Raw genomic sequence first — 55,923 nt, 5'->3', positions numbered from 1 at the left:
ATCAAGCACGGAGCGCGCATCGGCGATCTGGGCGGCGAGGCCATCCGCAACGCCATCACCGCCGGGATCACCGAATACGAAGTGGCGCTGATCGGAACGGAGGCCATGGTCCACGAGATCGCCCGCACGTTCCCGGACTCGGAGATCCGGGACACCTGGGTATGGTTTCAGTCCGGCATCAACACGGACGGCGCGCACAACTGGGCCACTACCCGCAAGATCCAGGAGCACGACATCCTGTCGCTGAACTGCTTCCCCATGACCTCCGGCTACTACACGGCCCTGGAACGCACCCTGTTCTACGGCGAACCGGATGCGCGCTCATTGGAACTCTGGAACATCAACGTAGAGGTCCACAAGCGCGGCCTCGAACTCATCAAGCCCGGCGCAGTCTGCAAGGACATCGCCGCCGAACTGAACGAGATCTACGTCGGCCACGGCCTCCTGGCCAACCGCACCTTCGGCTACGGGCACTCCTTCGGCGTCCTCAGCCACTACTACGGCCGGGAAGCCGGGCTGGAGCTCCGCGAGGACATCGACACCGTACTTGAGCCCGGCATGGTGGTTTCGATGGAACCGATGATCACGGTCCTGGACGGCCAGCCCGGTGCCGGCGGCTACCGCGAGCACGACATCCTGGTGGTCGGCGAAGACGGCGCGGAGAACATCACCAAGTTCCCGTTCGGTCCGGAATACAACATCATCGGGGCATAACAGCACCACGGCCTGTCTCTGTCTAAGCGGCGCCACCTCATCCGTGGCGCCGCTTGACGGCTTACATACGGAATGATGGTGGACACCATGACCTCTGCAGAAGCTCCCGAAACCAGCAGCAACGGCGACGCCAAGGGCACGTCCGTCATCGTCAACGCCATCGCAGTCCTGCGAAGCTTCACCGCGGACGAGCCGCTGCTCGGCGTCACGGAGATTGCCAACCGCGTTGGCCTGCACAAGAGCACCGTCTCCCGCATCCTGGCCACGTTCGAACAGGAACACCTGGTGGAGCGCGACCCGGAGACCCGCAGGTTCCGCCTGGGCCTGGGCCTCATCGCTGTCGCCGGGCCTCTGCTGGCCGAACTCGAAGAGCGGCGCGTGGCGTATCCCGTCCTGCGCGAACTCACGGAGCAAACCGGGGAAACCAGCGCCCTCATGGTGTGGAACGGGTCCGAATCGATGTGCGTGGAACAGATCGCCAGCCATCACCAGATCAAGCACACCACCCCGCTGGGCGCCCGATACAACGACGCCCTCAGCGCCTCCGTCCAGGTCTTCCTCGCCGCCGAACCGGCCGAACGCGTACGCGTGCTGCTCAAGAGCGGCGAAATTTCCTATCCAGGCCTGGACGACACCAGCCTCGAGGCCTACCTGATCCGGCTTGATGACGTCGCCAGGCGCGGCTGGGCCATCAACTACGGCGAGTCCTCACTGGACGAGGTGGGCCTGGCCGCGCCAGTCTTCGATCACCGAGGCGACATCGTAGCGGCCGTCCTCATCCCGGCGCCGCGCTTCCGGGTCTCCCCGGACACGCTGCAAAGCCTCGGGGAATCCTGCAAGGCAGCCGCGAACCGCGTCACGGCCCGCCTCGGCGGCGCATCCCCAGCCCCGGCCTGACCCCAGGACGCTCTCTCACTTCCCGCCGCCCAAACCCGGACGCTCTCTCACTTCCTGCCGCCCAAACCCGGACGCTCTCTCACTTCCTGCCGCCCAAACCCGGACGCTCTCTCACTTCTGCCGCCCAAACCCGGACGCTCTCTCACTTCCTGCGGGTTCTTCGGCGACACTCCTTCATTTGAGATGATCTGGCTCGCGTGGCTGGACCGTTCCCACCACGATCGTGGCAGCGGACGATAGCCGGATTGCGCCGTGCGTTCATGAGTCCGTGCCGCATCCAGAACCTGTGTCCGGATGAGATCGCGCGGGCCACTGTCCGTCTGGGCCAGGCTGGACACAACTGCGGAAGCGACGTCCGTCATGAATTCCCAGTAGCGCTCAGGGGATTCGTGGACCATGTCCACGGACAGCGTCTCCTCACTAATGTCGGTGAGGCCGGCGTCGCAAAGGCCTTCAGCATAAATCCCGGGGCGGCACAGGACGGCATCGAAACGGCGGTCCTCAAAAGGCAGGGCCGCGGCTTCGCTGACCTAAGTGCGAACATTCTCCAGGCCGGCGGCCGCGGCCTTTTCGCGGGCCACCGTCAGCATATTTTCGGACAGGTCCGTAATCGTGACGCTTCCCTCGGACACCTTTGCAGCCGCGATGAGGCCGGGTTCGCCGGTCCCTGCAGCCACATCCAGCGCCTGCGAATCCGGTTTCAGGCCCGCCTGGCCGATCATGGCCTCGCCGAAGGGTGCCAGCCACCGTACGACGTCGTCGTCCCACCTCTTCCAGCCGGTGGAACAGCTGCCCAGGTTTCACGCTGCTGGTCCCTGATCTGCTCTGAATCAGTTGCCATAGCCGTTTGCTTTGCTCGTGAGTGGGCAGCAGTCCGCTCCGCCCCACCCTCCGGGACAACGAATTGCGCGGCCCTCCCGCAGGAAGTGAGAGAGCGTCCGGACTTGGGCCGCAGGAAGTGAGAGAGCGTCCGGTGGGGGTGATGAAGAACAGGAACTTGGTCCGGACCATGACCCACAGCAGCGACACGATCGCCGCATAGGCCGCCGTGTTCAGCCAGATGTTCCCGAGGCGGAGGTCGAACTCGTCGGCGAGGAAAGGGGTTGGCGCAGGGCATCAGCGCAAAGGCCTCGATAGTCGCAGTGCAAAGCCACCCCGCAGGAGTCTAGCGCAGCCGATCCGCCGTGTGAGGGGTGCGGTAGTCTCTTGACACCAACCGTTGATTTCCGGTTGACTATTACGCATGCTGAAATAACAGTTCCATGATGCGGAATGTAGAACGACTGTTGCGGCCAGGCATGAGCCACGGCGGGCACTACAGCGGGGCACTCCCTTTTCCGCATAGCCGACGCCATGGATGCCAGCATTTGCACGAGGGATGAACAAGCATGCAGCTTGCCGTATTCAACGGGGCGGACCGCGCGGAAGTCACCGCGGCACTTCGCCCCTGCATTGATGTCCAGCGCTGGGTGGACCAGATCGCGGACGCCCGGCCGTTCGCCAGCAGCCAGGCCCTGCTGGACTTCGCCCGCGACGCCGCCGCCCCGTTCACATCGGACGAGGTGGAGTCCGCCATGGCCCACCATCCAAGAATCGGCGAACGACCCACGGCCTCCACCACCGAGGCCTCCATGTCCCGTTCGGAGCAGGCCGGGGTGGATCCGGCGGACGAGGACGTGAGCGCCGCGCTGGCCGAGGGCAACCGCGCCTACGAGGAAAAATTCGGCCGGGTGTTCCTGATTCGGGCCTCCGGGCGCACGGCCCCGGAAATCCTGGCGGCGCTACACGAACGCCTTACCCACACCCCTGACCAGGAAGACGCCATAGTGGCCCAGCAGTTGCGCGAAATCGCCCTGCTCCGGCTCGAAGGAGTGATCAGCGAATGACCGTTTCACAGGTGACCACCCACATCCTGGACACCGGGGCCGGGCGCCCGGCCGCCGGCGTCGCCGTCGAGCTTTACGCGCGCGACGGCGGCGGCTGGAACCTCGTTGCTTCCGGCACCACCGATGCCGACGGCCGGGCGAAGGACCTGGGCCCGGAACTCCTCCCCGCCGGGACATACCGGCTGAACTTCGCCACGGGGGCCTACTATGAGGGCCTGGGCACGGCCACCTTCTTCCCGGAGGTGGACCTGGTGTTCGCAGTGTCCGACGCCGGTGAGCACTACCACGTGCCCCTGCTCCTGAGCCCGTTCGCCTACTCGACGTACCGCGGCAGCTAACTCCCAACAGGCCCGATCCCACGACGCCCAGAGAGTTTTGTCCACATAACGCGACCAAACGCGCCCCAAAGGCGCATTATGTGGACAAAAACGCGGGGCAGTAGGCTAGAAGGCATGGCTTCTGAAGACACCCCCGCCGAGCGGCGCGAAATCACCGTCCGCCGGGCGCCCAAATACGTGCCGTTCCTCATACTGGGCGGCCTTGTGGGCATCATCGTGGCGGCAGTCATTGCGTTTGCACTGCCCGGGGACCCGAATTACGAGCCCAGCTCCGTCTTCGGCTTCTTTATGGTTCTTTTCGGCGCCGGCGGCGTGATTTTGGGCGCCGTTGTTGCGCTCCTGCTGGACAGGCTCAGCGTCAGGCGCGCCGAGCACGCCGTCGTCGAAGCCGTCCCGGAGACCGAGTCCGGCAGCGATCCGGCCGAAGGCACCGGCAACGGCACCGCTGCCGGCAATCAGTCATAAACGGGCGACCGGAAAAGTCCTACCCCATCACGTGAGATAATCGACCAGTGGCACGCGGCGATGGAAAACTTTCTCATGATCTTCTCCCTGGCGAAAAAGGCCCTCAGGACGCTTGCGGCGTCTTCGGGGTCTGGGCACCAGGTGAAGAAGTAGCAAAACTCACCTATTACGGGCTGTATGCATTGCAGCACCGCGGTCAGGAGTCGGCTGGCATAGCAACCAGCGACGGCAAGCGGATCAACGTCTACAAAGACATGGGCCTCGTATCCCAGGTCTTCGACGAGACCACGCTGAACACCCTGACCGGGCACCTGGCCGTCGGCCACTGCCGCTATTCCACTACGGGCGCCAGCCACTGGGCCAATGCCCAGCCCACCCTTGGCGCCACCGCCACGGGCACCGTGGCCTTGGCCCACAACGGCAACCTCACCAACACCGCCGAGCTGAACGCCATGATCAATGAGCGCAACGGCGGCCAGCTCAGCGGCGAAATGAAGCAGGGCAACACCTCGGACACCGCCCTGGTCACGGCACTGCTGGAGGGCGAAGAGGGCAAGTCCCTCGAACAGACCGCCATAGAGCTGCTGCCCAAGATCAAGGGCGGCTTCTGCTTCGTCTTTATGGACGAAGGTACCCTCTACGCGGCACGCGACACCTACGGCATCCGCCCGCTGGTCCTCGGCCGGCTGGAGCGCGGCTGGGTGGTCGCCTCCGAGCAGTCGGCCCTGGCCACGGTGGGCGCAAGCTTCATCCGTGAGATCGAGCCCGGCGAATTCATCGCCATTGATGAAGACGGCGTGCGGTCCCAGCGCTTTGCGGAGCCGACGCCGGCGGGTTGCGTTTTCGAATACGTCTACCTCGCCCGTCCGGACGCCGCAATCGCCGGACGCTCCGTGTACGAATCCCGCGTGGAGATGGGCCGCCAACTGGCCCGCGAAAACACCCAGGAAGCGGATATCGTCATCCCGGTGCCCGAGTCCGGCACTCCCGCCGCCGTGGGCTACGCCGAGGAATCCGGCATCCCCTTCGCGCACGGCTTCGTCAAGAACTCCTACGTGGGCCGCACGTTCATCCAGCCCTCTCAGACGCTGCGCCAGCTGGGCATCCGACTCAAGCTCAACGCCCTCGAGTCCGTGATCCGCGGCAAGCGCGTTGTGGTGGTGGATGACTCGATCGTCCGCGGCAACACCCAGCGCGCCATCGTCCGGATGCTCCGCGAAGCCGGCGCCGCATCCGTGCATGTGAAGATCTCCTCCCCGCCCGTGCAATGGCCCTGCTTCTACGGCATCGATTTCGCCTCCCGCGCGGAGCTGATCGCCAACGGCGCCACCATCGAGGAAATCTCACAGGCCATCGGCGCCGACTCGCTCGCCTACATTTCCGAAGACGGCATGATCGACGCCACGCGGCAGCCGCGCGAACGTCTCTGCACCGCCTGCTTCACCGGCAAGTACCCCATCGAGCTGCCCGGCGCGGACAAGCTCGGCAAGAACCTGCTGGAGCGCACGGACCTCGGCGGCCTGACGCCGTCGCCCGTCGCCCTCCCCGTCGCAACGGCGGCACTGGCGGCGTCCCCCCTCCAAGACAGCGAGGACCCGGCCGAAAAGGCCGGCGCCACGGGCTGCGACCCGGGGCCCGACGCCGAGTTTGAGAACCTGCTGACCGACGCTGACCGTCTGACCTCTGACAAGAAAGAGTCCGTATGACTTCCGCATCACCCGCCGCCGGTAACTCCTCAGCCCGCGGCATCACGTACGCCTCTGCCGGCGTGGACGTCGAAGCAGGCGACCGCGCCGTTGAACTGATGAAGGACGCCGTCAAGGCCACCCACAATTCCTCGGTAATCGGTGGAGTGGGCGGCTTCGCAGGCCTCTACGACGTGTCCAGGCTCCTCACGTACAAGCGCCCGCTGCTGGCCACGTCCACCGACGGCGTGGGCACCAAGGTTGCCATCGCCCAGGCCATGGACATCCACGACACCATCGGGTTCGACCTCGTGGGCATGGTGGTGGACGACATCGTGGTGGTTGGCGCCGAACCGCTCTACATGACCGACTACATCGCCTGCGGCAAGGTTGTCCCGGAGCGCATCGCGGACATCGTCCGCGGCATCGCAGCGGCCTGCTCCGTGGCCGGCACCGCCCTGGTTGGCGGCGAAACCGCCGAGCACCCGGGCCTACTGGGCGAGCACGAGTACGACGTCGCCGGCGCCGCCACCGGTGTAGTCGAAGCTGACGCACTGCTGGGCCCGGACCGTGTGCGTGCCGGCGACGTAGTGATCGGCATGGCATCCTCCGGCCTGCACTCCAACGGCTACTCCCTGGTCCGACGCGTCATCAACCACGCCGGCTGGGCACTGGACCGCCAGGTTTCGGAACTTGGCCGCACCCTGGGCGAGGAACTCCTGGAGCCCACCCGCGTCTACGCCGCGGACTGCCTTGACCTGGCCCGCACTTTCCCGGTTAGCGGCTCGGCGGCCGGCCAGGCCGTCCACGGCTTCAGCCACGTCACCGGCGGAGGCCTCGCGGCCAACCTGGCCCGCGTCCTCCCCCAGGGCCTCATTGCCACCGTTGACCGCGCCACGTGGGAACTGCCCGCCATCTTCAAGCTGGTCTCGGAACTGGGCAACGTCCCGCTGGCCGACCTCGAGCGCACGCTGAACCTCGGCGTGGGCATGGTGGCCATCGTCTCGGCCGAAGCTGCCGACGCCGCCGTGAACCGCCTCAACGACCGCGGCCTGCCGTCCTGGATCATGGGCATCGTCGAGCAGAACTCGGACTCCATCGTCAAGACCGGCCCGGATTACGTCCAGGGCGCCAAGGGTGTCGACGGCGGCGCAGTCCGCCTGGTGAACGCCTACGCCTAAGGGTCCTTAAACCTCATCGAGTGCTCCGCAACCGCCGTTAAGCAGGTTCATAATGGCAGTTGCGGAGCACTCGATCTGTTTAGACCTCCAGCACGCTGAACACCCCGCCCTGCGGATCCTTCAGCGTGGCCACGCTTCCGGCTTCCTCGTCATCGCTGCCGCCACCCTCCGGTTCGATCAGGACGACGGCGCCCGCAGCCACCGCTGTCGACACGGCGTCCGCGACACTGGAGACGCCAAAGTACACCTGCCAGCCCGTCTGCAGTGCGTGCTCGTCCGGCTCCGCTTCGTCCCCGGTGGCATACTCCGGCTCCGCACCCCAAAACTCCGCTTCGTCCTCGTCTTCGTCCTCCTCCGGCAGCGGTGCGATTCCAGCCACCTCCGCGCCGTCCACCATCAGCGTGGTGTACGTACCGCCGTCGTCCTGCGGGTATTCGGTGACCTCATGCCCGAACAGCTGCTGGAAGAAGGCGACGGCCGCCTGCGGCTCGGGAGTCAGGAGCTCCGCCCAGGCAAGGGCGCCGGGCTCGTTGTACCGGGCGGCGCCGGTGTGGGTTCCCGGCTGCCACACTCCGGTGGTGCCGCCTCCGGGCGGCGCCACGAAGACCATCACGCCAGTGTCCTCAACCTCTTCCGGGCCGAACTCCACGGTGCCGCCCGCGTGCGGGGTCTCCTCCACAATGGCGCCGGCATCAGCGGCGGCAAAGTAGATGTTCCACTGCCCCGGAGTGGCGGAGGCTTCCTGCTGGGGGTCCTGCGGCGCAATGACAGTGACCAGGTCGTCGCCGAGATACGCCTTCGCGTAGCTCCGACCGTCCGGCGTGGGCAGGTCCTCATAACGCCAACCGAAAACCGCGGCGTAGAAAGCCTTGGCGGCCTCCACATCCCTGGTCTGCAGGTCTGTCCAGCAGATCTCGCCCGCGTTGAAAGTGGTGCGTCCGGTCATCGTGTGCCTGCGCTTTCGGCAGCCATGATGCTAAACGCCGCGCCGTTGGGGTCCGTCAGGACGGCCAGCCTGCCCACCCCCGGGACGTCGAACCCGGGCACATGGATCTGGCCGCCGAGGTCGGCTACACGGGCCGCGGCCAGGTCCACGTCCTCGACTTTGAAGTAGGTCATCCAGAAAGACGGCACCCCTCCCATTGGCTGCTTCAAGGCTCCGGCCACGGGCTTTCCGTCCACAATGAAATTGGTGTATTCGCTGAGCTCGCCAGCGGGTGCGGTCTCCGTGGTGCAGCCGGTCACGGCCTCGTAGAACCGGATAGCCCGCGGAACGTCGTTCGTTTGCAGCTCGCTCCAGACCGGGGCGCCGGGTTCGTCCACCAACCCGGACCCGATGTGGGACCCGGCCTGCCAGAAGCCCACCTGGGCGCCGGTGGGATCCGCAGCGAAGAACATCCGTCCGCTGCCGTTCTCCACGTCATCCACGGGATACAGCACGGTTCCGCCTGCCTCAGCGACCTTGGCGGCTGCTTCGTCGGCATTGTCCACGGCAAGGTAGCTGGCCCAGTACGACGGCACCCCGGTTGCCGCGGTGTCCGGCATCTGCTGCATCATGCCGGCAACGTAGCGGCCCTGCAGCCTGGCCATGTAGTACGTCATGTCGGGTCCCGTGGGCATGGCGTCCAGCTCCCAGCCGAACAGCTGCGAATAGAACTCCCTGGCCGCCTCGATGTCGCTAGCAGAGAGGTCCACCCAACACGGTGCGCCCTGCTTGTAGCTCTCAACTTCCGGCATGAAAAACCAATCCCCTCCGACCGCGAATGGACCCGTCAATGGAACAGCCCACGATCAACCTAGTACGGGGCTCCGACACTGACAACAGCGCTGACAACATCGCCGCCGGTGCCGTCGCCGGCATGTTGTAGCGCCGGGCATCGCTGGAGGACAATGGCGGCAAAGACGGTCCGTCGCCGCCGACGGCGCGCCGAATCACCGCCGACCGACTGCCGAACGACCGCCGACCGACTGCCGGAATGGAGTGTTCCATGGCCAGCACCGTGGACATCAACGGGCACCCGACCTGGGTGGATGACCGCGGCGGCGACGGCGAGCCCCTGCTGCTGCTGCACGGAGGCCTGGGTAACAGCGATGACCTGCTCAACAGCATCGGCCCTGGGCTGTCGGAAATTTTCCGGGTCGTAGCCTTCGACCGCCGGGGCCACGGCTATACCGCGGATACCGATGCCGACTTCCATTACGCGGACATGGCGGACGAGACGATAGGCGTACTCGAGACAGTGGTGGGCGGCCCGGCCCACCTTGTCGGCTGGAGCGACGGCGGCATCATTGCGCTGCTGGTCGCGCTCCGCCGCCCGGACCTGGTGCGCAAACTCGTGGTCGTAGGCGCCAATTACCACTTCGAGGGAACCGTCCCTGCGGAGACGGACCCTGATTCGCCTGTGCCGGAAGAACTAGGCGAGGCCTATGTCGCGCGATCGCCGGACGGGGCTGCCCACCTGGAAGTCGTCATGAACAAGAGCTTCAGGATGTTCCGGTCGGAGCCCACCCTTACAACGGCTGACATCGCCCACATCAGCCAACCGGTGCTCGTGGTGACGGGCGACGACGACCTGGTTGCGCTGCCCCACACTGTCTCCCTGTACGAAGCCCTCCCGGAGGGTCAGCTGGCCGTGGTTCCCGGCGCCTCCCATGGGCTTCCGCTGGAACAGCCGGCGGCCCTCAACCGCCTTATCCTTGCCTTTTTGGTTGCCTCCGGCCCGCCCCGGACGCTTATGCCGATTCGGCGCGCGCGTGCATAGCGAGGACGACCGGCGCGGACACAGCAGACGGATGACAGCAAGCGCTTAACAGCAGAAAGGCCCGTCAGGGCACACCGGAAACCGGCATGCCCTGACGGGCCTGATAACTGAAGTCAGCACACGGGGTGCCGGAAAGAAGAGCCGACTTGTCGTACGGGCCACTGTGGTGAAAAGTACGACGGCGGCACGCCACTGATTGCCTTACGGCAGGTTCAGCGGGCGACAACTAGCCGATTCGACGGGTGTCTACCTCGTCGTCGTCGTCTTCCAAATCATCCGCGTACTTGTCCACATAAGCCGAATAATCCGGTTCAACCGGCTCACTCGAGAAACGGCTCGGTGCACGACCCTCTGAGCTCTTGAGCTCACGCTGAAGCGCAGAGTAGTCAGTGTTCGGGGAATAGTACTTAATATCCCGAGCCTGCTTGGTAGCTTTTGCCTTTTGACGGCCGCGCCCCATGGCGTGACCCCCTTTTGTACTCGGACCGGAGGTGGTCACCATTGGCGTTAGTGAGGCCCCGGAATGTTTGGTCAATTTGTCGTACACCTAGATTACATGCTTTCAGCGGTAACTGCTCCCCGGCTGGGCACCTCCGGAGCAGTGTTGCCACGTTTGTGCTGGTCCCGGCCATATTGGCCTGCCGATTTTCTTCGGTAGAGTCGTTTGAGCGACTCCACGCCAGCGGCCGCATCCACGGTGGTCCGCCGAGCAAAAAGACGCCGGAAGGGCGAATCCTCACGTGAATGACGAGAACGAAACAGGCAACAGCAAAGGGAACCCGAAACCGACCCCGGGACCCGGAATGCCGCCAGTCGTGCCGCCTCCCCCTGCCCGGCCGCCGACCAGCAGCCTGCCCGTCCAGCCGCCGGCCGCTCCGGCCGGCCCCCCGCCCAAGGACGCCCCGGCGGGTGCTGCTCCGGCGGCTGACGCCCCGGCAAATGACAGTACGCCCGAAGACACCCCGGCCGATGACACCCCGGCGGCTGAGTCGAAGCAGACCCTGCTGAAGGCCGGATTCGTGGTGGCGGGGCTGGTTGTCCTGGGCCTGCTCGCCTGGTGGGTGGCCGCCCTGATCGCCAGTGGCACCCAGCAGGCCGCGAACCAGACCCCGGCACCGGCCACGACAGACTCAGCGTCCCCGTCCGCTCAGGCAACCAGGGGTGAGCTTCCCCTCGATGGCGTGGGCGCCCTGGACTATCAGCTGGGCGACTGCTTCGAGAATTTCGACCCCGAAGCTACTGAATCCCGGGTGGTGCCCTGCACCACCGGCCACTCGGCACAGCTGGTTGCAGTGCACCGGTACCCGGAATCGGACTCGTACCCGGGCATTGCCGCGCTGCGGGAAAAGGGCCGCGAAATCTGCCAGGGCGCCGGACTGACCGACGCCGTGGCCAACTACGTCCTGATGCAACGCAATGCCTACCCCAGCGACACCAGCTGGGAGCAGGGCGACCGGCGGGTGGACTGCTATGTCACAGCGGACAAGGGAAACATCATCATGGAGTCCCTCATCCCCTGAGGCTTATCTCCCCGGATCCCACGCCCTGAGGCCCCGTCCCCTAAGCTAAGCCGAGCCCTGGCTCTTCCGCCGCACTGACAGTCCGCTGCCGGCGGGGGCGCCGGGGTCGGGATCCGCCAGGGCCTCAAGCCCCTCAATGGTGAGCTCGTCGACGTCGGCCGCGGTGTCCACCAGCACAGTGTCCCCGTCGTTGATGTCGCCGGCGAGGATGGCCCTGGCCAGGCGGTCGCCGATTTCGCGCTGGACCAGCCTGCGCAGCGGTCGCGCGCCGTAGGCCGAATCAAAGCCGGACATGGCAAGCCAGGCGCGGGCACCGTCAGTAACCTCCAGGGAGAGCCTGCGCTCGTGCAGCCTCCTCCCGAGCTCGGCTACCTGCAGCTCCACGATCCTCGCCAACTCATCCAAAGTCAGGGCGTCGAACAGCACCACTTCGTCCAAGCGGTTCAGGAACTCCGGCTTGAAGGAGGCGTTCACCGTGGCCATCACGGCGTTCCGCTTGGCCTGCGCGTCCAGCGACTGGTCCACCAGGAACTGGCTGCCCAGGTTGGAGGTGAGCACCAGGATGGCATTGCGGAAATCCACGGTGCGGCCCTGGCCGTCGGTGAGGCGGCCATCGTCGAGCACCTGCAGGAGGATGTCAAAGACTTCAGGGTGGGCCTTCTCCACCTCGTCCAGCAGGACCACCGAGTAGGGCCGACGGCGGACGGCTTCGGTCAGCTGGCCGCCCTCCTCGTAGCCCACATAGCCCGGAGGTGCTCCGACCAGCCGCGCCACCGAGTGCTTCTCGCCGTACTCGGACATATCGATCCGCACCATGGCGCGTTCGTCGTCGAACAGGAAATCAGCCAGTGCCTTGGCCAGCTCCGTCTTACCTACGCCGGTTGGTCCGAGGAACAGGAACGAACCCGTGGGCCGGTTGGGGTCACTGATGCCGGCGCGGGCACGGCGGACCGCGTCGGAAACGGCGGCCACAGCCTTCGACTGGCCGATCAGCCGCCTGCCGAGCTCCTCTTCCATGTGCAGCAGCTTCTGGCTTTCGCCCTGCAGCATGCGTCCGGCAGGGATGCCGGTCCAGGCGGAAATCACTTCGGCAATATCGTCCGCGGTGACTTCTTCGGCCACCATGAGCTCCTGCTTGGCGCCACCGCCGGCCACCCGTGCGGACTCTGCCTCAGCTGCAGCGTTCAGCTCGTGTTCCAGCGCGGGAATCTCGCCGTACAGCACCCGCGACGCCGTCTCCAGATCGCCTTCGCGCTGGGCCTTGTCCGCCTTGGAGCGGAGCTCGTCCAGCTTTGCCTTCAGATCGCCAACGCGGTTCAGCCCGGCCTTCTCGGCTTCCCAACGGGCATTCAGGGCGGCCAGCGCCTCCTTCTTGTCCGCCTTGTCCGCCCGCAGGGCGGCCAGGCGCTCTACGGAGGCGGCGTCCTTCTCGTTGGCCAAGGCCAGCTCCTCCATGGTCAGCCGGTCCACCTGGCGCCGCAGCTGGTCAATCTCCTCCGGAGCGGAGTCGATCTCCATGCGCAGGCGCGAGGCGGCCTCGTCCACCAGGTCGATGGCCTTGTCCGGCAGCTGGCGTCCCGAGATGTAGCGGTTGGACAGCGTGGCGGCGGCCACGAGGGCGGAGTCTGCGATGGCGACCTTGTGATGGGCCTCGTAGCGTTCCTTGAGGCCGCGGAGGATGCCGATGGTGTCCTCCACGCTGGGCTCGCCTACATAGACCTGCTGGAAGCGGCGTTCCAGGGCGGGATCCTTCTCGATGTTCTCGCGGTACTCGTCCAGCGTGGTGGCGCCGATCAGGCGCAGTTCGCCGCGGGCCAGCATGGGCTTGAGCATGTTGCCGGCATCCATGGAGCTGTCCCCGGTGGCGCCTGCACCCACCACGGTGTGAAGCTCGTCGATGAAGGTGACGATCTGCCCGTCCGAGTTCTTGATTTCCTCCAGGACGGCCTTGAGCCGCTCCTCGAATTCACCGCGGTACTTGGCTCCCGCCACCATCGAAGCGAGGTCCAGGGCGATGAGGGTCTTTCCGCGCAGGCTTTCCGGGACATCGCCGGCGACGATGCGCTGGGCAAGGCCCTCGACGACGGCCGTCTTGCCCACCCCGGGCTCGCCAATGATGACGGGGTTGTTCTTGGTGCGGCGGCTCAGGACCTGGATGATCCGCCGGATCTCGGTGTCGCGGCCAATCACCGGGTCCAGTTTGCCCGAGCGTGCCATCGCGGTGAGGTCCGTGCCGAACTTCTCCAGGGCCTGGAAGGTGTTTTCCGGATCCGGGCTGGTGACCTTGCGGTCGCCGCGGACACCCGGCAGGGCAGCGAGGAGCGCCTCATGGGAGGCGCCGGCGTCGCGCATTAACCGCCCGACGGCGTCGCTTCCGGCCGAGAGCCCCAGCAGGAGGACCTCGGTGGACACGAAGGTGTCGCCAAGTTTGTCAGCTTCGTTCTTGGCGTTCTGGATGGCCTGCAGCGCGGGCCGGGACAGCTGGGCCTGCTGCGTGGAGCCTCCCGACGTCGCGGGCAGTGCCTTGATGGCGGTGCTGGCCTGGACACTGACGGCGTCCGGATCCGCGCCGGTGGCGCGGAGTAGCGCGACGGCGACACCCTCCCGCTGGTCCATAAGTGCCTTAAGCAAATGGGCCGGCTCAACCTGCGGGTTTCCTGCGGTGGAGGCGTTCATGGCTGCCGCCGAAAGAGCCTCCTGGCTCTTGGTGGTGAATTTGGCGTCCAAAGAGAGCTCCTTTCGGGATAGATCAACTCTTAAAGTTGAGTGTACAACGCTCAACTTTGACGGATGCGCCTTAGGGTCCATGTTTGCCGACGGCGAAATGGCTGTCTAGGGGCGATCGGCCCCGTCACCGGCGGGCGCGAAATTCCGCTCCAGCCCGTAGACCCGGACGAACGTTCCGCCTAGGCTCGAGCCTGTGAATCGGACGGGTGATGCACCCGCAACCGCAAGCCACTAAAGACGAGGACCTCTCATGAAGAAGTTTGTAGTTCTTTACATCGCAACCCAGTCAGCACAGGAACTTATGGCGGAGAGCTCGCCCGAAGCGGCCCAGGAAGGCATGAAGGCGTGGATGCAATGGGCCGACAAGGCAGGTGACGGCCTGGCGGACCTCGGAACACCACTGGGCGGAGGCAAGGAAGTGACCAGTACCGGCGTCACAGACGCGGAGAGCATCGTGGGCGGCTACAGCGTACTGCAGGCCGAAGACATGGCTGGCGCACTCGCCCTGCTGGAGGGCCATCCCCACCTCATGTTGCCCGGCGCCAGCATACGGACGTACGAGGCACTGGACATGCCCGGAACGTAGGGCCGGCCTTGCGGGGCGGCATCCCCCGCTCCGGCCAACAATGCGAACATGCAGGAGGGCGGTTCCCCCAAGGAACCGCCCTCCGGCTGGTGCGGGCGGCCGGCGCATTGTTGCCCGGCTCCGCACAGAGATTTCTTTGGCGGACCGCCGCCCGCCGCGGGGCGGGCGGGCGATCCGTTGAAAACACTACAATGCTTTCGTCGAGGCGTCACGACTATGACAAGAGTTGTCATAGTGTGGTGAGTATTCTGGGAGCCATGGACCAGACCCGCGAAGCCGCCCATCCCACCACGCAGCACATCTTCATCGACAAGGAGAGCCCGTCCGTCTGGCGCGCACTGAACGGGCTGGGCCTCAAGGCACGGGAAGCCGCCGACGAAGCCGGCATCAGCAGGGCGCTCACCGAACTGCTCAACGTCCGCATCTCTCAGATCAACGGCTGCGCCTACTGCCTGAACATGCACGTTGCCGATGCCCTCAAGAAGGGTGAAACAACGCAGCGACTCGCCGTTCTGGCAGCCTGGCGGGACACCGCCCTGTTCACCGAGAAGGAACGCGCGGCCCTGGCGCTGGCCGAGTCCATCACCACCCTGCCCGACGCCCACACCCGGGACCGCGAGGACGGCTACGCCCGGCAGCACCTGAATGCGGCCGAGTATTCGGCTGTGAGCTGGCTGGTCATCACCATGAACGCTTTCAACCGCGTGTCCATCACCAGCCAGCACCCCGTGCGGCGGGAAGCCAAGGATGAATCCGAGGCGCGTTAGGAGTCTCGGGGCGTTTGCTAGGCGGGATAGACGGCGACAGCGGCGGCCTTGATCACGAAATAGACCGTCATGCCCGGCGCGAGTCCCAAGTCCGCCGATGCTGCAGGAGTGATGTCGGCGGACATCCCGTCGGCCCGGACCCGGATTTGGTCCCCGTGCTGCTCCAGGTCCGTCACCGCTACGGCGAAAGAGTTCCGCGGACTGCCGTGCGCGTCGGTCAGGAACACCGAGACGGCCGACGGCGGGAAGGCGGCTACGCCGGGCTGCCCGGCGCCGGCCGGGAATACTTCCTCGTCCTGGTGTCCGGCCACTTCCAGGCCCTCTGCTGTCCGGATCCCGGTGGAGGTGAGCGTCCCCGGAATGAGGTTGAGTCCGGCCAGCCCGGCGGCGAACCGGCTCCGGGGCCGCTGCAGGACCTCCCGGGTAGGCCCCTCCTCGGTGATCCTGCCGCCCTCCAGGACGATCACGCGATCGGCCAGCATCAGGGCGTCAAGAACGTCGTGGGTGATGATGATGGCGCGGCGCCCGGCCAGGACCCTCTTCAGGAGCCTGCGCAGCAGCGGCGCGGCATGGATGTCCAGGGCTGCCATCGGCTCGTCCAGTAGCAGCACCTCAGGGTTGGCCGCGAGCGCCCGGGCCACAGCAACGCGCTGGGCCTGTCCGCCGGAGAGTTCGGCGGGCCGCCGTGTTTCGAGTTCCCCGGCATCCACGGCGGCCAGCCACTTCCGGGCCGACTCCCGGGCGGTTTTCCTCGGAATCCCGGCGCTGCGGGGTCCAAAGGCCACGTTTTCCAGGGCGCTGAGGTGCGGGAACAGCAGCGGTTCCTGCGCGAGGAGGGCCGTGCCGCGGTGGTGCGGTGCGGTCCAGGTCTTGGCGCCGCCGTCGAGGTCGAACAGCACCTTCCCATCGATTTCGGCGCGGCCGGAATCGGGCCGCAGGAGTCCGGCAACGACACTGAGGAGGGTGGATTTCCCTGCCCCGTTGGGGCCCAGTACCGCCACAGTTTCGCCCGGCGCGAGGTCCAGCCCGACGTCGAATCCGCGGGCGCCCACGGTTGCCTGCACCCGAAAGTTCATCGGGTGCCGCCAGGTCGTCCGCCGGCGGCAGAGCCTTGGAGGCCGGCGCCTTCCGCCCCGGCGCCTGCCAGGCCGGGGCCTTCCAGGACACTACGCCGCCCCGGCGTGCCGGGGCGGCGGTACGTCAGCCCCACCACCGTCACGGCGACGGCCACCAGCACGAGGGAAAGTGCGACGGCGGCGTCGGCGTCCGTTTCCCGCTGCAGGTAGATTTCCAGCGGCAGGGTCCGTGTCACCCCCTGCAGGCTCCCCGCGAAAGTGAGCGTCGCGCCGAATTCGCCGAGGCTTCGCGCGAAGGACAGCACCGCCCCGGACGCCAGGCCTGGCAGCACCAGCGGCAAGGTGACGCGGCGAAGGACAGTGGTGGGCCGGGCTCCGAGGGTTGCGGCCACGGCCTCGTACCGTCCGCCGGCAGTTCGCAGGGCGCCTTCCAGGCTCACCACCAGGAATGGCAGCGCCACGAACGTCTGCGCCAGCACCACCGCCGTCGTCGAAAACGCAATCTGGATTCCGGCAACCTCAAGGCTCCTGCCCAGCAGGCCCTGGCGGCCGAAGGTGTACAGGAGCGCGATGCCGCCCACCACCGGCGGCAGCACCAGCGGCAGCAGCACGAAAGCCCGCAGCAGCCGTTGGCCCGGAAACGTCGAACGGGCCAGCACCAGTGCAAGCGGCACGCCGAAGACGATGCACAGGGCCGTGCTCGCCGCCGAGGTCCGCAGGCTGAGCCCGAGAGCAGTCAGGGAGGATTCGGACGTAATCAGCGGGATGAACTGGGGCCAGTTGACCCTGGCCGCCATGGCTGCGAGCGGCAACAGGACGAACAGGCCGCCCGCAGCGGCGATCGCGTAGATCCAGCGCGGTATGCCGTGGTATCCGCCGCCCGTGGACTGTTCCATGATCCCCTTACGGTGCGCCGAAGCCAGCGTCAGCGAGGGTCTTCCTGCCCTCGGTACCGGTCACCATGGCGATGAAGGCCGAGGCCAGGTCCTTGTTCCTGCTTGAGCCTACTGTGGCAATGGGATAGGTGTTGACGGCCTTGCCGGCTTCGGCGAGGGGGATTCCCTTCACCTTGTCGCCGGCGCCCTTGACGTCGGTGACGTAGACCAGGCCGGCGTCGGCCTCACCGGAGGTCACCTTGCCCAGGACATCCGTGACGGAGGATTCCTCGCTGACCGGCGAAAGGGTGACGCCGGACGCCTTCTCGACGGTGTCCGTCGCGGCGCCGCACGGGACCTGGCTGGCGCAAACAACCACCTTGATGCCCGGCCTCGCGAGGTCGGCAAAGGACGCGATAGACGCCGGGTTGGACGAGGGGACGGCGATTTCCAGGACGTTCGTGGCGAAGTTCGTCGCCGTTCCGTCGATCAGTTTCGCGTCGGAAAGCCTGGCCATGTTCTTGGTGTCCGCTGAGGCAAACACATCGGCTGGCGCACCTTGGGTGATCTGCGTGGCCAGGTCCGAAGAACCTGCAAAGCTGAGTGTCACCTTCGTACCGGGGTTCTTTGCCTCAAACTCGTCCGCAAGCCGTGTGAACGTGGCCTTGAGCGAGGCCGCAGCAAAAACGGTGACGGTCCCGGAGAGCTGCCCGGCCCCTTGCGGGCCAGTCCCGTCCGGGGAGGAGGCAGCCGCAGGTGACTGGGATGCGGGAGCGCAGCCGGCCAAGCCGGCGGTGAGCGCGACAGCCGTGAGCAATGCGGCCATGCGCGGATTCCGGATCTTCAAACGACACTCTTTCCCTGCGGCGTTTCAATGATCACGGTGGTGGCCTTGACAACGGCGGTGGCCACCGAGCCGAGCTCCAGGCCCAGTTCCCGGACGGCCTCGCTGCTCATCAGCGACACCACGCGGAACGGCCCGCACTGCAGTTCGACCTGGGCCATGACCTTATCCGCGGTGATGCCTGTGACGAGGCCGACGAACCGATTCCGGGCCGAGCTGCCCACCCGGGTGGGATCCTCCGGGAGTTGCGCCTGTTCGCGGGCCAGGCTGGCCAGCTCGAACCCGTCCACGGCCAGGCGGCCGGATTCGTCCTTCACCGAAGTGAGACTTCCGTTCTCGGTCCAGCGGCGGACGGTGTCGTCGCTGACGCCCAGGAACCTGGCAGCTTCCGCGATCCTAATTGTTGGCATCCGTCCAGCTTATTCGCTCATTTGCGGACAAGGAAGGCTAATTCATCCGCAAATCAGGAATTGTTCCCGCGGTGGCTCTTTGCCCTGAAAATACGCCATAGCCCACCGCTGGCTGCCGCAGTACGATTTTTCGAGGGGGCGGAGCCGCCGGCGCCGAGGAGCGTTGCAATGAATTGGATCAGGCCTGACAGTCCGGACTATGACGAATCCCGGAAGCTTTTCAACGCAATGATCGACCGGCGACCGGCCGTAATTGCCCAATGCAGCACGCCCGGCGAAGTGGCCGAGGCCCTGAAACATGCACGCGACAACGAACTGGCCGTAGCTGTCCGTGCAGGCGGGCATTCCGTCGCCGGGATGTCCATGAACGACGGCGGCCTGGTGGTGGATGTGCGGCCGATGAAATCGGTGAGCGTGGATCCGGAAAGCCGCACGGTCACCGCCGGAGCCGGCCTGACGTGCGGCGAGTTTGACCGTGCGACGCAGGAGCACGGCCTGGCCATGACCGGGGGCCGCGTGTCCACCACAGGCCTGGCCGGCTTCACGCTGGGCGGCGGCTCCGGCTGGCTTGAACGGGCATTCGGCTTTGCCTGCGACCACTTGGTCTCTGTGGACCTCGTGACCGCAGACGGCGAACTGGTGACCGCCAGCGCACAGGAGAACTCCGAGCTGTTCTGGGCCCTGCACGGTGGGGGCGGAAACTTCGGTGTCGCCACGTCCTTCACGTTTGCACTCCGTGAATTGGGCCCGACCGTCCATGCGGGCCTGATGCTTTGGCCCGGTGAAGCGGCCACCGATGTCAGCCGCGGATACCGTGAACTCGCCCTCGCGGCCCCCGGGGAAGAGTGCGCAGCCCTCATCTACCTGACAGCTCCGCCCGAACCGTTCGTGCCCCCGGAGATGGTGGGCAAGATGGCCGTTGCCGTGGTGTACATCTATGCCGGGGATGCAGGCGAAGGCAGGGAACGTGCCAAGCCCTACCAGGCGCTCGGACCCGCAGTGGATCTGCTGGGAGACACCGGTTACGCCGACTTCCAATGCTCGCTGGACGATCCTCCGGGCATGTACAACTACTGGAGCGCCGACTACCACGATGAGCTTTCCGACGACGCCTTCGACGTCATCATCGATTCGGCGCGCAAGCTCCCCGGCCAGCACTCCCAGCAGCTAATTGCGCATTGGGGAGGTGCGGTGGGCGGGCCAGGCGCAGCCGCCTCACCGCTGCTGAACCGGAACGCGAGCTGGGTCAGCCACCCGTTCGGTCTGGGTGAAACACCGGAGGAGGGCCAGGAGGCCAAGGCCTGGGTGAAGCATTTCCGTCACGACATTGCGCCCTACGCTACGGGTGGGGTGTGGCTGAACTTCATCGGCGATGAAGGCCAGGCCCGCGTCCGCGCGGCCTACGGGAACGAGAACTTCGTCCGCCTGTCCCAAGTGAAACGCGCGTTCGATCCGGACAACGTCTTCCGCGGCAACCAGAACATCCCGCCCGCCCCGGCCTAGCAATCCCCCGGCCTAGCAATCATTGACGACGGCATCTTGACAAAGGCACGTTCATCAGGCGCTAGTGGGCGCGCCCGGATCGACCCTAACGGGCCTGCTGCGTTCGCCGGCTTTTCGTGCGCGGCGGCGACTTGCTTCAGCCTGAGGTCAGGTTTTGAAGTAGTTGTTCCGTTGGGGTTTTTGGTGTGGGTCGATGTGGGGTGGCGGGATGAACCAGGGGATGCCGGTTTTGACCTGGATGGTCCATTGTTCTTTGTGGATGAGGTGGTGGTGATGGGAGCAGAGGAGGGTCCCGTTGTCGGTGCTGGTGGGTCCGCCGTGTGACCAGTAGGTGATGTGGTGGGCTTCGCACCAGGTGGCGGGGATGGTGCAGGCGGGGAAGGCGCAGCCCTGGTCGCGGGCGGTGATGGCTTTGCGGATGTGCGGCGGGAAAATCCTTGTGGTGCGGCCGATGTCCAGGATGCGGCCTTCGCTGCCGAGCAGGACGGGGATGATGTCCGCGTCGCAGGCGATCTTCCGGACCGTGGAGGCGGTGACGGGTCCGGTGAACGTGAACGAGCCCGTGCCCGGGATGCCGGGGATGCCGGGGATGCCGGGTGATCCGGTTGGCCTGTCCCTGGTACTTGTTCCGGTGCCTGCGGCCGGGGTGCGGTAGCGGGGTCCTTGGGCGGTGATCTGTTCGAGGCGTTCCAGGAGGTCGCGGTAGTCGATGGTGACCATGACCTGCGGGCGGAGTCCTCCCGCGGCCGGGAGTGCGCCGGTGGTCAGGGCCGCTTTGCAGGCGCCGACGAGGCCGTCCAGGAGCCGCTGCGGCCGGGTCCGCCGGTCCAGATCCTGGCCCTGATCCAGGTCCTGGTCCAGGTCCTGGACAGCTTCTCTGCTGGCGGCCGCGTCCGGGCCTTCGCTGGTGTCCTGCCTGGCGGTTCCGTCAGTGTCTCCTGGTACCGGGACGTCGCTGCTGCCGTCGGTGCCGCCTGCCTGGGTGCGGGGGTTGGTGGCGGTGTTCATCACGGTCAGCATTGATTCGTACTGGTCCGGGGTGGCGAAGATTTCCAGATGGTGGAGCCCGCGGCGGGCGCGGCGGAGGAATACGCCCTGCCGGCGGTGGAGTTCCTCTTCGGAGGGTTCGGATCCGTCCTGGTCGATCGCGTCGGTCCATTGCCGGGCGACCCGGGTCAGGAAATCCGTGTCGTTTTCGGCCGCGGTGCGGGTCAGGGCATGTTCCATCCGGGCCGTGGTGTCCTCGTCGGCGTGGTGCCGGACCCGCTCCAGGGCAAGGGTGATGATGGTCGCGGGCCGGGATGCGACGGTCCCGGCGGTAACGGCGGCGGCGAGTTCGGGCCGGACCGGAGGCCCGGTGTGGCCGGCGAACCCGGCACGGGGCAGCAGATCGGCCGCGAGGGCCATCCTGCGCCGGGCCTCGGCGACACTGATCCGCAGCCGGGCCCGGAGGAACTCCGCAGCGTTCCGGCACCCGTCATCGGCAGGGTCCGGCCCCGCAACGGTTGACGCTTTGCCGGCGGCGGCAGGCGCCTGGGGCGAAGCGGCCGTTTCAGTCGGTTCTGCGCCCCATCCGGTGACCCAGCCGGCAGCCCGGCCAGCCCCGCCCGAGCCCGCTGACCCCGCCGCTCCTGAGCCGACTGCCGCTGACCGCGCAGCCGCTGCTGCTTCACGCCGGGTCCGGTCCACTGCCCCGGCCGCGACGATTTGCAGGTATTCGACTACCCGGGAGACTTCCTCGACGTTGTCGGCGAAGTCCGCAGCCTCACGGAAGCTCAACAGCGCGGCGTCCTCGGCCGCCGTCGAACTCAAACTCTTAAGCAACTCAAAGCCCTCGAGCAGCTCACGGCTCCGGGCCAGACCACCGGACCCGCCGCCGTCGGACACCGGCTGGCTGCTGGAACTGCGGCCGAAGCGGCCAGCCGGAGGAACGGCGCGAAGTGTCCGGATCAGCGGCACTGGCTCGAACGGCGCGCTGGAAACCTGCCCTAGGCGCGGGGCCTGGTTCAGGGCGAGTTCTCCAACGGCTTCCCTGGGATAACTCTGCCAAAGGGGTCAGACAAAAAGACCTCCGCTCCGCAGAGGTACACCGCTAGCCATTCATAGGAACCCACGGCGCTAGACTTCCCTCATGGCCGTCTACCTCGATCCGCCGCTCTGGCCAGCCCACGGAACCCACTTTTCGCACCTGATCTCGGACACGTCCCTCGACGAACTGCACCGGTTTGCAGAGGCCGCCGGCATTCCGGAACGGGCGTTCGACGGCGATCACTACGACGTCTCCGAAGCCCGCTATGACGCCCTTTTGGAGTCCGGTGCCATCCCCGTGGAAGCTCGGGTCCTGGTCCGCAAGCTCATCGCCAGCGGGCTCCGCATCCCCGCCCGCGAGCGCGGCAAAGCCCTCAAGGTGCCTCTGCTCAACCGCTGGAACGCCATACTTCCCGGCCACGACGCCCTGTTCCTGGACCTCCTGGACCGGTGGGGCGAGGAGCACCGCAAATACCACGGCCGCACGCACCTACTGTCCGTTCTCGAGGCCTTGGACCTGCTCGCCGAACCGGCAGATCCGCCGCGCACCGTCGTCCTTGCGGCGTGGTTCCACGATGCCGTGTACCGCGGCATCGCCGGCCAGGACGAGGAGGAATCGGCCAGGCTGGCCGAGGACCGGCTCCTGGCCGCAGGCCTGTCCGCGGACGAAGCGTACGAAGTGGGGCGGCTGGTCAGGCTCACTGCCGACCACCGGCCGGATGCGGGGGACGACGACGGCGCCCTCCTCTGCGACGCGGACCTGTCCGTGCTCGGCGGCGAACCCAAGGCCTACGGCCGCTACCTCAACGCCGTCCGGGAAGATTTCGCCCACATCGGCGACGCTGACTTCGCGGCCGGACGCGCCGCCGTCGTCCGTCACCTGCTGGAACTGGACCCTCTATTCAACACGGACCGCGGCCGGGAACTCTGGCTGAATCCCGCCCGGCGCAACCTTCAAGGCGAACTCAGCCCCGAAGGCAAGCCGGCGTGATCGAGGTGCCCGCCGCGCACCGGCAGCTGCCGTTTACGGTCCGCTTCGACTGGGGGCACGACGGCGCCTTGGCTGTCGCACCCGGGGCTGAACTGGCCGTGGTGGTGGACGTCCTGTGTTTCACCACGTGCGTGAGCGTCGCCGTGGACCGCGGAGCCGAAGTGTTCCCCTACCCCTGGAAGGACAGCTCGGCGGCTAATTTCGCCGCGCAGCGGGAGGCCGTGCTGGCCGGCCGTCGCGGCGGCAGCGGCGTAAGCCTGTCGCCAGCAAGCCTGCGGGACGCGCCCACCCTTAATCGTGTGGTGCTGCCGTCGCCCAACGGCTCGGCGGTTGCCCACTCGCTGGCGGGAACGGTGCCGCGAGTGGCGGCGGTGTGCCTGCGCAATGCCCGCGCCACGGCCGATTGGGCCGCCCGGAACCTTCCGCCTGCTGCAGCGATCGCGGTCATCGCGGCTGGCGAAAAATGGCCCGACGGCGGACTCCGCCCGGCGCTTGAGGACCAGTTGGGCGCGGGCGCGTTCCTGGCGTCGCTGCCTGAGCACCGCCGGGCCGGTTTCTCCCCCGAAGCCCGGTGGGCCTTGGACGCGTTCGACGCTGCCGGGCCGCGGCTCGGCGGCACACTGCTGGAATGCTCCAGCGGACGGGAACTGGTTTTCGGCGGTTACCAGGAGGACGTGGAGATCGCCGCGGAACTCAACCGGAGCGCCGCCGTCGCACTGCTCGACGACGGTGCGTTCCGCCGGGAGGGCGCAGGGAAGGCATGGGGACAGGCGTAGCGGGCTAGCGGTAGCTGGTGACGAACGGCCGGTCAGTCGGCACAATCTGCTTGCCGAGAGGCATCAGCGAGACCGGGATCAGCTTCAGGTTGGCGATGGCCAGCGGGATGCCGATGATGGTGATGGCCATGGCGAACGCCGTCACAACGTGGCCAATCGCGATCCAAATGCCTGCGACCAGCAGCCAGATCACGTTCCCCAGCAGAGCAAACACGCCGTTGCCGCCCGGTTTGTCCACCACCATGCGGCCGAAGGGCCAAAGCGTGTAGGACGCGATCCGGAAGGACGCGATTCCCCACGGAATAGTCACGATGAGGAGGCAGCAGATGATCCCCGCGAAGAAATACCCGAGCGCCAGCCAGAGTCCGCCGAATACCAGCCAAATGATGTTGAGCAATGTCTTCATACCGCCATTCTCCCCCGCGCCCGCCTGATCCCGCGTCGGGGATTGCCCTGACTAGGCCCTGAATTCGGGGCCGCGGCACCGGACCGCCCGGCCTGCCCCCCCCGTCTTTACGGAATCCTTAGGCCAGCATCCCGCCCCTTCACGGCTACGGTGGCGCATACTGTTGGCAGCGTGCCGGGGAAAGGCCACCGTCAAGCTCGAGGGCCTTACGGAGAAGGAGGCGCAGCCGTGACCATAGTTGACAACGCCGTCTATGTGAATGGCCACCGGACCACTGACCCGGAAGGGCTCGAGGAGACCTACTTCCTGCTGCGGCAGCGTCAGGGAATGGCCTGGATCGGACTGTACCGGCCCGACTCGCAGGAACTGCGTTCCGTGGCGGATGAGTTCGACCTCAGCCACCTGGCAGTGGAAGACGCCCTGACCGGGCACCAGCGGGCAAAGCTTGAACACTACGGCGAGACGCTGTTCCTGGTGCTGCGCCCTGCGCGCTATCTCGACGACGTCGAAAAGGTTGAGTTCGGTGAGATCCACGTTTTTGTGGGCCCGGATTTTGTGGTCACCGTCCGCCATGCCGAGTCACCGGACCTGGCACGCGTCCGCCGGAGGATGGAATCCCTGCCGGATTTCCTGGCACTGGGGCCGGATGCGGTGCTGTACGCGATCCTGGACCAGGTGGTGGATGAGTACGAGCCTGTGGTGGCCGGGCTCGAGAACGACATCGACGAAATCGAGGATGACCTCTTTGGCGGAGACCCGGACGTGTCACGCCGGATCTATGAACTCTCGCGCCAGGTCATTATGTTCCAGCGCGGGACCAGTCCGCTGGCGGGAATCCTGCAGGCCCTGCTCGCCGGAACACCGGAACACCGGCCCGGGACGGAACTGCAGGACCACCTGCGTGACGTCCTGGACCATGTGCTGCGGCTGGGTGAACGGACCGCTTCCTTCAGGGCCCTCCTGCAAAACGCGCTCACGGTCAACGCCGCCCTGGTGGCCCAGCGGCAGAATGATGAGATGCGGCGCCTGACAGAATCCAGCTTCGCGCAGAGCGAGCAGGTCAAACGCATCTCCTCCTGGGCCGCCATCCTCTTCGCCCCCACGCTGGTGGGCACCATCTACGGAATGAACTTCCGCACCATGCCCGAGCTCGACTGGATCTTCGGATACCCCATGGCCCTCGGCCTGATGGCGGGCATGGGCGTGGCACTGTACACGGCGTTTAAGCGCAACAAATGGATCTGACCGCGCTCCGCGCCGCACTGGCCGACACGGCTCAACGGGCCCACGTTCCTGGAATGTCCCTGGCCGTCGTCTCGCGGGACAGGGTCCTCTTTTCCGGCGGGACAGGATACGCGGACCTAAATGCCCTCACACCCGCAACGGCAGGGACGGTCTATCCGTGGTTTTCCATGACGAAGCCGTTGACAGCCACTGCGGCCCTGCGCCTTTCCGACCAAGGGCTCCTGGAACTGCAGGCACCCGTGCACGAATACCTCGATTGGCTGCGGGCCCCCGGCCCCGTCCAGCCCACCGTGTGGCAACTATTGACCCATTCATCCGGGCTGGGCAATCCGTTGCCCGTGAAGTGGATTCACCCGGCGGACGCGCCGGGGCCGGATCAGGAAGGCATGCTGCGGAAACTCATGGCCAGGCGCCGTCCGTTCCGCTACCGGGTGGGCGGTAGGGGGCACTATTCAAACGTCGGGTATCTTGTGGCGGCGCAAATCATCAGCCAGGTTTCCGGGGAACCTTTCACAAGCTATGTGCAACGCGAGATCCTTGGCCCGCTTGGGATGGATTCAACCGGTTTCTCCTACCCGCCGGGGCGTCCCTCGGCCACAGGCTATGTCCGGATCCCCCGCCCCATCGCGCCGGTGCTGGCACGAGTCCTCCCGCCGGGGACACTCGGTTCCAGGCCCGGCAGCTACTCTTCGATCAACCCGTTCCTGGTGGACGGGGCCGGCTACGGAGGCCTGGTGGGAACGGTGCTGGACGCAGCCGAGTTTGCCCGGCTGCACCTCAATGACGGCCTGGCGGTACCGCCGGAAACCGTTGCGGGTCCTTATGCTTCGGGGGCATCAGAGGCTACCGGGGCTTCTGGGGCTTCAGTGGCTTCTGAGGGGCGCCGCATCCTGCTGGAATCGACGGCACGGGCAATGCGCGACATCCACGTCAAGGGAACACAGTTTGACCATTCCGCGGGCTGGTTCCGGAAGCATACGAACGGGCCGCACGGATCCTATGTGGAGCACTTCGGCACCGGGCTGGGATTTTGGAACATCATGCGCCTGTACCCGGAAAGGGGCAGGGGAATCGTGATCATGTCCAACAGCACCACGAGTTACGACTACGCCACGTTGTTCTCCCTGATCCTCCGGATGCCCTGGACCTAGGCAGGCCTGCCTACTCCTTTTTGACGAGGGCCGCTTCCACGTTGATCTTGACCTTGTCGCTGACCAGCAGTCCGCCGGCCTCGAGGGCGGCGTTCCACGTCAGCCCGAACTCCTTGCGGCTGATTTCGGCCTCGGCGCTGAACCCGGCCCGGGTGGCGCCAAACGGATCAACCGCCACGCCGCTGAATTCCACTTCGAGTTCCACGGGCTTGGTGACGCCGCGGATGGTGAGGTCGCCGGTGACGGTGTAGTCCTCGCCGTCACCTTCGATGCCCGTAGCCCGGAACGTCATCTCCGGGTAGTTTTCGACGTCGAAGAAGTCCGCCCCGCGCACATGGCCGTCGCGGTTCGCGTCGCCGGAATCGAAACTTGCCGTTTTCACGGTGGCGTGCAGGCTTGAAGCTGCCAGCGACGGGCCCACGTGCGCTTCCGCCGAGGCGTCGGTGAACCGGCCGCGGACTTTGCTGATGCCGGCATGGCGGACCGTGAAGCCGATTTCGCTGTGGGCCATGTCGAGGGTCCAGATGCCGGGGGTAATGCCTTGGGGAAGAGTCACAACGGGTCTCCTTCGACTGGGTTGGCGGGCTTGGACCGCCTGTTCTTCGGGGTGCTCCCCAGCTGAATGCTAGCGAACACCAATAGCCACGGCTAGCCTCCCGTGAAACGGCAGGACAGCCCCGGTGAACCTGCAGGACAGCCCGTTAAGCCCGCGTGTCCGTGCGAGGAGCGGCAACCGTGGACCACTTGGGCTGCCAGCCGATGGCGGGGGCAATGTGGCGGGCAATGTTGCCCAAAAGCTTGGCGTTGAAGTCCACACCAAGCTGGTTGGGGACAGTGAGGAGGAGTGTGTCGGCCGCCTGCACGGCGGCGTCTGCCGCCAGCTCTTCGGCGATCGCTTCCGGCTCACCCACGTAGCTCTTCCCGAACCTCGCCACCAGTCCGTCGATGACGCCCACCTGGTCCCGCCTTTCCCGCAGGGCGCTGAGTCCGAAGTACCGGCGGTCCTCCTCATCCACGATCGGCAGCACGCTGCGGCTGACCGATACCCGGGGTGTGTGCTGATGGCCGGCCTCGGCCCAGGCGTTGCGGAACATGCTGATCTGCTCCGCCTGGAGCTCGTCGAACGGCACACCCGTGTCTTCGGTCAGGAGGGTGGAGCTCATCAGGTTCATTCCCTGTTCAGCTGTCCACACCGCGGTGGCGCGGGATCCGGCGCCCCACCAGACCCGGCGGGCCAGATCCGGTGAGTTGGGCTGGACCGGCAGTTTGCCGGTGCCCCCGCCGAAGCGGGGATCGCCCTCGGCCACGCCGGCACCGGTGATGGCGTGCCGGAACACCGAGGCATGCCGGCGGGCCATGTCTGCAGGGGTCTCGCCTTCGGCCGGAACGTGGCCGAACACCGCGGCGCCGTCCCGGGCGGGTTCGGGTGAACCGCGGCTGATGCCCAGTTGCAGCCGGCCCCCGCTGATCAGGTCTGTGGCGGATGCTTCCTCCGCCATGTACAGGGGATTTTCGTACCGCATGTCAATTACGCCCGTGCCCATTTCGATCCTGCTGGTGCGGGCGGCGATGGCGGCCAGCAACGGGAACGGCGAGGCCTGCTGCCGGGCGAAGTGATGCACGCGGAAGAATGCGCCGTCGATCCCCAGCTCCTCGGCGGCCACTGCCAGCTCGATGCCCTGCAGCAGGGCGTCGCGGGCAGTCTGAGTCCGGGACCCCTCTACGTTGCCCCAGTGGCCGAAGGAAAGAAATCCGATGCGCTTCATGACTGCGGCAACAAGAACCCTGCGCTCTTCATTCCGGCAGGCTGAGCTTGCCGGCCGACCGCTACGGCGGGGCCGCTAGCCCTTCGCTGCCAAGACGAACGCCCTGATCTTCGCGAGGTCCTTCACGCCGCGGGAACTTTCGACGCCGGAGGAGACATCCACTCCCCACGCACCGGCTTCCTTCGCGGCCCGGGCGACGTTCAGGGGGTCAAGGCCGCCGGCCAGCAGCCAGTTCCGCCCGCCCAGCCCCTTGGCCTGCACCGAACCGTAGTCCCAGGCCTCGCCGGAACCGGGCACAGCGGCGTCAATCAGCAGCAGTTCCTCACCCCAGCTGCCGAACGCTTCCGGGGAGGCACCCATGGTGACTGCCCTGATGACTTTCATGCCGGCGTCGTGCGCTGCTTTGACCTCCTCCGGCGCGCGGTCCCCGTGGAGCTGGATCCACTCCAGGCCCGCCTCGCGGGCGACGGCGACGGCGTCCGCCACCGGCTCGTGGCGGAACACGCCCACTGCCGGGGTGCCCGCCGGAACGTGGGCAAGGAGCTCCCGGGCCCGGGCGGGCGTGACCTCCCGCGGGCTTTTGGTCAGGACGAATCCGACGGCGTCCGCCCCGGCTCCTGCCGCTGCCAGGACCGACTCCGGCGTACTCAGGCCACACACCTTGACGAACATCCCTGGCTCCTCCTGCGAACTCTTCCTCCACCTGACGTTAGCAAGCCCGCCCGGCCCGCGCCGAGGTTACGCCCGGAGGCGGCTGTCCGATGGCCGTCTTCATATGGACGTGGCCTGCCGTCCGGCCGATAGGCTGGGCCCATGGAGATCATCCGCTATGCCGAACTCAGAGCCGAACCGTGGCGCAACAGGGGCGGCGTAACCCGCGAACTGGCCAGCCATCCGAAGGCGGCCTCCGCGCAGGACGATGCCTGGGACTGGCGCGTGAGCATCGCCGAGGTATCCAAGGCGGGCGCGTTCTCCACCTTTCCCGGCATGGACCGCGTGCTGACCGTGATCGACGGTGAACTCCTGGTCCTGACCGTGGACGGCGCTGAGCACCCTCTGGAGAAGTACCGGCCGTTCCGGTTCTCCGGCGAGTCCGACACAGCCAGCGCCCTGCCCACAGGCGACATCCGCGACCTCAATGTGATCACCCGGAACGGTGCATTCAAGGGGTACACGTCCATCATCGAGCTCTCCAAGAAGCGCGCCCACCCGGTGTTCGAGGGCCAGCTGGGCATCCTGCTGCAGGGCCAGGCCACTGTGAGCCCGGGTTCCGCCGGTGATGCAGATACCGGTGATGCAGCTGCTGAGTCCGATGCCGCTGCGGAGCCAGCAGCCGCTGTGTCCGGCGAAGACGACGCACCCGAAGCACCCCCGGCGTCCGGCGAGCCGGAGACGCTGGGCCGCTACGACGCCGTCGTCGGCTCCGACTCCCGGACACCCGAGATCCTGGGCCGGGGTTTCCTGGCCGTCGTCTCGATCGACCGGGTCACCGGCTAGCGCTACCGGCGAGCGCTAGCGGCCGGCGGTGGCGCCGGACGACTGCAGGAGCTTCTCCTGCGCCGGCCCCACGGGAGTGAGGGCCGCGGCGATCACCACGGAACTGGCCGAGGCCCACGCCTGCGGACGGCAGCTCGCGGGGAACGGCACGGGCGTGCGCATGGTGTCAGAGCCGTGGCCCCCGAAGAGCTCGGGGAGCCGCCACTCATTGGCCTCGGCCACCTGCAGCAGCCCGGTGGCGAGCTGAGCCGCTTCAGCCGGGAAGCCGTCGGCCAGCATGCCGCTGATGATCAGGGCCGTGTCATGGCTCCAGACCGCGCCGGCATGGTAGCGGGTAGGCCAGTAGCCGCCGTTGGTGGTGGACAGCGTCCGCACTCCGTAACCGGAAAACATGGTGGGGTCCATAACGCGGCGCACCACGATGAGCCGCTCTTCCTCGTTCAGGATCCCTGTTCCTAGCAGGTGCCCCATGTTGGAGGTCACGCCGTCCACCGGGCGCTTGTCAGCGTCCAGCGCGAGCGCAGGATACGGACCGAGCTCGTCCTCGCACCAGAATTGCGCTCGGAAACGCTCGGCCATGCCGGCTGCGTACTCCCGCCATTCCGCTGCCCCCGGCCGTCCGAAGGCGTCGAGGATTTCTGCCCCCACCATGGCGGCCTCGTAGGCGTAGGCCTGGACTTCGGCTAGCGCGATCGGCCCCTTCGCAAGCGAACCGTCGTGCCAGCGGATGGCATCGCCGGAGTCCTTCCAGCCCTGATTCACCAGGCCAGCCCCGGACTCGTCCAGGTATTCCAGGAAGCCGTCCCCGTCCAGGTCGCCGTGGTCCCGGAGCCATTCGAGGGCGTCCAGCAGGTTGGGCACCAACTCCTCCACCTCGGCGTCCGGCATGCCGGCTTTCCAGGCATCGTGCAGGAGGCAGATCCACAGCGGGGTGGCGTCAATGGTGCCGTAGTACACGGGCGGCAGGCGCAAGGCCTGGCCGGTCTCGGCCATGGTCAGGACGGTCCGGCGGACTTCGTGCAGGATTTTGCCCGGCTGGACGGCCGTGGTGTGGTCGGTCTCGGTGCCCTGCCGGCCGGCGAGGGCACGGAGTGTTCCGCCCGCAATGGCCGTGTTGATGGGCAGCAGCATGCGTGCCGCAATGATCGAATCGCGGCCGAACATGGTGAAGAACCACGGTGCCCCTGCTGCCAGGAACGTGTCATGCGGATGCGAATAGTGCGCCAGGCGCAGGCTATTGAGGTCGCTGACAGACCGCTCCAGGAGCCGGTTCAGCCGGGGATCGTCCGATGCCGGAGCGACAATGGGCGCCCCGTCTGCCGCGAGCATCGGTGAATCCGTATCAGTCAGGTCCACGGCCCAGCCCAGCTGGACGGGCACTCCGGGCATCACGTCCACGGCCCAGTCGATGGTCACCTTGCTGCCCTGCATGCTGATGGCTGCGTTGTCCGCCGTCAGGGTCAGCGTGGTGTCCTTGTCCCGCCAGGACCATGTGGGCGCCTGCGGTTCCACGGGAGCGGGACCGCGCCCGCCCTGCTTGACCTGCTCCATGGTGGTGTTGTCGGCGCCGAGGGTCAGCCGGATGTGCAACGTCACCGGCTGCCGCATGGCCGATTCGAAAAGCAGCGTCTCCGCAACCGTCCCGGAGCAGCCAGTGAGCGTCTCGGTGGCTTCGCCCGCGCGGAGACGGCTGGACGCGGCTGTGCGCGTGCGCACCAAGGAGAGCAGGGGGTCGGCCACCTCGGCGTCCGCTCGCACAAAGTAGATGTAGTCGGTTTCCGTGGAGGAACGCAGCTGGGTTGATACCCATTCCGGCTCCCGCCCGTCTACACTGAGGACCGCGGTGTTGAGCACACGGTCATCACCGCAGTAGATCCCCTGCGCGCCGGCATGCCGGATCTGCCCGTGCGCGTCGGACCACGCCTGGATGGGGGCGCTGAAGACGCCGGAAAGATTGTGCAGGTATGGCTGTTCAGAGGCCAAGGATAAACAACTCCTGGTGATATTGGATTGGCGGTCAAAGCGGCCGTCCGCATTGCCGGCGGGCATCTGGGGCCGCAAATTTGATCGATCAAATTTGTGCGTTTAGATCGTCTCACACGTTACTGTGTGAAGGAAAGGCCAGCGGCTGCAGCCGTCACGGAATGCCTCCGACACCGCCAGGCCCCACCCGAATTCCAAGGAGCCCCGTTTGTCCCGGCACACTCTCGCCAGCCTCGCCAGCGAACTCGGTGTCTCGCGGCAGACCATTTCCAACGTGCTGAATGCGCCGCACAAGGTCAAACCCGCTACCCGGGAGCGCGTCCAGGCCGCCATCGCGGCCGCCGGCTACCGGCCCAGCGCGGCCGCACGCCAACTGCGCACGCAGCGCTCCATGAACTTCGGGATGCGGCTCTTTCCCGCCACGGACGGCATAAACGGCGCCATCCTGGACCGCTTCCTGCACGCGCTCACGGAAGCGGCCCAGTCCGCCGGCTATAGGCTCACGCTCTTTTGCGCAGACTCGGACGAGGAGGAAGTCCGCCAGTACGAACAGCTTCTGGATGTCGCCGGGCTGGACGGGTTCATCCTCACCTCCAGCAGGCCCGACGACGTTCGGACGCACTGGTTGGGGGAACGCGGCACCCCCTTCGCCGTCTTCGGCCGGCCCTGGGATGCCGCCGGACACTCCGCGCCGGCGGACCACCCCTGGGTGGACGTGGACGGCGCCGCGGGAACGGAAGAGGCCGTGAGGATGCTGTTGACCCAGGGCCACTCGAGGATCGGCTTCCTGGGCTGGCACACGGGCAGCCCGGTGGGCGCCGACCGCCGCCAAGGATGGGAGCGGGCCATGACGGCGGCAGGACACGGCCAGGATCTGCACGTCCTCGGCGTGGAAGCGGAAGACACGGTTGCCGGCGGAGCATCCGGAGCGGCCCTGCTGGCATCGAGGGGTGCCACCGCTATGGTCTGTTCCAGCGATTCGCTGGCCCTGGGAGCCATGGAGAAGCTGCGCGAAGCACAGCCCGGCGCTTTCCTCTCCGGGCAGCCTGCCGGCCCGGCCGGGCGAGCGGCCATCGTAGGCTTTGACGACACCCCCGTGGCCGCCGCACTGGGACTCTCCAGCGTCGCCCAGCCGGTCGAGGAGGCCGCGCGCCACATCATCGGCCTGCTGACTCACGAGCTGGCGGGCAAGGCGGCGGCAGCCCGAAGCGGGGCCGGCGCACCGCCGGCCAGGCAACTCCTCCTCGCGCCGCGCGTAGTGGAACGGATTCCGCTGCCGCTGGCATCACCCGGTCCCAGCTAACCCCAACTTCGGGGATCTTGATCTCTCGCCATCAGTGCCCTAATGTCTCCAGCTACCAGGTGAATCCGTGGAGCTGACCATGCCCGAAAAGGAATCCGCGCAAGCCTCGCGCGACGCCGGTCCCGCCCTCCATCGGACCGCGCCCCTCGTAGCGATCGGCATGACGTGCGGGATTGCCTGGGCCGCAGGTTTCCGCGGCTACATGGTCGAACTCGCCGGGCCGGCCTCCACCTTCGACTGGTGGGGGACGTTCGGTGCGATCCTCCTGCCTGGAGCCACCGTTGGCGGACTGCTGGCGTGGGCGGAAGCACTCCGGCGCGCAGGCGGCCGGCGGGGGTGGCGCTGGCTCGCCCTCGCGCCGCTCGCGTTCGCTATCGCACCGCTGCTCATGCCCGGTGCCCTTGCCGCCCTGCTCACGCAGGGCCTCGGCGGAGGCGCGGTCGCCGTCGCCCTGATGGCGATCGGCGGCGGCTACGCTTTGTCCCGGCGTGGGCCGCTCTGGGCCAGGCTCACCAGCGGCCTGGTCAGCGCAGCACTCACCGCGGCACTCGCCCTGGCGGGGCCCGGGATCGCCGGCCCCGCGCTCGCCATCACCGAACCGCGCGGTGCCTGGGTTGCCGTCTTGGGGGCGTCGTTCATCGTTGTGCTGGCCCTCGCCTCATCGATCCCGCACCGGCCCGTCGGGCGGCGGTGACCTTAACCACCATAGGTGGCCTCCCGGCGTCGGGCGTTGCTACGCTGGGATCAAGGTTCCCCTACGGAACCTCCGGACGACGGTTCAGTACCCGGCACGCGACAAGACTGGCCAAAGGATCTGTCATGTCGTGGTTAATCCTTATCCTCTCCGGGACGCTCGAGGCCGTCTGGGCCGCAGCGCTGCACCGCACCTCCCAGGCCAAAGGCCGCCGGCGCGTGCTGCCCGCGGTGATCTTCCTGGTCTCCGTCATTGCGAGTACAGGCGGCCTCGCCATCGCGATGCAGTCCATTCCCACTGGCACGGCCTACGCCGTTTGGGTTGGTGTGGGCGTGGTGCTGACGTCCGCTTACGCGATCATCACCAAGGTGGAACGCGCGACGGCGGCGCGGCTGCTGCTGCTCGCCGGGATCGCCGCGTGCGTGGTGGGCCTGAAGGTGGTGGCGTGATGCTTAGCAAGAATGCCGCCTGGCTGATCCTGCTCGGTTCCGCTGTGCTTGAGGCCGTCTGGGCCACCGCCCTTGGGCTCTCCGACGGTTTCTCCCAGGCGCTCCCGACACTGGTTTTTGCCGTCACCGCCACGCTGAGCATGGTGGGCCTGGGGATCGCCGTGAAGTCGATTCCGCTGGGGACTGGCTACGCCGTGTGGGTGGGCGTAGGGGCTGCCCTGACCGTCGGCTGGGCCATGGCCACCGGCGTCGAGCCTGCCAGTCCGCTCAAGCTGCTGTTCATTGCCGGGATTGTTGGCTGCGCGGCAGGGCTGAAGCTCCTGCCGCAGGACCGGTAGAGCCCCGCAGTACAAGGTCGGACGCCAACACCACCGGCGATCGGGTGGAATGTTCGCCCGCAATTTCGGCGGCCAGGGCGTGGACGGCGGCGTGCGCGATTGCGGCGACAGGCTGCCGGAGCGTGGTCAGGGGCGGATTGGTGAGCGCCATCAGCGGGGAGTCATCGAAGCCGACGATGGACACATCGTCCGGCACGCGCAATCCCCTGGACTGGGCCGCGCGAATGGCGCCCAGCGCCATGATGTCGGAGGCGCACACAATGGCTGTGTGGCCGGAGTCCAGGAGTTCATTGGCCGCGCTCTGGCCGCCTTCCACAGTGAACATGCTGGTGGCCGTATGGGGTTCCGGGTCGTCGGTTCCCAAGTATTCGGCAAGGGCGGAGCGGAACCCGGCCAGCTTCTGCTGGCTGGGAACGAACCGGTGCGGACCGATGGCCAGCCCCACTTTCCGGTGCCCCAGGCTGGCGAGGTGCTGAACTGCGGTGTTGATTGCTGCGGCGTCGTCATTGGACACGGAAGCAGCCGCAAGTTCCGGGCGGGTGCCGTTGACCAGGACGAAAGGGATGCCGCGGCCACGGAGACGGTGGTAGCGCTCCAGGCTGGCCTGGCCGTCGGCGTGTGAGCTGCAGATGAAAATGATGCCGGACGCCGCCTGCGCTACGAGCATCTCGATGTACTCGTCCTCGGAGCGCCCCCCGCCCGGCAGTGCACAGAGAATCGGAATGAAGTCCTCTTGGGAAAGGAGCGACACGACAGTCTCCGCAATTGCCGGAAAAATGGGATTGGTAAGGTCCGGGACGATGATGCCCACCTGCCCTCTGGTGGTGCTGCGGGCACGGTCCGGGCGCTCATAGCCCAAGTCATCCATCGCCGCGAGAACCGACTGCCGCACCTCACGCGAAACTCCCTTGCGGCCATTGACGACGCGGGACACGGTGGCGATGCTGACACCGACCTTCCGGGCCAGATCCTCCAGCTTCGGTCGCTCCGGGGCGGCCGGGTTTGCGCGGCCCGCTGTCATGCTCATAAGGCTCCTTCACCGGAACGGCCGTCCGGAAGTCATCGTGCTTCCAGTGTACGGAAGCAACACGCCATCTTAACTGAAAACAAGACGCAAAATTTTCAGCAAATCGTTGACGTGCCCCGCAACATGTATCTAGGCTCCTAGGTATCCCCGCTCACCGCTGATGGCGTTCTGGGGCATTGCCAAGGAAGGTCTCCCATGCTTCGTCACTCCCGCCCGTCCGGATCCCCGCCCACGCTCAACAAGAGACTCCTGTCAGCCCTGGCAGCAGCTTGTGTAACTCCGCTGGCCCTTGGAGGTCTTGCCCTTCCCGCGTCTGCAGACCACAGCAACGTGCCCGCGGCTGTATCACTCGTAGGATCGTTGCAGTCCGAAATCGGCTGCCCCGGAGACTGGCAGCCGGAATGCGCCGCCAGCAGGCTGCTGCCGGTGGAGGGATCCACCACCCTCTACCGAGCAACCTTCGAAGTCCCCGCCGGAACTTACGGCATGAAGGTTGCCCTTAACAATTCATGGGACGAGAACTACGGTGCGGGAGGAGTGGCCGGAGGTGGCGACATCGTGCTCAATGCGCCGGGAGGACCCGTAGCATTCACCTACGACCACGTCAGCCACACCCTCACGGACGAAGTTCCGGATGCACTGCGAGCTGAGTCCGGCGCGCACTGGCTGACGGCAGACACGATCGCATGGCAGGCCCCCGCAGCCGCGGGCACGAAGTACCGGCTCTACAGCGCTCCCGACGGCGGGATGGCGGTTGCTGACGGAGAGGTCACCGGAGCGTCCTCCCTCCCCCTCGAGCAGGATACCCAAGGCCTGCCTGCCGGCCTCTCGGCCAGATATCCGCATCTGGCAGGCTTTGCCGCCCTGCGGCTGCCGAAAACCGACGCGCTCCGGGCCAAGGAACTGCTCAAAGGCCAGCTGCTCGTGGCCGCCATCGGGTCGGACGGCAAGGTCACCGCCGCTACCGGTGTCCAGGTCCCCGGCGTCCTGGACTCGCTCCACCCCGGGGCGGCGGAGCAGGAACTTGGACTGACTTGGAAGGGAAAGCGCCCCGAGCTTTTCCTGTGGGCCCCCACGGCCCGCAGCGTCACCGTCCACACCTACGCTTCCGGTTCCGGCGGGGATCCCGCCTCGAGCAGGGCCATGGAACCGGCCGGCGACGGCGTGTGGTCCGTTACAGGGGAAAAGGACTGGAACGGTGCCTACTACCTGTACGAGGTAGAGGTCTTCGTCCCGGAAACCGGCAAGGTTGAGCGGAACCTCGTCACGGACCCCTACAGCGTGGGTCTCTCCGCCAACTCCGAACGCAGTCTTTTCGTGGATCTTGAGGACAAGTCCCTGGCGCCGGCCGACTGGGCCAAGCTGCAGAAGCCGGCACTCAGCAAACCGGAGGACCTTTCCCTCTACGAGCTGCACGTCCGCGATTTTTCCATCACCGACGACTCCGTTCCCGCCGAGCACCGCGGCACCTACAAGGCCTTCACGGAAACCGGCAGCAACGGCATGAAGCGCCTGCAGGAACTGGTGGACGCCGGGATGAACGCAGTCCACCTGCTGCCCGTCAACGACATTGGCACCATTGAAGAGCGCCGCAGCGAGCAGCTTGAACCGCTCTGCGACCTCGCCGCCCTGCCGGCCGATTCAGAGGAGCAGCAGGCGTGCGTGGCAGAGACCGCGGCCAAGGACGGCTTCAACTGGGGCTACGATCCCCTGCACTACACAACGCCCGAAGGCTCCTACTCCACCAACCCGGCCGGGCCTGCCAGGATCACGGAATTCCGCGGGATGGTGGCCGCACTCAACACCGCGGGGGCGCGGGTGGTCCAGGACGTTGTCTACAACCACACCTCGAGTGCTGGCCAGTCCGGGAGTAACAACCTTGACCGGATTGTTCCCGGCTACTATCACCGCTTGAATGCCGCCAGCGGATCCCTCGAGACGTCTACGTGCTGTGCCAACACCGCTACCGAGAACGCCATGATGGGAAAGCTCATGGTGGATTCGCTGGTGACGCTGGCCAAGACCTACAAGCTGGACGGCTTCCGCTTTGACCTGATGGGGCACCACTCTAAGCAGAACATGCTGGATATCAGGGCAGCCCTCGATGAGCTGACCCTGCCCAAGGACGGCGTGGATGGCAAGAACATCACCCTGTACGGTGAGGGCTGGAACTTCGGCGAGGTGGCCAACAACGCCAGGTTCGTCCAGGCTACCCAGGCAAACATGGCCGGGACCGGCATCGGCACGTTCAACGACCGCCTGCGCGACGCAGTCCGCGGCGGCGGCCCGTTCGATCCGGACCCGCGGGTCCAAGGATTCGCCTCCGGCCTGTTCACCGATCCCAATGATTCCCCGGCCAACGGCACTCCGGAACAGCAGAAAGCTGCCCTCCTCCTCACGCAGGACCTGGTGAAGGTGGGCCTGACCGGCAACCTGAAGGACTACTCCTTCATTGACCGCACGGGCGCCGCCGCCAAGGGCTCGGACGTACCCTATAACGGCGTCCCCGCCGGTTACACGAGCGATCCGCAGGAAGCCATCACCTACGTGGAGGCCCACGACAACGAGACGCTGTTCGATGCCCTTGCCCTGAAGCTGCCCCAGGACACGACAATGGCCGACCGGACACGGATGCAAACCTTGGCGCTCAGCACCACAGCCTTGGGCCAGGGCATCTCCTTCTGGCACGCCGGAGGGGAATCGCTGCGCAGCAAGTCACTGGACCGCAACAGCTACGATTCCGGCGACTGGTTCAATGTCCTGGACCACACAGATGCCACCAACGGCTTCGGCCGGGGTCTGCCGCCCAAGGCCGACAACGAGGACAAGTACGACTACATGCGCCCGCTCCTGGCAGATCCCGCGCAGAAGCCGGCTTCCGCAGAGATCGCCGACGCCCGCGGGCGCGCCGAGGAACTGCTACGTATCCGCAAGAGCACCCCGCTGTTCCACCTGGGCGAGGCGCATTTGGTGCAGCAGAAGGTGTCCTTCCCGGGCGGTGGCCCCGAGCAGACTCCGGGTGTGGTTGTGATGCAGATTGACGACTCCGCCGGGACGGACGTGGACCGGAACCTGCGCGGACTGGTGGTGGTGTTCAACGCCTCGGACGAGGCCACCCGGCAGAGCGTGGCCGGAACCGCAGGGTCCGCCTACACCCTGCATCCGGTGCAGGCAGGTGGCATCGACTCCGTAGTCAAGGCGGCCTCCCATGACGCGGCGTCCGGGACCTTCACCGTCCCTGCCCGCACCGTGGCGGTGTTCCAGGCCAAGTAAGAGCGGGCAGGGCGACGCAAAACCGGAGGGGACCCGCAGCACTGACTAGGCTGGTGTCATGGCGACTTCCCCGGTGGACCCGAGCCCTGTCCCGCGGCCGGCAGCCGCCGTGCTCCGGCATCCTGAGGTACGGACGGCCGTGGCGGACCTGAGCTCCCGCCTCGCGTCCGGGAAGCGGATACTGCTCGGCATCACGGGATCGCCGGGGTCCGGAAAGTCGACCTTCGCGGCCGCCCTGCACGCCCTCTTTGAGGCCGGCACCGCTGTGGTGGTGCCCATGGACGGATTCCATCTGGGGAACGCGATCATCGACGGCACGCCGCTGCGGCAGCGCAAGGGGGCCATCGACACCTTCGACGTCGGCGGTTACCTCTCGCTGCTGCAGCGGCTGGCGCGGCGCGATGAGCCAGTGGTCTATGCACCGGATTTCCGCCGACAGATCGACGAACCGGTGGCCGCCTCCATTGCGGTCCCGGCCTCCGTGCCGCTGGTGATCACCGAAGGGAACTACCTCCTGGCGGACTACCCCGTGTGGCGGCAGGTCCGCGCGCAACTGGATGAGGTCTGGTTCATGGACACTCCCCCGGACCTTCGCCTCGAGCGGCTGGTGGACAGGCACGTGAACTTCGGCATGGACCGGCCTGCGGCGGAGGAATGGGCCGGCGGCTCCGATGAGGCCAACGCGCGGCTCATCGAGTCGACCCGCCCTGCCGCCGACCGCATCATTCCCTGGTCCTAGCGTTTCCGGTCCGTTCACTGCGCGTTCCCCGCAGCCTGAAACGGAGTTTTCCTGAAGTCTTTTTCAGGGGCGCACCGCCCGGACCCCGCAGCCCTGTTAGCCTGCTCCTAGGATCACCGGACCATCAACGGGTCTCAGCCGGTGGCTGGGTCCCCCGTGGCTCCTGGACGCAGAGGACAACAGCACATGGATGGGAACGTGCCGGGCAAGGCTTCAGGGCCGGTCTCCACAGCGGCGGACACCGGTATGGAGGGGGCCGGGCGCACGTGGAGCCTGCAGCGCGAATGGTCCAGGGCCTTCCTGCTAATGCTCGCAGCCCTGCTGATCGGCGCCGCCGTAACGATCGTGGGTGTGCGCGGCCTGATGGACCAAGTGCAAGCTACGTCCGCCGAGCTCCATCTCCGACTGGACAAGGTGGAGGTCCTGCGTTCAGCCCTCGACGCCCACGAGCAGCTGGGTCACCAGATGCTCTCCAATGCACCGGGCGACCGTTCGGCCTTCCTCAGGCAGCAGGAGGAGATCTCCCGGCTGTTCCAGGAAACCGCCGCCATCCTGCCAGGTGAGACGGGCATGCGGGATACGATTGCCACCGCCCGTCAGTCCTGGCAGGAAGCCTTGACAGCACATGGGCTGTGGGGCGGCCAGGTGCAGTCGCTCCAAGGCAACCATGTGGACGAGTCTCCGGCATTGGCCGCAGCCAGCGCGGAAGTTCGCAAGCGCGTGGCGGAGATCCGACACTATTCCCTGCTGGAAATGGATAAAGGCCTCGCGCACAATGCCGAGCTCGAACAGCTCCTGATCATCGGGCGCATTGCTCTGTTTGTAGTGGCGGTGGGAGTTACGGTGTACTTCCGCCGGAGGATGGTCAAGGACCTCATGCGGCCGGTGGAAAGCCTGCATAAGGGCGTCCAAAAGCTGCGGGGCGGGAACTACAACCACCGCATCGAGGTCTTCCGCCGCGACGAACTCGGCGAGTTGGCGGAGGCGTTTAACGGCATGGCCGCCGCTGTCCACAACAGCCATTTGAACCTGACGCATCGCGCCACCCATGACCCCCTCACACGGCTGGCCAACCGTGCGGCGCTGATGGAACGCCTCACGGAATCCTTTGGCCGCGGGAGCACCCGCAGGAACCGGAGCGAGGGACTTCTGTTCATTGACATCGACGACTTCAAGGACGTCAATGACTCGCTGGGGCACGAGCGTGGCGATGACCTGCTCGTCCAGCTGGCCGCGCGCCTCCAAGGGTGCGTGCGCACCCACGACCTCGTTGCCCGGGTCGGCGGGGACGAATTCGCGATAGTTGTGATGGACGACGACGCCGGCTCCGTTACCGCGGGGGTCGCGGAACGGATCCATGAGGCACTGCGTACACCGTTCTTCTTAGGCGAGGACCGGCGGACAGTGACGGCCAGCATGGGCGCGGCCCAGCGGCGGCCCGGCACAAGTGATGCGGCCGAACTGCTGCGCCAGGCGGATTTCGCGATGTACCTCGCCAAACATGGCGGCAAAGCCCGCTATCAGCTGTTTGATGCCGAGGGCTACGACCATATGACGTATCGGGCCGCCCTCAAGCGGGACCTCGCCACGGCGGTGAGCGGTGGCCAGCTCCGCCTCGAATACCAGCCGATTGCGGACTTGAACAGCGGAGAAATCCTCGGCGTGGAGGCACTGGTGCGCTGGCAGCACCCTACCCTGGGACTGCTGGCCCCGTCCGAATTCATTCCGCTCGCCGAGGAGACCGGCGACATCGACGCCGTTGGCTGCTGGGTGCTGGACACCGCAAGCCGTCAGGCGGCCGGCTGGCGGAAGTCCTTGCCGCGGTGCGAAAACGTTTGGATTGCGATCAACCTCTCAACCATCCAGCTCCCCAATCCCCGGAACCTGGCGGCCATCAAAGGCATCCTTTCCGACCCGGCGGCGCAAGCGGACAAGGTGGTTCTGGAAGTCACCGAAACAGCCCTGGCGGGCAGCACGGACGGCGGAGTAGCTGCACTCAAGACGCTGAAGGGCACGGGCGTCCGCGTGGCCATCGACGATTTCGGGACGGGTTATTCCTCCCTCAGCTCGCTGGCTGTGCTTCCGGCAGACATCCTGAAGATTGACCGTTCGTTCCTCGGGCGGCAGGCATCCGAGGCGCAATCGGCGGCGATGCTCGAGGGCATCCTGGGGCTGGCCCGCATGCTGTCCCTCGAAGTGATCGCCGAAGGCGTGGAGGAACCCGGGCAGCTGGACCTTCTCCGCGCCCTGGACTGCCGGATGGGGCAAGGCTACCTGCTTGCCCGCCCCGGGTCCGCCGAGGCGATCAAAGCACTGCTGGCTTCGGGTGCCCGCCTTCAGCCCGGCCCCGCGGCGCTTGAGGAAGCGGTTGATTCCTGAGGAATACCGGCCTTCGCACCGGGGTTGTTGGCAGGGACACGGGATCACACCGAACGGAGCGCATCATGACGGCACCATCAGTACACCTCGGCGACGGCCTTCGCGTCAGCCCCCTGGGATTCGGCGGCATGGCCCTCACCCCGGTCTACGGTGTAGTGGACCAGGGCGAGGCACTGCGGACCCTGCACCATGCTGTGGACGCGGGCGTCAGCTTCATCGACACCGCGGATATCTACGGCGGCGGCAGCAACGAGGATCTGATCGCCCGGCTGCTGAAGGAACGCCGGGACGAAGTCCAGCTGGCCACCAAGTTCGGGCTGGTGGGTACTCCCAGCAGCGGCTATACGGACATCCGCGGCGACCGCCAGTACATCCGGCAGGCAGTGGAGGCCAGTCTCCGCCGCCTGGGCACCGACACCATTGACCTTTACTACATGCACCGCCGGGACCTCCGCGTTCCGATTGTGGAAACCGTGGAGGCCATGGCGGCGCTGGTGCAGCAAGGCAAGGTGCGGCACCTCGGCCTGTCGGAGGTGACGGCCGAGGAGCTGCGGGAGGCCAGCAGCGTCCACCCCATCGCCGCGGTCCAGAGCGAGTGGTCCATCTGGAGCCGCGATGTGGAACGCAACGTTGTTCCCGCGGCAGTCGCGCTAGGGGTGGGTTTTGTGCCCTATTCTCCGCTGGGCCGGGGATTCCTCACCGGCACAGTGGACGCTTCGAAGCTCGGGAGCGGCGACTTCCGCCGCAACATCCCCCGCTTTGCCGAAGATGCAGCGGACGCCAACCAGGGAGTGGTGGCCGCAGTGCAGTCGGTGGCAACCGAACTCAGCGCCGAAATGGCGGCCGCAGGACGAACCGCCACACCGGCCCAGGTGGCGCTCGCGTGGCTGTTTGCCCAGGGCAAAAAGCTCGGCCTGCCCGTCGTGCCCATCCCCGGCACACGCAGGGCGGAACGGATCGACGAGAACCTGGGCGCCCTGGCGCTCAATTTCACCCCGGCGCAACTGGCGAGGCTCGACTCCGCCGCGGACGCCGTCGTCGGCTCCCGCTCTGCGGACCCCAACTGGGTGTCCCAGGGCCGTGAATAGCGTTTCCGTAGACTGAAGCCCATGGATTCCCTCATTCACGACCTGCGAGACATCACCATCCGCCGGATTTCGGTCAGCGAGATGGACAACAACGTGTATCTGCTGACCAGCAAGGCAACCGGGGCGCAGCTCCTGATCGATGCGGCCGATGATCTGGCCGCCATCCAGGGGCTGCTTGCCGACGCCGCCGCGGATACCTCCGCGACGCCGAAGCTGGCGCTGGTTGCCACCACCCACCAGCACTGGGACCATGTCCGTGCGCTGCCGGGCCTGGTCGAGGCCACCGGGGTAAAGACGGCGGCCGGGACGGATGACGCCCCCGAGCTGCCGGTCCCGGTGGATGTGCTGCTGGACCATGGGGACGTGGGCAACTTCGACGGCTTCGACGTGACCGCCGTGCACCTCCGGGGCCACACCCCGGGGTCGGTGGCACTGGTGTACCAGGACCCGGAAGGACCTGCGCACATTTTCTCCGGCGACTCACTGTTTCCGGGCGGAGTGGGTAACACACAGAACGATCCCGAACGGTTCGCCCAGCTGATCAACGATGTCAGCGAGCGGTTGTTCGTTGTCTATCCGGACGACACCGTGGTCCATCCGGGCCACGGCAAGCCCACAACGCTCGGTGCCGAGCGCCCGCACCTTGAGGAGTGGCGCGCCCGCGGCTGGTGATACCCGGTTAACAACCGATCGAGTGCTCCGCAACTGCCGTCATGAACCTTCTCAACGGCGGTTAGGGAACACTCGATGTCGGTTAAGGGACCTTAGCGGCTGCGGCGTTCGTTCGACGCCGGAGCTGACGCGCGGCGGGGGCCGCCGGAGCGTGCCGGACGGCCTTCGCCGGAACGGCCGTTGCCGCCACCGGAGTAAGATCCGCCCGAGGTGCCGCCGGTGTTGGAGGACCAGACTGCAGCGTTGCCGCCGGCTGAGCCGGACTTGGCGCCGGCAGCGGCGCGCTGGCCCGTGGCCGGACGTCCGCTGCGCTGGCCACCCGTTGCCGCACCGGTGCGGGGTGCGCCACCGCGAGGTGCGCTGGTGCGGGTTGCACCGCCGCGGGCGTCGCCGCGTGCGTCGGACGTACGGGCGTCAGACCCGCGGCCGGCCGATGCACGGCCGCCTGCTGCGGGAACATCGTTGTGGTGCGAATACGCGGTGGAACGGCCACGGCCGCGTGCGTTGCGGCGCTCGGCGCGCTCGGCGTCGGCGCGGTCCTGGTTCTTCTCGGCAACGCGCTCAGCGGCGTTACGGGCAGCGGCCTGGCCTTCATAGGCCACGGCACGGCGCTCGGAACGCGCAAGATCCGTGCGGGGAGCTTCAGCTCCGACGCGTCCGCGTCCGCCACGGCCGCCCCGGCCACCCGCGGTGGGTGCAGCCTGGGTGGTTCGGCGGGCGCGCTTGCGCTCGGCGTTGGCACCGGTGGAGCTGCCGCCGCCTTGGTTGGACTTGGCGGCCAGCAGTGCGGCGCGGGTCCGGGGATCGATCTTGTCGGCCATTTCACCCACCAGTTCGGCAACCAGCGGGGAGTTGGCGGTGACGCGCTCGAAGTTGACCTCGACGCCGGCAGCCTTCATCAGCTTCTTGACGTCGGACTGCTGCTCCGGCAGGGTCAGCGTGACCACGGTGCCGTCGGAACCGGCGCGGGCCGTACGGCCGGAGCGGTGCAGGTATGCCTTGTGCTCCGTGGGCGGGTCAACGTGGATAACCAGTTCGACGTCGTCCACGTGGACACCGCGGGCAGCGACGTCGGTGGCCACCAGGACGCGGACGTCACCGGAGGAGAACTCGGCGAGGTTGCGGTCACGGGCGTTCTGCGACAGGTTGCCGTGCAGGTCGACGGCGGGGATGCCGGCGTCGGTCAGGGTCTTGGCAAGCTTGCGGGCGTGGTGCTTGGTGCGCATGAAGAGCACGCGGCGGCCGGCACCCGAAGCGAGCTCAACAATCAGCTGCTTTTTGACGGTCTGGTCGTTGACTACCAGCACGTGGTGTTCCATGGTGGTCACCGCGGCCTGCGGGTCGTCCACGGAGTGGGTCAGCGGGTTGGACAGGTAGCGCTGGACGATCTTGTCCACGCCGTTGTCGAGAGTGGCGGAGAACAGCAGGCGCTGGCCCTGGCTGGGGGTCATGTCCATGAGCTTCTTGACCACGGGCAGGAAGCCGAGGTCTGCCATGTGGTCCGCCTCATCGAGCACGGTGACCTCGACAGCTTCGAGGGTCAGGATGCGCTGGCGGATCAGGTCCTCCAGGCGGCCCGGGCAGGCGATGACGATGTCGACGCCGGCGCGCAGCGCCTTCTCCTGGCGTGCCTGGGAGATACCGCCGTAGATCACGGTGGTGTTCAGGCCCATGGCCTTGGCCATCGGCTCGATGGTGGCGTTGATCTGGGTGGCCAGCTCGCGGGTCGGCGCAAGGACCAGGCCCATCGGGCGGCCCGGCTTGCGGAAGTGCTTGGCTTCCCGCTCAGCGAGTCGTGCTACAAGCGGGATTGCGAAGGCAATGGTCTTGCCGGAGCCGGTGCGGCCGCGGCCAAGGACGTCGCGTCCGGCCAGGGTGTCGGGGAGGGTCTTGACCTGGATGGGGAACGGTTCAACGATTCCCTGCGCGGTCAGTGTGTCGGCGAGCGCTTTGGGCGTGCCGAGGGCAGCAAAAGTAGTCATGTGTTTCAAAGGTCTTTCAGGCGGTATCCATGCGGATATCGGCCCCGGTGCCGGTTGGACCAGGGGTTCGCCGAAGAAAAGTCAGGTGGTCAACCGGGCTGCTACCAACCTTGCGGCGGCGGAAGCCGGGACCAAATAGAACGCGTTCATCGACGCAGGATGTGCCTCTCACATGAAAAAAACCCACTCCCTGCCGGACAAATCCTTTGGGGGATCCGGTTGATGAACCGAATCAAAGTGGGCATCACTGCACATCAAGTTCCACCAGTCTAGCATCCGCGGGCAGCGGTTCCCGTTTCCGGGGCCGGCGGGAGGTCCTGCCGGAGGCTCTGCCAGCCATCCCGCCAACCCATCTCTGCACCGTTCGGGTCCGAATCCCTTCCAACGGAACCAACACAGAAGACATCCCATGGAACTCGGAGACAAGGGACGCAACGTCGTCATCCACCACCTCGGCGGCGCCAAGGAGCAGGCCGGCCGGCTGACCGGCAACGGAGAACTTCAGCGCGAGGACCGGGTGGAGCAGGCCCGGCAACGCCTGAGCGAATCGGACTAACGCGCCCCACTGATACCTGCCGCGCCGCCCGCCGTGCACTACCAGCCGGGCACGCCACGGAAGCCCTTGTGACATCCAACAACGGACTACAATTGCAGCTTTGACGCTCGACGTTTGTCGAGAAACAAGCGACGCGGATGGCGGCGGACCCGCCCTTTCCGGGATACGGAACAGGGAGGCACCCCGATAGCCACGCACCCCGGCAGCATGCCGGTGAACGCCCTTTCCCACCTTGGCGCGCCGGGCGCCGCCCGGATGGCCGCCGTCGGAAGCGGGCCTCTACGCCGGGCGGCCCGCACTCCCGCCGTGCACGAAAAGGCCGCAACGTTGCCCCTAGTCTTGATTCACACCCCCAACTGTTACCTCCGTCACATTGTGGCGGCTCCGTGCGGATGGCGGCGCGGCACTCTTACCGCAACGCAGTCCGCCTGTGAAAAGGAAAGAAGCATCGATGTCTGAACGCACCACCACGGTTGCCAGGAACACTGCAACGGAACCAACCAACGGAGGCCACAGCCAGGAACCGCATCTTGCCCGCGCCCTGAGCAACCGGCACATTCAACTGCTGGCCATCGGCGGCGCGATCGGAACCGGCCTGTTCATGGGTTCCGGGAAGACCATTTCCCTTGCCGGCCCTTCCGTCATCTTCGTCTACATGATCATCGGCTTCATGCTGTTCTTCGTGATGCGGGCGATGGGCGAAATCCTGCTGTCCAACCTGAACTACAAGTCCTTCAGCGACTTCGCCGGGGACCTCCTGGGCCCCTGGGCCGGGTTCTTCACCGGCTGGTCCTACTGGTTCTTCTGGGTTGTCACCGGAGTCGCGGACATCGTGGCGATTGCCGGCTACGTGGACAAGCTCGCACCCGGAACCCCGTTGTGGATCCCGGCGCTCATCACTCCCGTGGTGCTGATCCTGCTGAACCTCCCCACGGTCAAGGCCTTCGGTGAAGCAGAGTTCTGGTTCGCCATCATCAAGGTGGTGGCCATCGTGGCGCTGATCGGCACCGGCATCGTGATGATCGCAACGAACTTCACCTCCCCCAACGGGGCCGTGGCCAGCCTGGCCAACATGTGGAACGACGGCGGCATGTTCCCGCACGGCATGTTCGGCTTCATCCTCGGCTTCCAGATCGCCATCTTCGCCTTCGCCGGCATCGAACTGGTGGGCACCGCGGCGGCCGAAACCAAGGACCCGGAGAAGAACCTGCCGCGGGCCATCAACTCCATCCCCATTCGTGTCCTGCTCTTCTACGTAGGAGCCCTGGTGGTCATTATGGCGGTCAACCCGTGGCGGAGCATCGACGCCGCCGGCAGCCCGTTCATCGGCATGTTCACCCTGGCCGGCCTGGGCATCGCAGCAGTGGTGGTGAACCTGGTGGTCCTCACGTCCGCGGCCTCCAGCGCAAACTCCGGCATCTACTCCACCTCACGCATGGTCTACGGCCTGGCCCAGGACGGCAACGCCCCGAAGGCGTTCGGCAAGCTGAGCATCCGCAAGGTTCCGCAGAACGCGCTGCTGTTCTCCTGCATTTTCCTCCTGGCCGGCCTGGTACTGCTCTACTCGGGCGATTCCGTCATCGGTGCCTTCACCGTGGTCACCTCGGTTGCCTCCGTGCTCACCATGTTCGTCTGGTCCATGATCCTCATCAGCTACATCGCGTTCCGCCGCCGCCGGCCCGAACTGCATGCAGAATCAGCCTTCAAAATGCCGGGTGGCACCTTCATGCCCTACGTGGTGCTGGCGTTCTTCGTGTTCATGCTGGTGGCGCTGGCCCAGGCTGACGACACCCGCCTTGCCTTGTTCGTGGCTCCCGTCTGGTTCCTGATCCTGGGCGCGGCCTGGCACTTCAACCGGAAAACGCCGCTCCAGCAGGCACGGATCGCAGAGTGGAAGGCTGTCTCCGCCGCAGGCACAGCCGCCGCAGGCAAGGCTCCCGCTGAAACAGGAGCAGGCACCCTTAGCTAGGACGTTCGACGCGCCGCGACCCGCGGCGCCACCACCACAGCGACGATGGCGATGGCGGCCGTGAGGGCGAACACTCCCGCAAAGGAGGCGCCCGACACACCGCCCGCCGTCGTCGTTGTACTCAATGAAGTGAACACGATCCCGGTGGTGGCCAGGGCCAGCGCACCGCCGAGGGAATCGGAGATGGACATGGCCGAACTGTTGAAGCCCTCGGTCTCCGGTGTGGACATGGCCAGTGTCATGACGCTCAGGCGCGGATACATCAGCCCCATGCCGCCGCCGGCGAAGATCCAGCCGGCGATCGCGACGGCGGCCGGCCAGCCCAGGACGGTGGTCACCAGGGTGACGACCACGGCGCCGAGCACCATCGCTGAACCAATCACGATGGCCAGCCGGTGATTCAGTCTCGTACCCAGCCTGCCTTGGACCGCGGAAGCCGCGGCCCAGGCAACTGCACCGAACGTGAGGGTCAGGCCGGCGAAGGTGGGTGAATAGGCGTACCGCTCCACCAGCAGGTAGGGCAGGTAGACCTCCGCCCCGAAGAAGGCCGCCGAGACCAGCCCGCGGGCCAGGATGACGCTGGGCAGCCCGCGCCGGGCCAGCAGGGTGCCGCGGGGCACCAGCGGGCGCACCGCCACCAGCGCAATCACGACGGCGGCCGCCGCCAGCGCGCCGCCGGCTACCGGGACCTGCGCGGAGAGGTTCAGCCCGAGGACGGCTACCGCCGCGAGGGCAGCCCACGCGAGCCGTCCGTAGGACCACCGCTTGATCCTGGCAGTGTCCCCGTGGCCGTCGGCTTTTGCGGAGGCCTCAGCCGTTGCCGGACGGCCATGCAGTCCGCGCAGGGCGGGGACGATCATCAGGAGCGCCGGAACAACCAGCCCCACCACGCCCAGGAACACCCAGTGCCAGCTGGCCGCCTGTGCCACGATTCCGGCGGCGAAGGGACCCACCAGGGACGGGATCACCCAGGCCGCGGAAAAGGCGGCGAAGATCTTCGGGTGCAGCACCGGCGGGTAGACGCGGGCCACCACGACGTACAGGGCCACGGTCATGGCTCCACCGCCCAGGCCCTGCACGAGCCGGCCGGCCACCAGGACGGCCATGCTTCCCGCGGTGCCGGCGATCAGCAAGCCCAGCACGAACATGGCCACCGAGGCGTAGAGCGGCCCCACGGGCCCGCGGCGGTCCGACCAGTTGCCGGCAGCCACCATGCCGATCACGCCCGTTGCGAGGGGGCCCGCGAAGGCCAGGGCATAGAGCCCCGCACCGTCCAGTTCACGGCTGACCAGCGGCATGATGGTGGTCACCGCGAGGGATTCGAAGGCGGCCAGGAACACCAGCGCGCACGCGCCGGACGTCACCAGGAGGTAGTGCCGGTGCAGGATTCCTGCGGTCTCGGGGGCGGATGCTGGGGCGCTTCGTTGCACGGTAGTGGCCTGATCAGTAGTCATGGACGTTACCGTAGGACCTCAACTAAGGTTGAGGTCAAGGTGCCGCCCGGTTGCGGAAATGACGCTCGGAGCTTCGGTGGAGGCCTTCGTGAAAGCCTAGGGGGAAGCATGCCACAGCTTGTCGGCGGAGCACACCATGCGCTGAGCATCGGCGAGCTGTCCGAACGGAGCGGAGTGGCGCCGTCGGCCCTTCACTTCTACGAACGCAACGGCCTGATCTCCTCCGAGCGGACGTCCGGAAACCAGCGGCGGTACCGCCGCGACGCCTTGCGGCGGGTCGCGTTCATCCGGGTCTCCCAGCGTGTCGGCATCCCGCTGAAGGAGATCCGGGCAGCACTGGATTCCCTGCCCGAAGGCCGCACCCCCACCAAGCGCGACTGGTCCCGGCTCTCGCGGCTGTGGCGCTCGGAACTGGACGCACGCATTGCTGCCCTCGAGCATCTGCGGCGCGACCTGGACGGGTGCATCGGCTGCGGCTGCCTCAGCCTCAAGGCCTGCCGGCTGCAGAACCCGGAGGACTCGCTGGGCGACGGCGGCACGGGCCCCCGGCGGTGGGAACCTGGCTCCCCGGACCTTGACGCCGTGTATCCCGAAAAACCCGACGCCTAAGCGTCCAGCCTCAACCCGACGGAAGGCACGACGGCGCCGGTCGCCGTCGAGTCCGGGTTCAGCATCCAGCCCACGCGCTTGACGCTGCTGAGCATCACCACGCTCTCCACGAGTTCGATGCCCGGGATCCGCTGCTGCAGCGCAAGTTCCTCGGTCAGGACGTCGGCCACCGACTGCAGCCACATGATGATCACAAAGTTGGTCCGCCCGGTGGTGGAGGCGGCCAGCCGGACGTTGCGGAACCCCTGGAGCTCGGCCGCCGCGGCATCATGCTGGCCGGGCGGAACGTTTGCGAACCACTGGCAGGTCACCGGGAACCCCGAGTATTTCTGCGCGATCTCGCAGCGGAAGGACAGCACCCGGCTGGCCAGCACACGATTCAGCTGCCGCTGGACCGTGGCCGGATGCCGACCCAGGGCGCGGGCGATGTCCGCTGCCGTCGCCCGGCCGTCGCGGGCCAGGAACGGCAACAGGTCGAGGTGGCTGGCGGGCAGCGGATCCCGCATGGACAGGGGCGGGGCGGACCCCGCGGCCTCCGGCCCGGCCTTGGCCCGCAGCGCCGCCACCTGGGCACGGTCCAGGACATTGAGCCGCCAGGAATAGGCCCCGGTGTGCAGCCGGGTACACAGTGCCGTCTGGTACTTCACGAGCCCGTCGATGTCCTTCAGCCGCGCAGCCACGGCCGTGCCGAACTCCTCCAGTGACTGCGTGATCGCGGTCAGCATCAGGTCGCGGTTACTGGCCGCCTCTTCCACGGTGACTATCTCCGGCACCGCCGCCAGGGCCTCCGTCACATCATCACGGCGGTGCATCTCGCACTCCACATCCACGAACGCCAGGCACATCTGCTGCGGGTCGCCCATCAGGTGGGCGGTGACCCAGGACGCCCCGGCCGAGCGCAGCCGCTCCCAGCGCGCGGCCAGCGTGGTGGCGTGGACATTCAGGACCTCGGCGGCGTCCGCCCAGCTCAGCCGCGGCGCAATCTGGAGGGCGTTGATGAGTGCGAGGTCGTCTTCGCTGAGTTCCACTTCTGCCCTTCCTCACTGTCACGACTGCGTGAATCCTGCGCCGGATAGCTACTAATTGCATTTTTCCAGCCATTCGGCTGCCTGTGAAGTATGTCACGACAGACTGGAGACCGGGGCCGCAGATCCGCTGCCGGCCCGCCGAGAGATCAGGAGCACGCATGCCGATCATCACCGACGCCAAGGAGCTGCAGGGGGACCTCGCCAGGTTCAGGCACCAGCTGCACCAGGAGCCGGAAATCGGCCTGGATCTTCCGCGGACCCAGGAAAAGGTGCTGAAGGCGCTGGACGGACTGCCCTACGAAATCACCCTCGGTGAGAGCACGACGTCGGTCACTGCGGTCCTGCGCGGCGGCGCACCGCACGCTTCGCCCGCCAAACCGGCTGTCCTGCTCCGCGCGGACATGGACGCCCTTCCGGTCCAGGAAAAGACCGGCGCCGAGTACGCCTCAAAGATCGACGGCGCCATGCACGCCTGCGGCCACGACCTCCACACGGCCATGCTGGCCGGAGCGGCCACGCTCCTGGCCGAGCGCCGGCACGAACTGGCCGGCGACGTCGTCCTGATGTTCCAGCCGGGCGAGGAGGGCTTCGACGGCGCGAGCCACATGATCCGCGAAGGCGTCCTGGACGCCGCCGGACGCCGGGTCGATGCGGCGTACGGCATGCACGTATTCTCCGCCTTGGAGCCGCACGGAAAGTTCTGCACGCGGCCCGGCGTCATGCTGAGTGCCTCCGACGGACTGTTCGTCACGGTATTGGGAGCCGGCGGCCACGGGTCAGCGCCGCATTCGGCCAAGGACCCGGTCACTGCGGCCGCGGAGATGGTCACCGCGCTGCAGGTGATGATCACCCGGCAGTTCAACATGTTCGATCCCGTAGTGCTGTCGGTGGGGGTCCTGCAGGCCGGGACCAAGCGGAACATCATCCCCGAAACGGCCAGGATCGAGGCCACTGTGCGCACGTTCTCCGAGGAGTCCCGGGAGAAGATGATGGCCTCCATCCCCGCACTGCTGAAGGGCATCGCCGCCGCCCACGGCCTGGATGTGGATGTGGAATACCGCGCCGAGTACCCGCTGAGCGTCACCGACGTGAACGAGACAAACACCGCGGAAACGGTGATCCACGGGCTGTTCGGCGAAGGCCGGCACACGCGCTTGGCCACCCCGCTGAGCGGCTCGGAAGACTTCTCCCGCGTCATGAACGAGGTCCCGTCCACGTTCATTGGCCTCAGTGCCGTGCCCCCGGGCGCCGACCATGTCGCCGCACCGTTCAACCACTCCCCCTATGCCACTTTCGACGACGGCGTCCTCGCCGACGGCGCCGCGCTATACGCGGAACTGGCACTCTCCCGCATCGCCACCCTGGCCGCCCGGTCCTGAGAATCTGGAGAACACCATGACAACCACCATCAGCCCGGAGCTCGCGGCCCGCACCGCCACCAGGAAAACCATCGTCGGCACCGGCATCGGCAACGCCGTCGAATGGTACGACTGGGCCATCTACGCCACGTTTACCCCGTTTATCGCCAGCCAGCTGTTCAGCAAGGCGGATCCGGCGTCGGCGGTGCTGTCCACACTGGCGATCTTCGCCGTCGGCTTCGTGGCCCGTCCCTTCGGCGGCTTCCTCTTCGGCTGGATCGGCGACCGGATCGGCCGCAAGGCGTCCATGACCCTGGCCGTGGGCCTGGCGTCCCTGGGCAGCCTGATGATCGGCATTGCGCCCACGTTCGCTGCCGTCGGGGCGTGGGCATCGCTCATGCTGCTGGTGGCCCGGCTGGTGCAGGGCCTGGCGCACGGCGGCGAGCTGCCGTCGTCGCAGACCTATCTTTCAGAGATGGCGCCGCGGGAACACCGGGGGTTCTGGGCCACGCTGATCTACACATCCGGCACCGTGGGCATCCTGTTCGGCACTCTCCTGGGCGCTGTCCTGAACATGGCGCTGACCACCGAAGTGATGAACGCCTGGGGCTGGCGGATCCCGTTCCTGATCGGCGCCGCCATGGGCCTCTACGCGCTGATCATGCGGTCGAAACTGCACGAGACGGATGTGTTCGAGGGCGAGACCGCGACCGAGAAGCGGGCGCCCATCTGGCCGCAGATCGTCCGGCACCGCAAGCAGGCCCTCCAGGTGATCGGCCTGACCGTGGGGCTGACGGTGATCTATTACATCTGGGGCGTGGTGGCTCCGAGCTATGCCACGACCGCACTCAAGATCGACCGCGGCGAAGCGCTCTGGGCCGGCGTGATCGGCAACATCGTATTCATTGCCGCCCTGCCGTTCTGGGGCAAGCTGTCTGACCGGATCGGCCGCAAGAAGGTCCTCTGGGCCGGCGCCATCGGCTCGGCCGTGATGCACTTCCCCATGACGTGGCTTCTGAAGGATTCCGCGTGGCAGCTTGCGGTCGGCATGTCCGTGATGCTCATCTTCATCGCAGCCAGCGCGGCCATCGTTCCGGCCGTCTACGCGGAGTTGTTCCCCACCAGCATCCGCACCGTGGGCGTCGGTGTCCCCTACTCCATCTGCGTGGCCGTGTTCGGCGGAACGGCACCGTACCTGCAGCAGTGGCTGGGCACCACGCTTCAGCTGCCCAGCCTGTTCAATGTCTACGCCGTGGTGCTGCTGCTCATTAGCGCGGCGTTCGTCTTCAGCATCCCCGAAACCAAGGGGAAGGACCTGCGCGGCTAGCGTCGCCTCGCGGTAAGTCGGCGAAGGCCGGGCGGCTTGGCCGCCCGGCCTTCGTTGTTGATGGGAGAATGGCGCCATGCGGGCAGCTTTTGTACATGAGGCAACGGTTGGGATGGCTCCCGACGGCGACGTCCGCGGCCCCGGCGGAGCCATCACGCTGGAATTATGCGGGAGCTGGGACCACAGCCCGCCCTGCCCTGTGGCGGCCCACCACACCACGGCCGAAAGGGCCGGCGGGACCGTTGTGCTGCGGGTCGTCTTCGCCGCGGAGCCGGAACAGGAAGCGGAGGTGCGCCGGAGGATAGACCGGGCGCTCCACTCCGGCACGGTGACCAGCCCGGAAGGCGTGGTGAGCCACTGGGAATTCCGGGGAAGCACTACAGTCCACCCGACCCCGTCCGAAACCGAGCACGCCCGGCGCATCGCGGGGACTTAGCTCAAACGTTGCGGGCGACGGTGGGCGGCGGCCGCGGGTGCCGGCACCGCGGTCGGCCGCCTCCGGTGGCGTTCCGGGTCAGATCGAGTTCCGGGCGGCCGCGACCTGCGGCCGTGCGGCCTGCGCGGGACGGGGTATGGCGGTGCGCATGATCTGCCGGGCGGCCGACCGGGCAATTTCGGGTGTGTCAGGCCCGGGCGACGTGATCTCGCATGCCTGTCCCCCTTCAAGGATGAGCGCAAGCGACCGTGCGAGTGCATACGGGTCGATTGCTCCCGTCTGGCGTGCCAGCCGGGTTATCCAGTCCAGGACCCGCGCATTGTGCAAGGCGACCCGGAGGTGGGCAGCGGTACCGGGCCGGATCTCGGCTGCGGCCCGAAGGAACGCGGCACCGCGTTGGTCTCCGGGGTGCCTGCCACGGGAAAGGGCGTCGAACATGCCGAGCAGCTGGTCTGCAGGGTGGGTGGCGATCGGACCTGCCGCCTCCCTCAACGCGGCTGCCCAGCCGAGCCCCAGCTCATCGACGTAGGCGAGGACCAGGTCATCCTTGGTCGGAAAGTATTTATAGAAGGTTGCCTTGGCCACGCCGGCCTCGGCGATGATGCGGTTGATACCGACCTGGTGCAGGCCTTCGGCGGTGAACAGGTCGGACGCGATCTTGAGGATACGATCACTCATGTCCCTGCGCTGGTTCGATTTGTCCATGGTTCACCTCCTCGGCAGAAAGCGCCAGAACAGCTTCAGTTGCTTTCCCTAATGACGTCTGTGTGGTTCGTACGGTTCATTTGGCAAAACGAATGAGATACCAGTTCCACTCTACGCCTGGCCGTGTCTTGGACAGTTGGGCTTCCTGCGGACCGGCGGCCCGCAGGCATGCAAGTAGACAGACCTGTCTGCCTACTTGCTCAGGTCCTTCATTTCGGCAGCAGATTGCCCAAGGCTATTCACAGGGGCCGGAATTGGGCGCTTTGCCCGCAGCTCTTCCAGGGCAACCCGCTTCCGCAGGCGGTGCCACACCCACGGCAAGAGATACCTGCGTGCCCACATCAGGTCTCCTGCCCTGGCCTCGGGCCAACCGCCTCGCGGCAGGTCCCCGGGTTCCAGTGGCAGGAGCCGGTGCGGGACACCAAGCGTGTCCAACACCATCATTGCCACGGCGTGGT

At 66.8% G+C, this 55,923-nt stretch carries 53 protein-coding genes and 1 riboswitch (2 of these 54 running past the window's edge); of the genes, 32 read left to right on the top strand and 21 right to left on the bottom strand.

Annotation, left to right across the window (positions count from 1 at the left end):
- Positions 1–714, top strand: partial view of an aminopeptidase P family protein gene (locus tag J2S97_RS15000; RefSeq protein ID WP_307050743.1) — the 3' portion only. 543 nt of this gene lie to the left of the window's left edge; 714 of the gene's 1,257 nt are visible here — the last part of the coding sequence; its start codon lies beyond the left edge, outside the window; the stop codon is at positions 712–714.
- Positions 715–801: 87 nt separating this feature from the next.
- Positions 802–1,611 (top strand): IclR family transcriptional regulator, encoded by an 810-nt coding sequence (locus J2S97_RS14995; protein WP_307050742.1) that lies wholly within the window; start codon positions 802–804, stop codon positions 1,609–1,611.
- A gap of 530 nt (positions 1,612–2,141) precedes the next feature.
- Here the strand turns inward: J2S97_RS14995 and J2S97_RS14990 are convergent.
- The gene (locus tag J2S97_RS14990; RefSeq protein WP_307050741.1) at positions 2,142–2,333 is read right to left on the bottom strand and encodes a methyltransferase domain-containing protein; all 192 of its coding nucleotides are present in this window, start codon (positions 2,331–2,333) and stop codon (positions 2,142–2,144) included.
- A 666-nt stretch (positions 2,334–2,999) separates the two neighbouring features.
- On the opposite strand from J2S97_RS14990, the gene uraD reads away from it, so the two are divergent.
- The 5 genes from uraD (at position 3,000) to purM (ending at position 7,166) form a co-directional block, all read left to right on the top strand.
- Complete coding sequence (gene uraD / locus J2S97_RS14985; RefSeq protein WP_307050740.1) at positions 3,000–3,497, top strand: 2-oxo-4-hydroxy-4-carboxy-5-ureidoimidazoline decarboxylase; 498 nt, start codon at positions 3,000–3,002, stop codon at positions 3,495–3,497.
- Positions 3,494–3,835: a hydroxyisourate hydrolase gene (gene uraH / locus J2S97_RS14980; protein ID WP_307050739.1), complete on the top strand. Its 342-nt coding sequence runs from the start codon at positions 3,494–3,496 to the stop codon at positions 3,833–3,835. The genes uraD and uraH overlap by 4 nt, the downstream gene beginning before the upstream one ends.
- A gap of 114 nt (positions 3,836–3,949) precedes the next feature.
- Positions 3,950–4,300: a hypothetical protein gene (locus tag J2S97_RS14975; protein ID WP_307050738.1), complete on the top strand. Its 351-nt coding sequence runs from the start codon at positions 3,950–3,952 to the stop codon at positions 4,298–4,300.
- A 47-nt stretch (positions 4,301–4,347) separates the two neighbouring features.
- The gene (purF, locus tag J2S97_RS14970; protein ID WP_307050737.1) at positions 4,348–6,006 is read left to right on the top strand and encodes an amidophosphoribosyltransferase; all 1,659 of its coding nucleotides are present in this window, start codon (positions 4,348–4,350) and stop codon (positions 6,004–6,006) included.
- Positions 6,003–7,166, top strand: coding sequence for a phosphoribosylformylglycinamidine cyclo-ligase (purM, locus tag J2S97_RS14965; protein WP_307050736.1), 1,164 nt, complete (start codon positions 6,003–6,005; stop codon positions 7,164–7,166). Before purF ends, purM begins: the two co-directional genes overlap by 4 nt.
- A 79-nt stretch (positions 7,167–7,245) precedes the next feature.
- Here the strand turns inward: purM and J2S97_RS14960 are convergent, their stop codons facing one another.
- Positions 7,246–8,112 carry a VOC family protein gene (locus J2S97_RS14960; protein WP_307050735.1) on the bottom strand — a complete coding sequence of 289 codons (867 nt, stop codon included), beginning with the start codon at positions 8,110–8,112 and terminating at the stop codon, positions 7,246–7,248.
- Positions 8,109–8,903, bottom strand: coding sequence for a VOC family protein (locus J2S97_RS14955; RefSeq protein ID WP_307050734.1), 795 nt, complete (start codon positions 8,901–8,903; stop codon positions 8,109–8,111). The genes J2S97_RS14960 and J2S97_RS14955 overlap by 4 nt, the downstream gene beginning before the upstream one ends.
- Positions 8,904–9,154: 251 nt before the next feature.
- Here J2S97_RS14955 and J2S97_RS14950 point away from each other — a divergent pair, with 251 nt between their 5' ends.
- A complete protein-coding gene (locus J2S97_RS14950) occupies positions 9,155–9,928 on the top strand; it encodes an alpha/beta fold hydrolase (RefSeq protein ID WP_307050733.1) in 774 nt (257 codons plus the stop codon).
- Positions 9,929–10,154: 226 nt separating this feature from the next.
- On the opposite strand, the gene J2S97_RS14945 is transcribed toward J2S97_RS14950, so the two are convergent.
- Positions 10,155–10,388 (bottom strand): DUF3073 domain-containing protein, encoded by a 234-nt coding sequence (locus J2S97_RS14945; protein WP_307050732.1) that lies wholly within the window; start codon positions 10,386–10,388, stop codon positions 10,155–10,157.
- 280 nt (positions 10,389–10,668) lie between these two features.
- On the opposite strand from J2S97_RS14945, the gene J2S97_RS14940 reads away from it, so the two are divergent.
- Positions 10,669–11,448 carry a septum formation family protein gene (locus tag J2S97_RS14940; protein ID WP_307050731.1) on the top strand — a complete coding sequence of 260 codons (780 nt, stop codon included), beginning with the start codon at positions 10,669–10,671 and terminating at the stop codon, positions 11,446–11,448.
- Positions 11,449–11,493: 45 nt separating this feature from the next.
- Here J2S97_RS14940 and clpB read toward each other — a convergent pair whose 3' ends face one another.
- Positions 11,494–14,175, bottom strand: coding sequence for an ATP-dependent chaperone ClpB (clpB, locus tag J2S97_RS14935; protein WP_307050730.1), 2,682 nt, complete (start codon positions 14,173–14,175; stop codon positions 11,494–11,496).
- Between the two features lie 250 nt (positions 14,176–14,425).
- Here clpB and J2S97_RS14930 point away from each other — a divergent pair, with 250 nt between their 5' ends.
- The gene (locus J2S97_RS14930; protein WP_307050729.1) at positions 14,426–14,761 is read left to right on the top strand and encodes a hypothetical protein; all 336 of its coding nucleotides are present in this window, start codon (positions 14,426–14,428) and stop codon (positions 14,759–14,761) included.
- Positions 14,762–15,018: 257 nt separating this feature from the next.
- Positions 15,019–15,528 (top strand): carboxymuconolactone decarboxylase family protein, encoded by a 510-nt coding sequence (locus J2S97_RS14925; RefSeq protein ID WP_307050728.1) that lies wholly within the window; start codon positions 15,019–15,021, stop codon positions 15,526–15,528.
- 17 nt (positions 15,529–15,545) lie between these two features.
- On the opposite strand, the gene J2S97_RS14920 is transcribed toward J2S97_RS14925, so the two are convergent.
- Genes J2S97_RS14920 through J2S97_RS14905 form a run of 4 tightly spaced genes read right to left on the bottom strand, consistent with a single transcriptional unit; the run spans position 15,546 to position 18,733 of the window.
- Entirely contained in the window at positions 15,546–16,604 is a 1,059-nt protein-coding gene (locus J2S97_RS14920; RefSeq protein ID WP_307050727.1) for a sulfate/molybdate ABC transporter ATP-binding protein, read from the bottom strand.
- The gene (locus J2S97_RS14915; RefSeq protein ID WP_307050726.1) at positions 16,601–17,500 is read right to left on the bottom strand and encodes an ABC transporter permease; all 900 of its coding nucleotides are present in this window, start codon (positions 17,498–17,500) and stop codon (positions 16,601–16,603) included. The genes J2S97_RS14920 and J2S97_RS14915 overlap by 4 nt, the downstream gene beginning before the upstream one ends.
- Positions 17,501–17,507: 7 nt before the next feature.
- Positions 17,508–18,305 (bottom strand): molybdate ABC transporter substrate-binding protein, encoded by a 798-nt coding sequence (modA, locus tag J2S97_RS14910; protein ID WP_307050725.1) that lies wholly within the window; start codon positions 18,303–18,305, stop codon positions 17,508–17,510.
- Positions 18,306–18,322: 17 nt separating this feature from the next.
- Positions 18,323–18,733: a TOBE domain-containing protein gene (locus tag J2S97_RS14905; protein ID WP_307050724.1), complete on the bottom strand. Its 411-nt coding sequence runs from the start codon at positions 18,731–18,733 to the stop codon at positions 18,323–18,325.
- A 168-nt stretch (positions 18,734–18,901) separates the two neighbouring features.
- Here J2S97_RS14905 and J2S97_RS14900 point away from each other — a divergent pair, with 168 nt between their 5' ends.
- Positions 18,902–20,236, top strand: a complete 1,335-nt coding sequence (locus J2S97_RS14900; protein WP_307050723.1) for an FAD-binding oxidoreductase — start codon at positions 18,902–18,904, stop codon at positions 20,234–20,236.
- A 147-nt stretch (positions 20,237–20,383) separates the two neighbouring features.
- Here the strand turns inward: J2S97_RS14900 and J2S97_RS14895 are convergent, their stop codons facing one another.
- Positions 20,384–22,048, bottom strand: coding sequence for an HNH endonuclease signature motif containing protein (locus J2S97_RS14895; protein ID WP_307050722.1), 1,665 nt, complete (start codon positions 22,046–22,048; stop codon positions 20,384–20,386).
- 319 nt (positions 22,049–22,367) lie between these two features.
- Here J2S97_RS14895 and J2S97_RS14890 point away from each other — a divergent pair, with 319 nt between their 5' ends.
- Both J2S97_RS14890 and J2S97_RS14885 read left to right on the top strand, forming a co-directional pair.
- The gene (locus J2S97_RS14890; protein WP_307050721.1) at positions 22,368–23,255 is read left to right on the top strand and encodes a DUF4031 domain-containing protein; all 888 of its coding nucleotides are present in this window, start codon (positions 22,368–22,370) and stop codon (positions 23,253–23,255) included.
- Complete coding sequence (locus tag J2S97_RS14885; protein ID WP_307050720.1) at positions 23,252–24,031, top strand: 2-phosphosulfolactate phosphatase; 780 nt, start codon at positions 23,252–23,254, stop codon at positions 24,029–24,031. The genes J2S97_RS14890 and J2S97_RS14885 overlap by 4 nt, the downstream gene beginning before the upstream one ends.
- Before the next feature lie 4 nt (positions 24,032–24,035).
- On the opposite strand, the gene J2S97_RS14880 is transcribed toward J2S97_RS14885, so the two are convergent.
- The gene (locus tag J2S97_RS14880) at positions 24,036–24,437 is read right to left on the bottom strand and encodes a YccF domain-containing protein (protein ID WP_307050719.1); all 402 of its coding nucleotides are present in this window, start codon (positions 24,435–24,437) and stop codon (positions 24,036–24,038) included.
- A gap of 228 nt (positions 24,438–24,665) precedes the next feature.
- Between J2S97_RS14880 and J2S97_RS14875 the strand changes: the two genes are divergently transcribed.
- Both J2S97_RS14875 and J2S97_RS14870 read left to right on the top strand, forming a co-directional pair.
- The gene (locus tag J2S97_RS14875) at positions 24,666–25,682 is read left to right on the top strand and encodes a magnesium and cobalt transport protein CorA (protein ID WP_307050718.1); all 1,017 of its coding nucleotides are present in this window, start codon (positions 24,666–24,668) and stop codon (positions 25,680–25,682) included.
- A complete protein-coding gene (locus tag J2S97_RS14870) occupies positions 25,673–26,833 on the top strand; it encodes a serine hydrolase domain-containing protein (protein WP_307050717.1) in 1,161 nt (386 codons plus the stop codon). Before J2S97_RS14875 ends, J2S97_RS14870 begins: the two co-directional genes overlap by 10 nt.
- Before the next feature lie 10 nt (positions 26,834–26,843).
- On the opposite strand, the gene J2S97_RS14865 is transcribed toward J2S97_RS14870, so the two are convergent.
- The 3 genes from J2S97_RS14865 to J2S97_RS14855 all read right to left on the bottom strand — a co-directional run bounded on the left by J2S97_RS14865 (position 26,844) and on the right by J2S97_RS14855 (position 29,271).
- Positions 26,844–27,389, bottom strand: coding sequence for a YceI family protein (locus tag J2S97_RS14865; RefSeq protein WP_307050716.1), 546 nt, complete (start codon positions 27,387–27,389; stop codon positions 26,844–26,846).
- A gap of 145 nt (positions 27,390–27,534) precedes the next feature.
- Positions 27,535–28,599: an LLM class flavin-dependent oxidoreductase gene (locus J2S97_RS14860; RefSeq protein ID WP_307050715.1), complete on the bottom strand. Its 1,065-nt coding sequence runs from the start codon at positions 28,597–28,599 to the stop codon at positions 27,535–27,537.
- A 75-nt stretch (positions 28,600–28,674) separates the two neighbouring features.
- Positions 28,675–29,271 carry a phosphoribosylanthranilate isomerase gene (locus J2S97_RS14855; protein ID WP_307050714.1) on the bottom strand — a complete coding sequence of 199 codons (597 nt, stop codon included), beginning with the start codon at positions 29,269–29,271 and terminating at the stop codon, positions 28,675–28,677.
- A gap of 141 nt (positions 29,272–29,412) precedes the next feature.
- Here J2S97_RS14855 and J2S97_RS14850 point away from each other — a divergent pair, with 141 nt between their 5' ends.
- Complete coding sequence (locus J2S97_RS14850; protein ID WP_307050713.1) at positions 29,413–30,096, top strand: HutD/Ves family protein; 684 nt, start codon at positions 29,413–29,415, stop codon at positions 30,094–30,096.
- Between the two features lie 15 nt (positions 30,097–30,111).
- Here the strand turns inward: J2S97_RS14850 and J2S97_RS14845 are convergent, their stop codons facing one another.
- On the bottom strand, positions 30,112–32,079 hold the full coding sequence (locus tag J2S97_RS14845) for a glycogen debranching N-terminal domain-containing protein (protein ID WP_307050712.1): 1,968 nt from the start codon (positions 32,077–32,079) through the stop codon (positions 30,112–30,114).
- A gap of 208 nt (positions 32,080–32,287) precedes the next feature.
- On the opposite strand from J2S97_RS14845, the gene J2S97_RS14840 reads away from it, so the two are divergent.
- The 4 genes from J2S97_RS14840 (at position 32,288) to J2S97_RS14825 (ending at position 34,863) form a co-directional block, all read left to right on the top strand.
- Positions 32,288–33,382: a LacI family DNA-binding transcriptional regulator gene (locus J2S97_RS14840; RefSeq protein ID WP_307050711.1), complete on the top strand. Its 1,095-nt coding sequence runs from the start codon at positions 32,288–32,290 to the stop codon at positions 33,380–33,382.
- Between the two features lie 79 nt (positions 33,383–33,461).
- Complete coding sequence (locus J2S97_RS14835) at positions 33,462–34,076, top strand: hypothetical protein (RefSeq protein WP_307050710.1); 615 nt, start codon at positions 33,462–33,464, stop codon at positions 34,074–34,076.
- 50 nt (positions 34,077–34,126) lie between these two features.
- A riboswitch (guanidine-III (ykkC-III) riboswitch) is annotated at positions 34,127–34,192 on the top strand.
- A gap of 9 nt (positions 34,193–34,201) precedes the next feature.
- Entirely contained in the window at positions 34,202–34,525 is a 324-nt protein-coding gene (locus tag J2S97_RS14830) for a DMT family transporter (protein ID WP_307050709.1), read from the top strand.
- Positions 34,525–34,863, top strand: coding sequence for a DMT family transporter (locus tag J2S97_RS14825; protein WP_307050923.1), 339 nt, complete (start codon positions 34,525–34,527; stop codon positions 34,861–34,863). The genes J2S97_RS14830 and J2S97_RS14825 overlap by 1 nt, the downstream gene beginning before the upstream one ends.
- On the opposite strand, the gene J2S97_RS14820 is transcribed toward J2S97_RS14825, so the two are convergent.
- A complete protein-coding gene (locus J2S97_RS14820) occupies positions 34,805–35,890 on the bottom strand; it encodes a LacI family DNA-binding transcriptional regulator (RefSeq protein WP_307050708.1) in 1,086 nt (361 codons plus the stop codon). The genes J2S97_RS14825 and J2S97_RS14820 overlap by 59 nt on opposite strands.
- Positions 35,891–36,085: 195 nt before the next feature.
- Between J2S97_RS14820 and pulA the strand changes: the two genes are divergently transcribed.
- The 5 genes from pulA to J2S97_RS14795 all read left to right on the top strand — a co-directional run bounded on the left by pulA (position 36,086) and on the right by J2S97_RS14795 (position 44,041).
- Positions 36,086–39,163, top strand: coding sequence for a pullulanase-type alpha-1,6-glucosidase (gene pulA, locus J2S97_RS14815; RefSeq protein WP_307050707.1), 3,078 nt, complete (start codon positions 36,086–36,088; stop codon positions 39,161–39,163).
- Between the two features lie 58 nt (positions 39,164–39,221).
- On the top strand, positions 39,222–39,902 hold the full coding sequence (locus tag J2S97_RS14810) for a nucleoside/nucleotide kinase family protein (RefSeq protein ID WP_307050706.1): 681 nt from the start codon (positions 39,222–39,224) through the stop codon (positions 39,900–39,902).
- Between the two features lie 186 nt (positions 39,903–40,088).
- A complete protein-coding gene (locus J2S97_RS14805; protein WP_307050705.1) occupies positions 40,089–42,281 on the top strand; it encodes a putative bifunctional diguanylate cyclase/phosphodiesterase in 2,193 nt (730 codons plus the stop codon).
- Between the two features lie 65 nt (positions 42,282–42,346).
- Positions 42,347–43,369, top strand: coding sequence for an aldo/keto reductase (locus J2S97_RS14800; RefSeq protein WP_307050704.1), 1,023 nt, complete (start codon positions 42,347–42,349; stop codon positions 43,367–43,369).
- Positions 43,370–43,390: 21 nt separating this feature from the next.
- A complete protein-coding gene (locus tag J2S97_RS14795; RefSeq protein ID WP_307050703.1) occupies positions 43,391–44,041 on the top strand; it encodes an MBL fold metallo-hydrolase in 651 nt (216 codons plus the stop codon).
- A gap of 92 nt (positions 44,042–44,133) precedes the next feature.
- Here J2S97_RS14795 and J2S97_RS14790 read toward each other — a convergent pair whose 3' ends face one another.
- Positions 44,134–46,023: a DEAD/DEAH box helicase gene (locus J2S97_RS14790; RefSeq protein ID WP_307050702.1), complete on the bottom strand. Its 1,890-nt coding sequence runs from the start codon at positions 46,021–46,023 to the stop codon at positions 44,134–44,136.
- Between the two features lie 409 nt (positions 46,024–46,432).
- Between J2S97_RS14790 and J2S97_RS14785 the strand changes: the two genes are divergently transcribed.
- Positions 46,433–46,579, top strand: a complete 147-nt coding sequence (locus J2S97_RS14785) for a hypothetical protein (protein ID WP_307050701.1) — start codon at positions 46,433–46,435, stop codon at positions 46,577–46,579.
- Between the two features lie 451 nt (positions 46,580–47,030).
- Complete coding sequence (gene cycA, locus J2S97_RS14780) at positions 47,031–48,548, top strand: D-serine/D-alanine/glycine transporter (RefSeq protein ID WP_307050700.1); 1,518 nt, start codon at positions 47,031–47,033, stop codon at positions 48,546–48,548.
- Here the strand turns inward: cycA and J2S97_RS14775 are convergent.
- The gene (locus tag J2S97_RS14775; RefSeq protein ID WP_307050699.1) at positions 48,545–50,002 is read right to left on the bottom strand and encodes an MFS transporter; all 1,458 of its coding nucleotides are present in this window, start codon (positions 50,000–50,002) and stop codon (positions 48,545–48,547) included. The two genes, cycA and J2S97_RS14775, sit on opposite strands and share 4 nt — an antisense overlap.
- A 108-nt stretch (positions 50,003–50,110) precedes the next feature.
- Here J2S97_RS14775 and soxR point away from each other — a divergent pair, with 108 nt between their 5' ends.
- On the top strand, positions 50,111–50,611 hold the full coding sequence (gene soxR, locus J2S97_RS14770; protein ID WP_307050698.1) for a redox-sensitive transcriptional activator SoxR: 501 nt from the start codon (positions 50,111–50,113) through the stop codon (positions 50,609–50,611).
- Here soxR and J2S97_RS14765 read toward each other — a convergent pair.
- Complete coding sequence (locus tag J2S97_RS14765) at positions 50,608–51,639, bottom strand: Lrp/AsnC family transcriptional regulator (RefSeq protein ID WP_307050696.1); 1,032 nt, start codon at positions 51,637–51,639, stop codon at positions 50,608–50,610. The genes soxR and J2S97_RS14765 overlap by 4 nt on opposite strands.
- Positions 51,640–51,797: 158 nt before the next feature.
- On the opposite strand from J2S97_RS14765, the gene J2S97_RS14760 reads away from it, so the two are divergent.
- From J2S97_RS14760 to J2S97_RS14750, 3 genes are all read left to right on the top strand, one after another.
- Positions 51,798–53,018: a M20 metallopeptidase family protein gene (locus J2S97_RS14760; protein ID WP_307050694.1), complete on the top strand. Its 1,221-nt coding sequence runs from the start codon at positions 51,798–51,800 to the stop codon at positions 53,016–53,018.
- A 16-nt stretch (positions 53,019–53,034) separates the two neighbouring features.
- Positions 53,035–54,324 carry an MFS transporter gene (locus J2S97_RS14755; RefSeq protein WP_307050692.1) on the top strand — a complete coding sequence of 430 codons (1,290 nt, stop codon included), beginning with the start codon at positions 53,035–53,037 and terminating at the stop codon, positions 54,322–54,324.
- Positions 54,325–54,400: 76 nt separating this feature from the next.
- Positions 54,401–54,760 (top strand): hypothetical protein, encoded by a 360-nt coding sequence (locus tag J2S97_RS14750; RefSeq protein WP_307050690.1) that lies wholly within the window; start codon positions 54,401–54,403, stop codon positions 54,758–54,760.
- A 78-nt stretch (positions 54,761–54,838) separates the two neighbouring features.
- Here the strand turns inward: J2S97_RS14750 and J2S97_RS14745 are convergent, their stop codons facing one another.
- Complete coding sequence (locus tag J2S97_RS14745; RefSeq protein WP_307050688.1) at positions 54,839–55,465, bottom strand: TetR/AcrR family transcriptional regulator; 627 nt, start codon at positions 55,463–55,465, stop codon at positions 54,839–54,841.
- Positions 55,466–55,657: 192 nt separating this feature from the next.
- Positions 55,658–55,923 carry the final stretch of an SGNH/GDSL hydrolase family protein gene (locus J2S97_RS14740; RefSeq protein ID WP_307050686.1) on the bottom strand. 622 nt of this gene lie beyond the right edge of the window, so 266 of the gene's 888 nt are visible here — the last part of the coding sequence; its start codon lies off the right edge, out of view — the gene reads right to left on this strand; it ends in the stop codon at positions 55,658–55,660.

Origin of the sequence: Arthrobacter oryzae, from assembly GCF_030812315.1 — a bacterium.
Classification (GTDB): domain Bacteria; phylum Actinomycetota; class Actinomycetes; order Actinomycetales; family Micrococcaceae; genus Arthrobacter; species Arthrobacter oryzae_B.
This window is presented reverse-complemented; position numbering and strand designations above follow the sequence as displayed.

Excerpts from the sequence above, each read along its gene's own strand:
- J2S97_RS14995 (WP_307050742.1), top strand. The coding sequence starts at position 802 with ATGACCTCTGCAGAAGCTCCCGAAACCAGCAGCAACGGCGACGCCAAG.
- J2S97_RS14990 (WP_307050741.1), bottom strand. The coding sequence starts at position 2,333 with ATGATCGGCCAGGCGGGCCTGAAACCGGATTCGCAGGCGCTGGATGTG.
- uraD (WP_307050740.1), top strand. The coding sequence starts at position 3,000 with ATGCAGCTTGCCGTATTCAACGGGGCGGACCGCGCGGAAGTCACCGCG.
- uraH (WP_307050739.1), top strand. The coding sequence starts at position 3,494 with ATGACCGTTTCACAGGTGACCACCCACATCCTGGACACCGGGGCCGGG.
- J2S97_RS14975 (WP_307050738.1), top strand. The coding sequence starts at position 3,950 with ATGGCTTCTGAAGACACCCCCGCCGAGCGGCGCGAAATCACCGTCCGC.
- purM (WP_307050736.1), top strand. The coding sequence starts at position 6,003 with ATGACTTCCGCATCACCCGCCGCCGGTAACTCCTCAGCCCGCGGCATC.
- J2S97_RS14960 (WP_307050735.1), bottom strand. The coding sequence starts at position 8,112 with ATGACCGGACGCACCACTTTCAACGCGGGCGAGATCTGCTGGACAGAC.
- J2S97_RS14955 (WP_307050734.1), bottom strand. The coding sequence starts at position 8,903 with ATGCCGGAAGTTGAGAGCTACAAGCAGGGCGCACCGTGTTGGGTGGAC.
- J2S97_RS14950 (WP_307050733.1), top strand. The coding sequence starts at position 9,155 with ATGGCCAGCACCGTGGACATCAACGGGCACCCGACCTGGGTGGATGAC.
- J2S97_RS14945 (WP_307050732.1), bottom strand. The coding sequence starts at position 10,388 with ATGGGGCGCGGCCGTCAAAAGGCAAAAGCTACCAAGCAGGCTCGGGAT.
- J2S97_RS14930 (WP_307050729.1), top strand. The coding sequence starts at position 14,426 with ATGAAGAAGTTTGTAGTTCTTTACATCGCAACCCAGTCAGCACAGGAA.
- J2S97_RS14925 (WP_307050728.1), top strand. The coding sequence starts at position 15,019 with ATGGACCAGACCCGCGAAGCCGCCCATCCCACCACGCAGCACATCTTC.
- J2S97_RS14920 (WP_307050727.1), bottom strand. The coding sequence starts at position 16,604 with ATGAACTTTCGGGTGCAGGCAACCGTGGGCGCCCGCGGATTCGACGTC.
- J2S97_RS14915 (WP_307050726.1), bottom strand. The coding sequence starts at position 17,500 with ATGGAACAGTCCACGGGCGGCGGATACCACGGCATACCGCGCTGGATC.
- modA (WP_307050725.1), bottom strand. The coding sequence starts at position 18,305 with ATGGCCGCATTGCTCACGGCTGTCGCGCTCACCGCCGGCTTGGCCGGC.
- J2S97_RS14905 (WP_307050724.1), bottom strand. The coding sequence starts at position 18,733 with ATGCCAACAATTAGGATCGCGGAAGCTGCCAGGTTCCTGGGCGTCAGC.
- J2S97_RS14900 (WP_307050723.1), top strand. The coding sequence starts at position 18,902 with ATGAATTGGATCAGGCCTGACAGTCCGGACTATGACGAATCCCGGAAG.
- J2S97_RS14890 (WP_307050721.1), top strand. The coding sequence starts at position 22,368 with ATGGCCGTCTACCTCGATCCGCCGCTCTGGCCAGCCCACGGAACCCAC.
- J2S97_RS14880 (WP_307050719.1), bottom strand. The coding sequence starts at position 24,437 with ATGAAGACATTGCTCAACATCATTTGGCTGGTATTCGGCGGACTCTGG.
- J2S97_RS14870 (WP_307050717.1), top strand. The coding sequence starts at position 25,673 with ATGGATCTGACCGCGCTCCGCGCCGCACTGGCCGACACGGCTCAACGG.
- J2S97_RS14860 (WP_307050715.1), bottom strand. The coding sequence starts at position 28,599 with ATGAAGCGCATCGGATTTCTTTCCTTCGGCCACTGGGGCAACGTAGAG.
- J2S97_RS14855 (WP_307050714.1), bottom strand. The coding sequence starts at position 29,271 with ATGTTCGTCAAGGTGTGTGGCCTGAGTACGCCGGAGTCGGTCCTGGCA.
- J2S97_RS14850 (WP_307050713.1), top strand. The coding sequence starts at position 29,413 with ATGGAGATCATCCGCTATGCCGAACTCAGAGCCGAACCGTGGCGCAAC.
- J2S97_RS14835 (WP_307050710.1), top strand. The coding sequence starts at position 33,462 with ATGCCCGAAAAGGAATCCGCGCAAGCCTCGCGCGACGCCGGTCCCGCC.
- J2S97_RS14830 (WP_307050709.1), top strand. The coding sequence starts at position 34,202 with ATGTCGTGGTTAATCCTTATCCTCTCCGGGACGCTCGAGGCCGTCTGG.
- J2S97_RS14825 (WP_307050923.1), top strand. The coding sequence starts at position 34,525 with ATGCTTAGCAAGAATGCCGCCTGGCTGATCCTGCTCGGTTCCGCTGTG.
- J2S97_RS14820 (WP_307050708.1), bottom strand. The coding sequence starts at position 35,890 with ATGAGCATGACAGCGGGCCGCGCAAACCCGGCCGCCCCGGAGCGACCG.
- pulA (WP_307050707.1), top strand. The coding sequence starts at position 36,086 with ATGCTTCGTCACTCCCGCCCGTCCGGATCCCCGCCCACGCTCAACAAG.
- J2S97_RS14810 (WP_307050706.1), top strand. The coding sequence starts at position 39,222 with ATGGCGACTTCCCCGGTGGACCCGAGCCCTGTCCCGCGGCCGGCAGCC.
- J2S97_RS14805 (WP_307050705.1), top strand. The coding sequence starts at position 40,089 with ATGGATGGGAACGTGCCGGGCAAGGCTTCAGGGCCGGTCTCCACAGCG.
- J2S97_RS14800 (WP_307050704.1), top strand. The coding sequence starts at position 42,347 with ATGACGGCACCATCAGTACACCTCGGCGACGGCCTTCGCGTCAGCCCC.
- J2S97_RS14795 (WP_307050703.1), top strand. The coding sequence starts at position 43,391 with ATGGATTCCCTCATTCACGACCTGCGAGACATCACCATCCGCCGGATT.
- J2S97_RS14790 (WP_307050702.1), bottom strand. The coding sequence starts at position 46,023 with ATGACTACTTTTGCTGCCCTCGGCACGCCCAAAGCGCTCGCCGACACA.
- J2S97_RS14785 (WP_307050701.1), top strand. The coding sequence starts at position 46,433 with ATGGAACTCGGAGACAAGGGACGCAACGTCGTCATCCACCACCTCGGC.
- cycA (WP_307050700.1), top strand. The coding sequence starts at position 47,031 with ATGTCTGAACGCACCACCACGGTTGCCAGGAACACTGCAACGGAACCA.
- J2S97_RS14775 (WP_307050699.1), bottom strand. The coding sequence starts at position 50,002 with ATGACTACTGATCAGGCCACTACCGTGCAACGAAGCGCCCCAGCATCC.
- soxR (WP_307050698.1), top strand. The coding sequence starts at position 50,111 with ATGCCACAGCTTGTCGGCGGAGCACACCATGCGCTGAGCATCGGCGAG.
- J2S97_RS14760 (WP_307050694.1), top strand. The coding sequence starts at position 51,798 with ATGCCGATCATCACCGACGCCAAGGAGCTGCAGGGGGACCTCGCCAGG.
- J2S97_RS14755 (WP_307050692.1), top strand. The coding sequence starts at position 53,035 with ATGACAACCACCATCAGCCCGGAGCTCGCGGCCCGCACCGCCACCAGG.
- J2S97_RS14750 (WP_307050690.1), top strand. The coding sequence starts at position 54,401 with ATGCGGGCAGCTTTTGTACATGAGGCAACGGTTGGGATGGCTCCCGAC.
- J2S97_RS14745 (WP_307050688.1), bottom strand. The coding sequence starts at position 55,465 with ATGGACAAATCGAACCAGCGCAGGGACATGAGTGATCGTATCCTCAAG.